This window comes from Rhizobium sp. CB2179 (genome assembly GCF_057653455.1).
The window spans coordinates 1,741,117-1,796,893 of the sequence record NZ_CM172781.1 but is presented as its reverse complement, the minus strand read 5'-3'; the positions used below and the strand labels follow the sequence as shown (position 1 = coordinate 1,796,893).

58 protein-coding genes, 1 tRNA gene and 1 pseudogene (2 of these 60 running past the window's edge) are annotated in these 55,777 nt (G+C 61.5%); 23 read left to right on the top strand and 37 right to left on the bottom strand.

From position 1 onward, the window contains the following. Window positions 1–84 carry the 3' portion of a hypothetical protein gene (locus AC244Q_RS09075; RefSeq protein ID WP_128407923.1) on the top strand. The gene continues 654 nt to the left of window position 1, outside the view, so only the last 84 of its 738 coding nucleotides appear in the window; its start codon lies beyond the left edge, outside the window; it ends in the stop codon at window positions 82–84. A gap of 18 nt (window positions 85–102) precedes the next feature. Here AC244Q_RS09075 and AC244Q_RS09070 read toward each other — a convergent pair whose 3' ends face one another. The 4 genes from AC244Q_RS09070 to AC244Q_RS09055 form a co-directional block, all read right to left on the bottom strand. Further along, complete coding sequence (locus tag AC244Q_RS09070) at window positions 103–1,596, bottom strand: FAD-dependent monooxygenase (RefSeq protein ID WP_128407922.1); 1,494 nt, start codon at window positions 1,594–1,596, stop codon at window positions 103–105. A gap of 339 nt (window positions 1,597–1,935) precedes the next feature. Continuing rightward, window positions 1,936–2,106: a hypothetical protein gene (locus AC244Q_RS09065; protein WP_012757375.1), complete on the bottom strand. Its 171-nt coding sequence runs from the start codon at window positions 2,104–2,106 to the stop codon at window positions 1,936–1,938. Window positions 2,107–2,452: 346 nt separating this feature from the next. Beyond that, window positions 2,453–2,656, bottom strand: coding sequence for a CsbD family protein (locus AC244Q_RS09060; RefSeq protein WP_012757373.1), 204 nt, complete (start codon window positions 2,654–2,656; stop codon window positions 2,453–2,455). 169 nt (window positions 2,657–2,825) lie between these two features. Beyond that, entirely contained in the window at window positions 2,826–2,999 is a 174-nt protein-coding gene (locus AC244Q_RS09055) for a hypothetical protein (RefSeq protein ID WP_245274015.1), read from the bottom strand. A 322-nt stretch (window positions 3,000–3,321) separates the two neighbouring features. On the opposite strand from AC244Q_RS09055, the gene AC244Q_RS09050 reads away from it, so the two are divergent. Further along, window positions 3,322–3,516 carry a hypothetical protein gene (locus AC244Q_RS09050; RefSeq protein WP_012757371.1) on the top strand — a complete coding sequence of 65 codons (195 nt, stop codon included), beginning with the start codon at window positions 3,322–3,324 and terminating at the stop codon, window positions 3,514–3,516. 126 nt (window positions 3,517–3,642) lie between these two features. Then, window positions 3,643–3,843, top strand: a complete 201-nt coding sequence (locus AC244Q_RS09045) for a hypothetical protein (RefSeq protein WP_012757370.1) — start codon at window positions 3,643–3,645, stop codon at window positions 3,841–3,843. Between the two features lie 29 nt (window positions 3,844–3,872). Here AC244Q_RS09045 and AC244Q_RS09040 read toward each other — a convergent pair. Continuing rightward, window positions 3,873–3,948: transfer RNA gene (locus tag AC244Q_RS09040), tRNA-Lys, on the bottom strand. A 231-nt stretch (window positions 3,949–4,179) separates the two neighbouring features. Here AC244Q_RS09040 and AC244Q_RS09035 point away from each other — a divergent pair. The 12 genes from AC244Q_RS09035 (at window position 4,180) to AC244Q_RS08980 (ending at window position 15,314) form a co-directional block, all read left to right on the top strand. Next, window positions 4,180–4,929: a cytochrome c biogenesis CcdA family protein gene (locus tag AC244Q_RS09035; RefSeq protein ID WP_012757366.1), complete on the top strand. Its 750-nt coding sequence runs from the start codon at window positions 4,180–4,182 to the stop codon at window positions 4,927–4,929. A gap of 215 nt (window positions 4,930–5,144) precedes the next feature. Continuing rightward, a complete protein-coding gene (locus tag AC244Q_RS09030) occupies window positions 5,145–5,915 on the top strand; it encodes an SDR family NAD(P)-dependent oxidoreductase (RefSeq protein WP_012757365.1) in 771 nt (256 codons plus the stop codon). Between the two features lie 111 nt (window positions 5,916–6,026). Next, entirely contained in the window at window positions 6,027–6,821 is a 795-nt protein-coding gene (locus AC244Q_RS09025; RefSeq protein WP_128407921.1) for a potassium channel family protein, read from the top strand. Window positions 6,822–7,101: 280 nt separating this feature from the next. Further along, a complete protein-coding gene (locus tag AC244Q_RS09020) occupies window positions 7,102–7,608 on the top strand; it encodes an Lrp/AsnC family transcriptional regulator (RefSeq protein WP_012757363.1) in 507 nt (168 codons plus the stop codon). Then, window positions 7,605–8,768, top strand: a complete 1,164-nt coding sequence (locus AC244Q_RS09015; protein WP_128407920.1) for a saccharopine dehydrogenase family protein — start codon at window positions 7,605–7,607, stop codon at window positions 8,766–8,768. Before AC244Q_RS09020 ends, AC244Q_RS09015 begins: the two co-directional genes overlap by 4 nt. A gap of 93 nt (window positions 8,769–8,861) precedes the next feature. After that, the gene (locus AC244Q_RS09010; protein WP_113545133.1) at window positions 8,862–9,650 is read left to right on the top strand and encodes an ABC transporter substrate-binding protein; all 789 of its coding nucleotides are present in this window, start codon (window positions 8,862–8,864) and stop codon (window positions 9,648–9,650) included. Window positions 9,651–9,763: 113 nt separating this feature from the next. Then, window positions 9,764–10,441 (top strand): amino acid ABC transporter permease, encoded by a 678-nt coding sequence (locus AC244Q_RS09005; protein ID WP_017994010.1) that lies wholly within the window; start codon window positions 9,764–9,766, stop codon window positions 10,439–10,441. Next, on the top strand, window positions 10,438–11,112 hold the full coding sequence (locus AC244Q_RS09000) for an amino acid ABC transporter permease (RefSeq protein WP_012757359.1): 675 nt from the start codon (window positions 10,438–10,440) through the stop codon (window positions 11,110–11,112). Before AC244Q_RS09005 ends, AC244Q_RS09000 begins: the two co-directional genes overlap by 4 nt. Window positions 11,113–11,144: 32 nt before the next feature. Next, window positions 11,145–11,873, top strand: a complete 729-nt coding sequence (locus tag AC244Q_RS08995; protein WP_012757358.1) for an amino acid ABC transporter ATP-binding protein — start codon at window positions 11,145–11,147, stop codon at window positions 11,871–11,873. A gap of 112 nt (window positions 11,874–11,985) precedes the next feature. Next, window positions 11,986–12,777 (top strand): SDR family NAD(P)-dependent oxidoreductase, encoded by a 792-nt coding sequence (locus tag AC244Q_RS08990; RefSeq protein WP_017994009.1) that lies wholly within the window; start codon window positions 11,986–11,988, stop codon window positions 12,775–12,777. Window positions 12,778–13,193: 416 nt separating this feature from the next. Next, complete coding sequence (locus AC244Q_RS08985; protein WP_012757356.1) at window positions 13,194–14,129, top strand: MBL fold metallo-hydrolase; 936 nt, start codon at window positions 13,194–13,196, stop codon at window positions 14,127–14,129. A 222-nt stretch (window positions 14,130–14,351) separates the two neighbouring features. After that, window positions 14,352–15,314, top strand: coding sequence for an AEC family transporter (locus tag AC244Q_RS08980; protein ID WP_128407919.1), 963 nt, complete (start codon window positions 14,352–14,354; stop codon window positions 15,312–15,314). On the opposite strand, the gene AC244Q_RS08975 is transcribed toward AC244Q_RS08980, so the two are convergent. Genes AC244Q_RS08975 through cysG form a run of 5 tightly spaced genes read right to left on the bottom strand, consistent with a single transcriptional unit; the run spans window position 15,282 to window position 20,487 of the window. Then, entirely contained in the window at window positions 15,282–16,493 is a 1,212-nt protein-coding gene (locus tag AC244Q_RS08975; protein ID WP_128407918.1) for a UbiH/UbiF family hydroxylase, read from the bottom strand. The two genes, AC244Q_RS08980 and AC244Q_RS08975, sit on opposite strands and share 33 nt — an antisense overlap. A 38-nt stretch (window positions 16,494–16,531) precedes the next feature. Next, window positions 16,532–17,044, bottom strand: a complete 513-nt coding sequence (locus AC244Q_RS08970) for a DUF934 domain-containing protein (protein ID WP_017994005.1) — start codon at window positions 17,042–17,044, stop codon at window positions 16,532–16,534. Window positions 17,045–17,054: 10 nt separating this feature from the next. Beyond that, window positions 17,055–18,725, bottom strand: coding sequence for a nitrite/sulfite reductase (locus AC244Q_RS08965; protein ID WP_017994004.1), 1,671 nt, complete (start codon window positions 18,723–18,725; stop codon window positions 17,055–17,057). 8 nt (window positions 18,726–18,733) lie between these two features. Then, a complete protein-coding gene (locus tag AC244Q_RS08960; RefSeq protein WP_012757352.1) occupies window positions 18,734–19,048 on the bottom strand; it encodes a DUF2849 domain-containing protein in 315 nt (104 codons plus the stop codon). 2 nt (window positions 19,049–19,050) lie between these two features. After that, window positions 19,051–20,487 (bottom strand): siroheme synthase CysG, encoded by a 1,437-nt coding sequence (gene cysG / locus AC244Q_RS08955; protein WP_026157344.1) that lies wholly within the window; start codon window positions 20,485–20,487, stop codon window positions 19,051–19,053. Window positions 20,488–20,755: 268 nt separating this feature from the next. Here cysG and AC244Q_RS08950 point away from each other — a divergent pair, with 268 nt between their 5' ends. The 4 genes from AC244Q_RS08950 to AC244Q_RS08935 all read left to right on the top strand — a co-directional run bounded on the left by AC244Q_RS08950 (window position 20,756) and on the right by AC244Q_RS08935 (window position 24,790). After that, on the top strand, window positions 20,756–21,343 hold the full coding sequence (locus AC244Q_RS08950; protein WP_062943185.1) for a deaminase: 588 nt from the start codon (window positions 20,756–20,758) through the stop codon (window positions 21,341–21,343). A 51-nt stretch (window positions 21,344–21,394) separates the two neighbouring features. Next, complete coding sequence (gene mazG, locus AC244Q_RS08945) at window positions 21,395–22,240, top strand: nucleoside triphosphate pyrophosphohydrolase (protein ID WP_012757349.1); 846 nt, start codon at window positions 21,395–21,397, stop codon at window positions 22,238–22,240. A 106-nt stretch (window positions 22,241–22,346) separates the two neighbouring features. Beyond that, window positions 22,347–23,465: an IS4 family transposase gene (locus AC244Q_RS08940; RefSeq protein WP_017993194.1), complete on the top strand. Its 1,119-nt coding sequence runs from the start codon at window positions 22,347–22,349 to the stop codon at window positions 23,463–23,465. 395 nt (window positions 23,466–23,860) lie between these two features. After that, window positions 23,861–24,790 carry an IS110 family RNA-guided transposase gene (locus tag AC244Q_RS08935; RefSeq protein WP_113545960.1) on the top strand — a complete coding sequence of 310 codons (930 nt, stop codon included), beginning with the start codon at window positions 23,861–23,863 and terminating at the stop codon, window positions 24,788–24,790. A gap of 146 nt (window positions 24,791–24,936) precedes the next feature. On the opposite strand, the gene AC244Q_RS08930 is transcribed toward AC244Q_RS08935, so the two are convergent. The 11 genes from AC244Q_RS08930 to dusB form a co-directional block, all read right to left on the bottom strand. Beyond that, window positions 24,937–25,908: an IS110 family RNA-guided transposase gene (locus tag AC244Q_RS08930; protein WP_017992870.1), complete on the bottom strand. Its 972-nt coding sequence runs from the start codon at window positions 25,906–25,908 to the stop codon at window positions 24,937–24,939. Window positions 25,909–26,099: 191 nt separating this feature from the next. Beyond that, window positions 26,100–27,425 carry a GTPase HflX gene (gene hflX, locus AC244Q_RS08925; protein ID WP_012757348.1) on the bottom strand — a complete coding sequence of 442 codons (1,326 nt, stop codon included), beginning with the start codon at window positions 27,423–27,425 and terminating at the stop codon, window positions 26,100–26,102. A gap of 77 nt (window positions 27,426–27,502) precedes the next feature. Beyond that, the gene (gene hfq, locus AC244Q_RS08920; protein WP_003539403.1) at window positions 27,503–27,745 is read right to left on the bottom strand and encodes an RNA chaperone Hfq; all 243 of its coding nucleotides are present in this window, start codon (window positions 27,743–27,745) and stop codon (window positions 27,503–27,505) included. 112 nt (window positions 27,746–27,857) lie between these two features. Continuing rightward, a complete protein-coding gene (locus AC244Q_RS08915; protein WP_012757347.1) occupies window positions 27,858–28,721 on the bottom strand; it encodes a D-amino-acid transaminase in 864 nt (287 codons plus the stop codon). 64 nt (window positions 28,722–28,785) lie between these two features. Beyond that, window positions 28,786–30,150, bottom strand: a complete 1,365-nt coding sequence (gene ntrX / locus AC244Q_RS08910) for a nitrogen assimilation response regulator NtrX (RefSeq protein ID WP_003559163.1) — start codon at window positions 30,148–30,150, stop codon at window positions 28,786–28,788. After that, complete coding sequence (locus tag AC244Q_RS08905) at window positions 30,140–32,410, bottom strand: sensor histidine kinase NtrY-like (RefSeq protein WP_012757346.1); 2,271 nt, start codon at window positions 32,408–32,410, stop codon at window positions 30,140–30,142. The genes ntrX and AC244Q_RS08905 overlap by 11 nt, the downstream gene beginning before the upstream one ends. 258 nt (window positions 32,411–32,668) lie before the next feature. After that, window positions 32,669–33,124, bottom strand: a complete 456-nt coding sequence (locus AC244Q_RS08900) for a hypothetical protein (protein ID WP_245460509.1) — start codon at window positions 33,122–33,124, stop codon at window positions 32,669–32,671. Between the two features lie 194 nt (window positions 33,125–33,318). Beyond that, window positions 33,319–34,308, bottom strand: a complete 990-nt coding sequence (locus AC244Q_RS08895) for a potassium channel beta subunit family protein (RefSeq protein WP_113546005.1) — start codon at window positions 34,306–34,308, stop codon at window positions 33,319–33,321. Window positions 34,309–34,912: 604 nt separating this feature from the next. Further along, the gene (gene ntrC, locus AC244Q_RS08890) at window positions 34,913–36,364 is read right to left on the bottom strand and encodes a nitrogen regulation protein NR(I) (RefSeq protein ID WP_012757342.1); all 1,452 of its coding nucleotides are present in this window, start codon (window positions 36,362–36,364) and stop codon (window positions 34,913–34,915) included. Further along, window positions 36,361–37,515 (bottom strand): two-component system sensor histidine kinase NtrB, encoded by a 1,155-nt coding sequence (locus tag AC244Q_RS08885; RefSeq protein ID WP_012757341.1) that lies wholly within the window; start codon window positions 37,513–37,515, stop codon window positions 36,361–36,363. Before AC244Q_RS08885 ends, ntrC begins: the two co-directional genes overlap by 4 nt. Next, on the bottom strand, window positions 37,512–38,528 hold the full coding sequence (gene dusB / locus AC244Q_RS08880; protein ID WP_206641084.1) for a tRNA dihydrouridine synthase DusB: 1,017 nt from the start codon (window positions 38,526–38,528) through the stop codon (window positions 37,512–37,514). The genes AC244Q_RS08885 and dusB overlap by 4 nt, the downstream gene beginning before the upstream one ends. A 145-nt stretch (window positions 38,529–38,673) precedes the next feature. Between dusB and AC244Q_RS08875 the strand changes: the two genes are divergently transcribed. Further along, entirely contained in the window at window positions 38,674–39,891 is a 1,218-nt protein-coding gene (locus AC244Q_RS08875; RefSeq protein ID WP_113546007.1) for a bifunctional 2-C-methyl-D-erythritol 4-phosphate cytidylyltransferase/2-C-methyl-D-erythritol 2,4-cyclodiphosphate synthase, read from the top strand. Beyond that, entirely contained in the window at window positions 39,888–40,391 is a 504-nt protein-coding gene (locus tag AC244Q_RS08870; RefSeq protein WP_206641085.1) for a CinA family protein, read from the top strand. Before AC244Q_RS08875 ends, AC244Q_RS08870 begins: the two co-directional genes overlap by 4 nt. Before the next feature lie 11 nt (window positions 40,392–40,402). On the opposite strand, the gene AC244Q_RS08865 is transcribed toward AC244Q_RS08870, so the two are convergent. From AC244Q_RS08865 to AC244Q_RS08855, 3 genes and pseudogenes are all read right to left on the bottom strand, one after another. After that, window positions 40,403–40,858 (bottom strand): type II toxin-antitoxin system RatA family toxin, encoded by a 456-nt coding sequence (locus AC244Q_RS08865; protein WP_017993995.1) that lies wholly within the window; start codon window positions 40,856–40,858, stop codon window positions 40,403–40,405. Between the two features lie 9 nt (window positions 40,859–40,867). After that, a complete protein-coding gene (locus tag AC244Q_RS08860; protein WP_113546009.1) occupies window positions 40,868–41,464 on the bottom strand; it encodes a P-loop NTPase family protein in 597 nt (198 codons plus the stop codon). Continuing rightward, window positions 41,461–42,054 (bottom strand): annotated as a pseudogene (locus AC244Q_RS08855) (AAA family ATPase). The gene AC244Q_RS08860 and the pseudogene AC244Q_RS08855 overlap by 4 nt, the downstream one beginning before the upstream one ends. A 417-nt stretch (window positions 42,055–42,471) precedes the next feature. Between AC244Q_RS08855 and AC244Q_RS08850 the strand changes: the two are divergent. Next, on the top strand, window positions 42,472–43,134 hold the full coding sequence (locus tag AC244Q_RS08850; RefSeq protein WP_245460511.1) for a class I SAM-dependent methyltransferase: 663 nt from the start codon (window positions 42,472–42,474) through the stop codon (window positions 43,132–43,134). A 349-nt stretch (window positions 43,135–43,483) separates the two neighbouring features. Here the strand turns inward: AC244Q_RS08850 and lipA are convergent, their stop codons facing one another. The 13 genes from lipA to AC244Q_RS08785 form a co-directional block, all read right to left on the bottom strand. Then, complete coding sequence (gene lipA, locus AC244Q_RS08845) at window positions 43,484–44,455, bottom strand: lipoyl synthase (protein WP_113546011.1); 972 nt, start codon at window positions 44,453–44,455, stop codon at window positions 43,484–43,486. 143 nt (window positions 44,456–44,598) lie between these two features. Further along, entirely contained in the window at window positions 44,599–44,847 is a 249-nt protein-coding gene (locus tag AC244Q_RS08840) for a GlsB/YeaQ/YmgE family stress response membrane protein (RefSeq protein WP_003539331.1), read from the bottom strand. A gap of 25 nt (window positions 44,848–44,872) precedes the next feature. Then, entirely contained in the window at window positions 44,873–45,127 is a 255-nt protein-coding gene (locus AC244Q_RS08835; protein ID WP_003539329.1) for a GlsB/YeaQ/YmgE family stress response membrane protein, read from the bottom strand. Between the two features lie 119 nt (window positions 45,128–45,246). Beyond that, window positions 45,247–46,695 (bottom strand): dihydrolipoyl dehydrogenase, encoded by a 1,449-nt coding sequence (lpdA, locus tag AC244Q_RS08830; protein WP_113546012.1) that lies wholly within the window; start codon window positions 46,693–46,695, stop codon window positions 45,247–45,249. 16 nt (window positions 46,696–46,711) lie between these two features. Further along, entirely contained in the window at window positions 46,712–47,293 is a 582-nt protein-coding gene (locus AC244Q_RS08825; RefSeq protein WP_113546013.1) for a GNAT family N-acetyltransferase, read from the bottom strand. A gap of 2 nt (window positions 47,294–47,295) precedes the next feature. Beyond that, window positions 47,296–47,937, bottom strand: coding sequence for an SGNH/GDSL hydrolase family protein (locus tag AC244Q_RS08820; protein WP_003539320.1), 642 nt, complete (start codon window positions 47,935–47,937; stop codon window positions 47,296–47,298). A gap of 18 nt (window positions 47,938–47,955) precedes the next feature. After that, window positions 47,956–49,317, bottom strand: coding sequence for a pyruvate dehydrogenase complex dihydrolipoamide acetyltransferase (locus tag AC244Q_RS08815; protein ID WP_128406747.1), 1,362 nt, complete (start codon window positions 49,315–49,317; stop codon window positions 47,956–47,958). A gap of 15 nt (window positions 49,318–49,332) precedes the next feature. Further along, window positions 49,333–50,724 (bottom strand): pyruvate dehydrogenase complex E1 component subunit beta, encoded by a 1,392-nt coding sequence (locus tag AC244Q_RS08810; RefSeq protein ID WP_012757328.1) that lies wholly within the window; start codon window positions 50,722–50,724, stop codon window positions 49,333–49,335. Between the two features lie 15 nt (window positions 50,725–50,739). Beyond that, window positions 50,740–51,786 (bottom strand): pyruvate dehydrogenase (acetyl-transferring) E1 component subunit alpha, encoded by a 1,047-nt coding sequence (gene pdhA / locus AC244Q_RS08805; RefSeq protein WP_012757327.1) that lies wholly within the window; start codon window positions 51,784–51,786, stop codon window positions 50,740–50,742. Window positions 51,787–51,931: 145 nt separating this feature from the next. Beyond that, the gene (locus AC244Q_RS08800; RefSeq protein WP_012757326.1) at window positions 51,932–52,252 is read right to left on the bottom strand and encodes an FtsB family cell division protein; all 321 of its coding nucleotides are present in this window, start codon (window positions 52,250–52,252) and stop codon (window positions 51,932–51,934) included. A gap of 137 nt (window positions 52,253–52,389) precedes the next feature. Further along, a complete protein-coding gene (gene eno, locus AC244Q_RS08795; RefSeq protein ID WP_012757325.1) occupies window positions 52,390–53,664 on the bottom strand; it encodes a phosphopyruvate hydratase in 1,275 nt (424 codons plus the stop codon). 137 nt (window positions 53,665–53,801) lie between these two features. Next, window positions 53,802–54,647 (bottom strand): 3-deoxy-8-phosphooctulonate synthase, encoded by an 846-nt coding sequence (kdsA, locus tag AC244Q_RS08790; RefSeq protein WP_012757324.1) that lies wholly within the window; start codon window positions 54,645–54,647, stop codon window positions 53,802–53,804. Continuing rightward, window positions 54,644–55,540, bottom strand: a complete 897-nt coding sequence (locus AC244Q_RS08785; protein WP_012757323.1) for a VOC family protein — start codon at window positions 55,538–55,540, stop codon at window positions 54,644–54,646. The genes kdsA and AC244Q_RS08785 overlap by 4 nt, the downstream gene beginning before the upstream one ends. A 198-nt stretch (window positions 55,541–55,738) precedes the next feature. On the opposite strand from AC244Q_RS08785, the gene lexA reads away from it, so the two are divergent. Further along, window positions 55,739–55,777: the 5' end (the start) of a transcriptional repressor LexA gene (gene lexA / locus AC244Q_RS08780; RefSeq protein ID WP_012757322.1), read on the top strand. The gene runs 681 nt beyond the window's last position; only the first 39 of its 720 coding nucleotides appear in the window; the start codon lies at window positions 55,739–55,741; its stop codon lies beyond the right edge, outside the window.

Sequence of the window (55,777 nt, the reverse complement as noted above, 5' to 3'; positions counted from 1 at the left end):
CGCCGGACATGGGAACGCCGGGGTAAGCCGATGCCGGATGCCACGACGATATCGGATTGCGATCCGATCTCGCTCGCCGCTTAGGTCAGCGCTTTTCGGCGTTTAGCCGTGTGATCCGAACCAGCTATTCATCGCCTCTTGCAGACCATCCTGCGTCCTGTCGCCTACCCACGCCACATATCCATCCGGCCGGATCAACACTGCCATTGGCGCGGAGACCAAGCCCAGCGCAGGCAGCTCCCATGCGCCGTCATATCCGGCGTCAACCAATTTGATGCGGTCCGAGCACGGCGCGATGTCGAAGCTGCCGGCCGCGCCGAGGTTCAAGAACACCGGCCGCGCATCCTGGAGCAGCTTATAGACGCGCGTGGGACCATCAGGCGTGGTGAGGTCGAGGTCAGGCATGCGGCGGCCGAGCAGCGGATGCCCCTCGCCGAACTCGTAGCGAATCGCCAATCCGGACATTTCGGCAGCGATCCGTTTGCGCGGCTCCTCCATGCCAAGCAACTCCGTCACAATGTCACGCAAGGCTTCGGTGCGATCGTCGGTGCGCTGCAATGCGACCTGCGCCATCGTCGTGCGCAACACGCGGGCCGCAACCGGATGCCGTTCGGCGTGATAGGTGTCGAGCAAGGCGTCAGGCGATCTCCCTTTAACCACCTGGGCCAGCTTCCAACCGAGATTGACGGCATCCTGCACACCGGTATTCAGGCCCTGCCCGCCGACCGGAGAATGCACATGGGCGGCATCGCCAGCGAGGAGTACCAGGCCCTTGCGGTAGGCCGTTGCCTGCCTGGACATGTCGGTGAACCTGGAAATCCAGTTGACGCGATGGAGTCCGTAATCCGTTCCGAATGCAGCAATGAGCGCTTCTTTGAGATCACTGAGCGTCGGTTCAGTCGTCGCGCCGGCATTCGTCTCCGGCACCATCACGCCGATCGGACCCTCTTTGGCAAAGACGATCTTGCCGTCGTGAATTTCATACTCCTCCCTGCCGAAGGCATAGATGCCAAGGGCCGTGCGATGGATGCCCAATGGCGGCTCCTCGTCCATCTCTACTTCGGCGAGAATGTTGCCGGTCGTCGGATCCCATCCTTCAAACGCGATGCCGGCAGCCTTGCGAACCAGACTGCGGCCTCCATCGCAGCCGACGAGATAGCCTGCCCTGAGCAACGCGGCATCGGAGAGATCAAGGGTGACGCCGGTATCGTCCTGCGCGAAACCCGTTACCTCAAGGCCGCGATAGATCGGCACCGCCAACTCGCCGACCCAGCCGGCCAGAATGCGCTCGATATGCTTCTGTCGCAGCGCCAGCCCGTAATTGTGCCGGGTCGGAAAATCGCTGATATCAAGCCGCGTGACCGCAAACCCCGTGACCTGGGCTATCTGCCCTTCCGCGAGGAACCGGTCGACGATGCCGCGCTGATCGAGAACCTCGAGCGTGCGCGCACTCAGACCGCCGGCCCGCGTACCTGCAAGCTCCTGATTGGGTCGGCGCTCGACGATGGCGACGTCGACGCCCGCCAAGGCCAGTTCGCCTGCCAGCATCAGGCCCGTCGGCCCTGCCCCTGATATCACGACTGCATGTTCCCTCATCCGTAAACTCCTCTGTTCCGGCGCACTCTCTCAGGGTTCCAGACAGAGCTGGCCCCCACTGCTTCTCCCCAATCTCATCGCTTCTGCGCAGATGCCGATTTTCTCTGTCGCAGGTTGTTCTCCCTATAATAAGAGTTCTATACTGGTTGGAAGGACTTGCGACAGGATGTCGGGCTTGCTTTCCGAAGCCATATTCTTTGCCACTTGCTGATCTGGTGCCATGGAGCACAGGCGTTTCAGTACGACCTGACTGGGTGGGCGCCGGATTTTGACAGGCATCTTCCCCGGTCATCGTCTGTTCTCGAACGGCGATCAATCAATGACTTGGAAAGAGGTATCTTACTGCGGAGCCGGAGCTTTTTGCGGAATCGTCTCGGCCGCCGGTCGCTCGGACGGATCGGCGGGATGGCCATAGATCGTGTACGCAGCCCCCGCCAGCACCCCCAGGACGAGAAGAGCGAGTACGTACAACATCATGCCGCGGATGGCCGTCTTCGGTGTCTTGTCCATCAGGGATCTCCAGGATTGCTCAGCGGTCAAATTCAATGCGAGCGCTTTTGGTTCTGACGCGGCGGTTGTTCAAGTGAGTAGCCGCTCACGGAACGATCAGGTCCGGATTTGGTTAATCCACATCCTCATCGCTAGCGGAGGCCACCATGTGGGCAATCCTCACCCCGGCGCCAAGGCCTCAGGTTCCTCGGCCTATCGCAAAACTGGCCGGCGCTCGCCGTGATCGCGCTCGGCGTCCTTCTCCTGGCTTTTGGCGGATATTCATGACGTCCGACGGACATCAGCCGCCTTAACTCCACTCCTTCGGCAGCAAAAACCCGGCTTTCACCGGGTTTTTGTTCTGTGACTACCAAGTTTGGCGACCAGACCAGTCATCGATGTCGCGTTTAATACGATCCTTTTCGATGCCATACCGCTCCTGGATCTTGCCCTCCAGCTGGTCGCGCTTGCCGGCGATCTGGTCGAGATCGTCGTCAGTGAGTTTGCCCCACTGCTCCTTGACCTTGCCCTTCGCCTGCTTCCAGTTTCCTTCGATACGATTCCAATCCATGGTGGATTTCTCCTGTTGTTGATGAGGAGAAAACGGACCGCAGCGGAATTTGGTTCCTGTGTCTGAGCCAATTTCTTAAACCGTCGCGTGACCTGTATCGACGCACATAAACGACAGGTTAGGCCATTCGCGCAGGCGCTCGCCAGCAGCGGATCGCCATCGGCTCATTTCAGTGTTTGAGCAAATGCGCACCTATTGTACCGACCATAGTGCGGAGATCATCTTTTGATCGTACCCCATGCTCGAACATGGAGATCAACTCTTGAGCTGCTTTGATTGCACTTGGGCTATCCTTGGCGCAGCAGCGCGCGGCGCACCATTCGTCATAGATGTCTTTGATCATTGTGAGGTCTTCTGGACCCAGTGCCGACTTGGAGCCGTGCATACCTTGAAACATCGCAATCCTCCCAGATGCTGACGTGACACGTAACCACAACGAACTGATTTTATAACAACTTCCAGAAATTTCAATGGGTGGCATGGCACCGAGTGAAGCTCAATTCCTGCGGGAAAGACGCAAGGCGCTACCCATCTCAAATCAAACCCACACTCCAAACAAGGAAATCTGAATAAATTTTTGGAGCTATACTAGATGTTGAAAATATTTATCCAGGCCTAAGCAAATATTTCTTTGCGTGTTATACTGTACCAACGGGAGAGGAACAATGTCACTCAATGTATTCGTTAGCCTCTACAATTTAGGCGGCCTGGACGCACTTAACGTTTCCCTGCGAAGCCTTTCAGATGACGAAAGGCTTGGCGCTTTACTCTCGCTTGAGAAGATAGGGTACGAAGTGATCTGGAATGCCCAGCGAAAGCCGGCTTCTGCATATGTGTGGAGCGGGCCGAACGAGAATTAGTTGCCAGATGGGACAAAGACCTATCACGACAATGAGGGTGAGACCTCACGACCTTGTGTCTCCCTTCACCCGCTTAAAAAGCAGATGTTCCACCCTCCTATCGATCCGAAGGAAGCGAGGGCGATCATGATCCGATCCCAGATAGCCGACGCACAAACCGTGTTGAGCGACGAAGAAGTTGCCCTCTGCCAGAGAGTATTCGACCACATCAGCTCGATGCGACAAATCACAACAGACACCGAGCGCGAAGATCTTGCTCGGCGGGTTATCCATTCGTACCAGCATGGGGTGAAGGACGAGGGCGCGTTACTGCGACTGCTGATCTAAGATCGCGGCAGCTATCTTGAAGATTAAAATGGTGAGAGCGTCGGGGTTCGAACCCGAGACCTACTGATTAAAAGTCAGTTGCTCTACCAGCTGAGCTACGCTCTCCCTCTCCGCGGGTGTGACCACCCCGGCTGGAAGTGGGCGGAACATAGGCAGGCGACCCATGCCGGTCAACCGAAAATTTTGCCTTTTGCAAACGTTCGGCACATTTCTTGCGGGCGCCAAGACAAATGTCTTGCGTGCAGAGACAGATGTCTCGCGCGCGCAAAAAGGTGATTGGCAATCGCTTGCCTGCAAAGCTAGGAACATCACGCAGATTGCAGCCGGAGAGAATGCGTGTCGATTGCCGATATTTCCCTGTGGAGCGCGTTGATTGCCGGGGCGCTTTCCTTTCTGTCGCCCTGCGTGCTTCCCCTCGTCCCGCCCTATCTCTGCTATATGGCCGGCATCTCCGTCGAGCAGTTTCGCGGCGGCGGTGCAGTGGCGGTGGCGCCCGACGTCAGGCGCGGCGTGTTCTTTTCCGCACTGCTCTTCACGCTCGGCTTTGCCACCGTCTTCGTGGCGCTCGGCGCCGGTGCTTCCAGCATCGGCATGGTGCTTCGCCAGCATCTCGACCTCCTGTCGAAGATCGGCGGGCTGATCATCATCGTCATGGGGTTGAACTTCCTTGGCCTCTTTCGAATCGGGGTGCTGGCGCGTGAGGCGCGCTTCCAGGGCAGCGGCAAGCCGGCGACGCTGACGGGCGCCTATATCATGGGCCTTGCCTTCGCCTTCGGCTGGACGCCCTGCATCGGCCCCGTGCTTGGCGCAATCCTCGGCGTTGCCGCCTCGCGCGAGACGGTCGGCTCCGGCGCCGGGCTGCTCGCCATCTATTCGCTCGGCCTTGCCATCCCCTTCTGGATCGCCGCCGGCTTTTCCGGCTCCTTCATGCGCTTCCTGTCGCGCTTCCGCCGCCATCTCGGCACGGTGGAAAAGGTGATGGGTCTGTTCCTCGTGCTTACCGGCCTCGCCTTCCTGTTCGGATGGGTCAGCAATGTGGCGATCTGGTTCCAGCAGACCTTTCCGATCCTGATGCAGATCGGCTAGGCCACCGGCTGCCGATTTTCCAGGCCATGGTGCAGGTGCGCGGGCTCCTCCGCTTCCTTCCGCGCCGTCTGTCGTCGTGTGCAGGTATCGGAAAAAGCGTCCCACGTTGCCGGATCGCCCATTGGTCAAAGAGACACTCCTCAGCATGCTGAGAATATCTGGCATCCGCACGCCGACACTGCCATAAATGGAGCTTCATCGAGGGAGGCATCGTGATGCAGAAGAATGCGCCGGACTTCAGCCTTGAGGGCAAGGTGACTTTGGTGACAGGAGCGAGCCGCGGCATCGGTCGAGCTTGCGCACTTGCCTGCGCCGCAGCAGGTTCCAATATTGTTTTAGGGGTCCGCGATGTCGCGGCGTCGGCGGACCTGGTTGCCGAACTCGAGGGCGCGGGCCGAAAAGTTCTCCCTGTTGAACTGGACATCCCCAACAAGGCCCATATCGCACAAGCCGTCGACGCGGCGCTTGCGACATTCGGCCGGATCGACGTCCTCGTCAACAACGTCGGCGTGGCTCCAGGCAATCTCGCGGAACTCGTCGAAGAGAAGGATCTTGACGAGATACTCGACGTCAACATCAAGGGTACCTTTCTGATGACGCAGGCTGTGGGCCGGCACATGATCAAGCGCAACGGCGGCCGGATCATCAACATCAGCTCACAGGCCGGCACCGTGGCACTGCGCGGCGAGGCAATCTATTGCATGAGCAAGGCGGCCATCAATCACCTCACGCGCTGCCTTGCAGCCGAATGGGCACGCTATGACGTCACCGTAAATACCGTATCGCCGACATTCATTCACACCGATGGCACAGCGCCTTTTCTATCCGACGCCGACAATCGGGAAGCGACGCTCGGTCACATTCCGCTCGGCCGGATCGGTGAGACCGATGATGTGGTGGGTGCCGTCGTCTTCCTTGCATCACCGGCTGCGAGCCTGATTACCGGCGCTAATCTGCTGGTAGACGGTGGATGGTCCGTCGCCTGAGATCGAGGCGGCCCCTGCAGGGCAAGTCCTGTCCAGACGAGAACAACGATTTGCCGGACAAGGATGTCTTCGGCGACTTGCGGACGCCGATGAGGGATCTACATTCCCTGGATGAAAACTTTCGAATCCGACGAGGGCTCTCTGCAGAATTCGCTTCGTCAGGTGCTGCGAGGGCTCGATAGGGCCGGCGGCAGGCAGGCGATTGCCTTTCGGCTGGTATTTGCTGCCATTGACGTCGCCATTCTCGCCTTCTTCCTGCTCGGTCCGTACCTGCGATCCGGTCCGTCCTATCTGATCATCGACTATGCGATAGCAGTGTGGATCGCCGCCGAGATGGTCGGCCGGGCGGTCGCCGCATTCTCTTTGCGCGAGTGGATTCGGCGACCGATGACCTGGATCGACTTCGTGGTGCTGGCCACGCTGTTGCTGCCGGACCTGCTCTTCAATTTCGCTTTCCTGCGGATCATGCGGTTCTGGGCGATCGGCACCAGTCCGCTGCTCAAGGACTTGCTGCGCAAGGCCGGCTATTTGTACCTTCTCGACGTCGTCCGGGCGGTGATCAATCTCCTTGTGTTCCTCTTCATGGCAACCGGGTTCGTCTATACGTCCTTCTTCTACAACAGGGAGGGAAGCGAAGGATTCGTCGATGCGCTATACTTCACGGTCGCGACGGTGACGACGACGGGATTCGGAGACATCACGCTTCCGGGAACGCTGGGCAAGCTCACTTCCGTTGTGACGATGATCGTCGGCATCTCCCTATTCGTCAGGCTTGCTCAGGCAGTGGTCCGCCCTCACAAAGTGACCTTTTCCTGTCACCGATGCGGCCTTCAGCGCCATGACGCCGACGCCGTTCATTGCAAGGCGTGCGGAGAGGTCTTGAACATACCGGACGAGGGATCGTGACCGTCGGCCCTGGCTAGCCGATACGCCAGGAATTCGCACGCAGTCGTTGTCTGAGAGAGCGCCTCAAGATCGTATTGAACGTGGAATCTTGCGAGCGAGTTAATCGTCGCGGCAAAACGCCGACGGCCGCCTTGGCGTGCCTGGCCCTGAAGGGCCCGCATTCTCGTCGATTGAATGCCGAATGATTGATGTGCTTGCCTTTCAAAAGAAAATGCCTAGGATATCTTCAGTTTTATAAGAAATATCTTCAGATTTTTTCTATTTATGAAAGCCATGACCATTGCGAGAACATCTCGATCAGACCGACCGGCGACTGGTTAAACTGCTGTCGGAGGATGCGCAGCTTGGCGTCAATCGCCTCGCCGAGAAGATGGCGATCTCTGTTCCGACAGTGCGTATGCGCTTGCGAAACCTCCTGGGCCGCAACCTGCTCAAGATCGTCGGATTGCTGAACCTGACCGAGCGTCCGGAATTGATCTCGGCCATTGTCGGCATCAATGCCCAGGGGCGCGGGCAGGCCCGGAAACTGGCGGAACGCATCTCCGAGCTGCCTTTCGTGAACTCCGCCTGCGTGGTCACCGGGCGCTTCGACATTATCGTCGACGTGACAGTGGTCGGCGATGTCGCCGATCTCTACCGCGTCACCAGCGAGTTGATCCCGGGCGCGGGCGAGCCGGGCGAAGTCGTGCGCAGCGAGACCTTCGTCGTCATGGCATCATGCAACAAGTGGGTCAGCCTGCCGGAAGGTTGCTGGTCGGACGAGAATCCTCGAAAGGAAAGCGCGTGAAGATCGCGGTACTTGGCGGCCTCGGGTTGCAAGGGCGCGCCGCGATCACCGATCTCGTCGCCAGCGACGGTGTCGAGCGAGTGGTCTGTTTCGATACCGCGCCGGATGGCGCGGCCCTGCTTGCCGGACTGACAGACATTGGCCGCATTCGTTTCGTGGTGCCGGAAGGCCCGATCGGTCCAACGCTGGCGGATGTGATGGAGGACGCCGACGCGGTCATCGACCTCTTGCCGCAGCCGCTGATGCGCGAGGCGGTTCTCGCGGCGATCGCCACAGGCACGCCGCTCGTCACCACCAATTACGGCAAGGCCATCGCCGATCTCGATCCCGCGGCCACGACGGCGGGCGTTTCGATCATGACCGAATGCGGGCTCGACCCCGGCATCGATCTGGTGCTTTACGCGCGTGCCGCCAGGCAGTTCGACACCATCACCTCCATCGACTCCTATTGCGGCGGCATCCCCGAGCCGAAAGCGACGACCGAGCCGCTACGCTATAAGGTGAGCTGGAACTTCGACATGGTCTTGACGAGCCAGAATCGCGACAGCGTGCTGGTCGAAAACGGCGAACGGGTCGACGTGCCCGCCGCCCGGCAACACGACAACCGTTTCATCCATCAGATCGAGTTCGCGGGCCTCGGCAGGCTGGAGGCCTTTCCGAACGGCGATGCGCCGCACTATTCCGACATGCTCGGCCATGCCAAAGGGCTGCGGCGCGGTGGCCGCTATTCACTGCGTTGGCCGGGCTGGTCGGCTTTTTGGGCTCCGCTGAAGGAACTCGGCTTCCTCTCCGAAGACAAGGTGCCGGGCATTGGCACCAGCCCGCGCGAATTTCTCGGCCGGATGCTCGGTCCGAAATTACAGTATGGTGTCGATGAGAAGGATCTTTGCGTGATGCGCAACGTGTTCTCCGGCAGCGAAGGCGGCCGCCGCAAGACAGTGACATCGGACCTGATCATAGAGCGCGACCTGACGTCCGGGCTGTTCGGCATGAGCCGCGGCGTCGGCTATCCCGCCAGCATCGTGGCGCAGATGTTGGCCCGCGGCGAGATCGCTAAGCCTGGCCTGCTCAACCCGCTGATGCATGTGCCGGACGGTCGCTTCTTCGACGAGTTGGCCAGGCGAGGCATTCGGGTTTCCGAGACGGTCAGCTGGGATTGAGAAGTTTCGAACGCGGTCGCCGCCGGGAACGGCGCCGAGGTTCAAAAGGCACCCACGGGTGGGTAGGACAACGACAACCGGGAGGAATATGAAATGAACATTACCAAGGTTTTCGCCGCAGCGGTCGCGCTTGCCAGTATCACCGCCGCCGCCAATGCCGGAACGCTCGACGACATCGCCAAGCGCGGTGAACTGCGCGTCGCGGTGCAGACACAAGGCCCTCCCTTCTCGTTGGTCGACGCGGCCGGCGAACGGACCGGCAGCTCGGTCGAGCTCGCCGAATTGATGGCCAAGGAAATGGGCGTGAAGATCACCTTCCTTGATTTCGACTGGGATGGCCTGATCCCGGCGCTGTTGTCCGGAAAGGCCGATCTCCTGGTCGCCGACATGACGCCGACGCTGGCGCGGGGAATGAAGGTCGCCTTCACCAAGCCCTACATGTATACCGGCAGCACCGTCTTCACCAAGGCCGGCGGCAAGTTCAACACGACCGGAGACTGCAAGGCCAAGGGCACCAAGATCGCGGTACTGCTCGGTGCCACCGGCGAGAAAGAGGCCAAGGCCGCCTTTCCCGATGCCGAGATCAAGAGCTACAAGGGTGGCGGCCCGCTGCTGCTCGATGCCGTCAATAACGGCCAGGCCGATTGCGGCGTCAACGACGTCTCGGCGGTCAAGGGTCAGTCAACGGCTTATCCGGCCGGCAGCTTCACCATTATGCCCGACATGCTGTCGAAGGAGCCGTTGGCATTCGCCACGCGCTATGACGAACCGGACCTGTTGATCTGGATGAACCAGTTTCTCGACCAGGTCACCCTCGACGGCCGTCTGCAGAAAAACCTCGATTATTGGGTCAACTCCGACAACTGGAAGAAGGATCACTAAGCCCGACCCATGGTTCAAGCATCCATCTGATCCGGCCGGTTTCGCGCGCGCTTCGGCGTCGCGAGACCGTCCGGGACATTTCGTCTTCCGCCGTCTGGGATAGGCCATTCGCCATGCTCGAGAACTTCAGCTTCCGCGCCATCGTTGAATATCTGCCCTTGTTCGGGCAGGGTCTCTTCACGACGGTGTGGCTGTCGCTCCTCTCCTTCGCCGGTGCGCTCGCCGTTGGCATCGTGCTCGTCGCCATGAACCTGCAGCCCGCCCGGCTGTTTCGCCTTCCCGCCAAGGCCTTCATCGACGCGGTGCGGGCCACACCCTTGCTGGCGCAGCTCTATTTCCTCTATTTCGGTCTGCCTCGCCTCGGCTTCATCCTGCCGGAACTCGTTGTCGGCATTCTCGCCTTGTCGCTGAACAGCGGTGCCTATATTGCCGAGATCATCCGTGCCGGCATCCTGTCGATCCACCGCGGCCAGGTGGAGGCAGGCATCGCTTCGGGCATGACCTTCATCCAACGCATGCGCTTCGTCATCCTGCCGCAAGCATTCAAGGTGACGATTCCACCATTGCTCGGCCAAGCGATCGTGCTGGTCAAGGATTCGGCCTTGCTATCGTTGATTTCGGTCGCCGAACTGACCCGTGCCGGGCAACTGCTTGCCTCCGACCGCTTCATGCCCGCCGAAGGGTTCATGACCATCGCGGCCTTCTACCTCCTGCTCTATTACGGCCTGAAGGGGCTAGCGGCGCTATCCGCGTACTGGCTCGGATTGGCGCCGACAGGAGCGCGGACATGATCTGGCAGCAGTTGCAGAGCCTCGCCGGCAGCTATCCCCTCGCCTTGCGTGGCCTCGGCATGACCGTCGCGTTGTCGCTGATTAGCCTGGTGCTCGGTACGCTGATCGGCTTTTGCCTCGGCATCCTTCGGACTGGTGGAAGCCGGCTTTTAAGCGCAGCGATCGGCTCCTGGGTCGACCTGATCCGCGGCACGCCGTTCCTGGTGCAGATCTTTCTGATATTCTTCATTCTGCCGGAATTCGGCATCGAGCTCGACGCCTTCAGTGCCGGCATCATTGCTCTGACAAACCTCGCGGCTTGTTTTATCTGCGAGATCGTCGCCGCCGGCATCCGCGCCGTTCCAACCGGCCAGATCGAGGCGGCGCTGGCGTCCGGGCTGTCACGGTGGCAGAGGATGCGCCAGGTCGTGCTGCCGCAGGCGATGCGGATCGTGTTGCCGCCACTGGTTGGCCAGTACGTGCTGCTGATCAAGGATTCCTCCGTCGTCTCGGCCATCGGGCTCACCGACCTCACGCGGGTCGGCTGGCTGGTGGTGCAGCGGGTGCCGAATGGGCTCCTGGTCTTCTTCCTGGTCGGCGTGGGTTATTTCATTGTCTGCTATCCGCTCATCATGCTCGCCCGCCGTCTGGAGCTTCGAATGGGCGCGGCCCATGGCGAGGTGCGATTGTGACGCCGCCGCAGAATCCGAAAGGTTGAACCAGCATGATCGAGTTTCGCGCCGTCAATAAATGGTTTGGCCCACTTCATGTGCTCAAGGATATCACGCTCGACGTCGCGCCGCGCGAGGTCGTCGTCGTCTGCGGTCCATCCGGCTCGGGCAAGAGCACCTTGATCCGTTGCGTGAACGGTTTGGAGACGATCCGTGACGGTGACTTGGTTGTCGACGGTCAGCGTCTCGGCGATCGCACCACCAACATGACACTATTGCGCGCGGAGATCGGCTTTGTCTTCCAGTCGTTCAATCTCTATCCGCACAAGACAGCGCTGGAGAACGTCACGCTGGCGCCAATGCACGTGCGCAAGATCCCGCGCGCCGAAGCCGAGAAGGCCGGCCGCGAGCTGCTGGCCAAGGTCGGGCTCGCGGACAAGGTCGATGCTTACCCCGCGCAACTGTCGGGCGGCCAGCAGCAGCGCGTGGCCATCGCGCGCTGCCTCGGCATGCGCCCCAAGATCATGCTGTTCGACGAACCAACCTCGGCGCTCGATCCCGAGATGATATCGGAAGTGCTCGATGTCATGGTCGCCGTCGCGGAGGAAGGCATGACGATGATGGTGGTGACCCACGAAATGGGCTTCGCCCGCAAGGTCGCGCAACGCGTGGTGTTCATGGACGCCGGCGCCATCGTCGAAAGCGGCACGCCGGATGAATTCTTCGCCCACCCGAAGACCGACCGCAGCCGCGCCTTCCTCGGTAAGATTCTGCGCCACTAGAGCCCGTTGATCGGTTCCCTCCCCTACGCGAAAGGATTATCCGCATCGTTGGCTGTTGCGAGACCGGCCGCCAGTTCATACGTTCTGTCATCCAACCTCACAGGAGCAGAAGATGCAGATCGACCTTACAGGCAAGACCGCTCTGGTTACCGGATCCACCGAAGGCATTGGATACGCAATCGTCCGCCAGCTCGCGAGGGCGGGTGCGAACGTGGTGGTCAACGGCCGGTCCGAGGAAAAGACCGCGAAGGCCGCCGACCGCCTGAAAGGCGAAGGCGCCAAGGGAAGCGTGACCGCGGCGGCAGCGGATCTCGCAACCGCTGGCGGATGTAACGCTCTTGTCGCCCAGGTTCCTCACGTGGACATCCTCATCAACAACGCGGGCATCTTCCAGCCGCTAGACTTCTTCGATGCGGACGACGAGGTATGGGACCGCCACTGGCAGGTGAATGTCATGTCCGCCGTCAGGCTTTCGCGCGCATATCTTCCGGGCATGCAAAAGCTCGATTGGGGCCGCGTCATCTTCATCGCGTCGGAATCCGGCTTTAACATACCGGTCGAGATGATCCACTACGGTGTCAGCAAGACCGCAGACATCGCGGTTGCCCGCGGCCTTGCCAAACGCATGGCCGGCACAGGCGTCACCGTGAACTCCGTCCTTCCCGGCCCCACGCTGTCCGAAGGCGTCGAGGCGATGCTCGCCGAGGAACGTGCGAGGACAGGGAAACCGATCGAGGAGGTGGCGGCGGACTTCGTCAAGAAGCACCGCGCCGGTTCGATCATCCAACGCGCCGCGAGCGTCGAGGAAATCGCCAATCTCGTCACCTATCTGGCCTCCCCTTTAGCGTCCGCAACGACTGGAGCTTCGATGCGCGTGGACGGAGGCCTGATCGACACGCTCTGACGGACTCCACCGACCGGCCACTGCATCGTCTTCGTCGGAAGTTGTCTCCGCGATGCGCTGCCGTGGCGGGCTATTTGCAGCTTTTCGAAGCGGCTTTCGCGCGCCCGCCATGGTCCGCTGGCCCGGCAAGATGCCTCCCGGCAGCGTAGAAAACGGCATCATGTCCGGCCTCGACTGTCAAAGATGACATTTGTGGCGAGCCCAGTCACAGGCATGCCGCGTTCGCTGATCTGATCGAGTCCGCCCATCAGCACGCCGCCGACAGCAAAAAGCGAGGCCTGGACCTATGCCGTGGTATGGCTTGCCCTGTCCCTCGGCCCCACCCGCCCTTATCCCTCGACCCAATCGATCGAAAACACGGCTCCATGTAGCGTCGTCGATGCCGTGTTTAAGGCGGCGGTCAGAAGGAGACGAACATGAACCTTGAGACAAAGATGAGCCTGGAAAACACCGCACACACCGGCAGACCTCGGCTCGACGAATTGGTTCCGTCGCGCTACGCGGTGCAGGTCGGCGAGATTGAGGTGCTGGTGGTCAGCGACGGGGTGCTACCGCTCCCAACCGCGATGCTGGGACACAACATCGATCCCGCCGTCCGAGCGGCCTGGCTGAAAGACATGTTCCTGCCAGCGGACGCTTTCGACTGGGCGCTGAACGTGGTCGTGGTACGCAGCGGCGACCAGACCATACTTCTCGACGCCGGGTTGGGGCTCGACCCGGACCTGCACCTGCCGCGGGCCGGGCAGCTGATCAAGCGACTGGAGGCCGCCGGCATCGATCTTGCGTCGGTGACCGACGTGGTCCTGACCCACATGCACATGGACCACATTGGCGGGCTGCTCGTCGACGGAGTGAAGGACCAGCTGCGTCCGGACCTGCGGATCCACGTGGCGGCGGCAGAAGTCAAGTTCTGGGAGGCGCCCGATTTCTCTCGGGTCTCCATGCCGCCGGGCTTCCCGGACGCGCTTCGGGCGACCGCCAAGCGATTCGCCAAAGAGTATCGCAGCCATCTCAGGCTGTTCGATGATGAGTACGAGGTGGCGCCGGGCGTGGTCGTCCATCGCACCGGCGGCCACACCCCCGGCCACAGCGTGATCCGCGTGGCCTCCGGCGGCGACAGGCTAATGTTTGCCGGCGACGCCGTGTTCGCGGTCGGGTTTGAACATCCGGACTGGTACAACGGCTTCGAACACGACCCCGAGGAGGCGGCGCGCGTTCGGGTCCGTCTGTTGCGGGAACTGGCGGAGACCGGCGAGCAGCTGGTGGCCACTCACCTGCCGTTTCCCTCCGTCGGCCGGGTGGCGGTGGACGGCGACGCCTTTCGTTGGGTGGCGGCCTTCTGGGACTATTGATCGCTTGTTGGCGGTCGCAGAGCGTGTACTCATCGCGTGAATGAGTCCACGCTCTACTGGTTTGTTTTTTTGAGCAATTCCGAACGCAAAACCGCTACACAGTTTCGCTGGAATTGCTCTTGTTTCTGCGCAATTCCTGACGAAAAACCGCTACACACTTTTGCTGGAATTGCTTAAGTCAGATCCTGACCCGCCGATCATCCCCGCGCCCTGGAAGACCTCTTGGCCGATATTGTCAGCCTGCTATTGCCGTTCTTCGGCCTGATCCTGATCGGTTACATCGCCGCCAAGGCGACCAAGCAGCCGGCCGAAGCGCTCGGCTGGCTGAACACTTTCATCATCTATGCCGCCCTGCCCGCGCTGTTCTTCAAGCTCGTCTCGCGCACGCCGATCGAAGAGCTGACGCGCGTCGATTTCATTGTCACCGATATCGCGGCGACCTATGCGGTCTTCATCCTGCTTTTCGTCATCGGCCGCGTCGTGCGCGGCAATTCGCTGGCCGATTGCACCATCCAGTCCTTTGCCGGCGCCTATGGCAATATCGGCTACATGGGACCGGGCCTGGCACTCTTGGCGCTCGGCGAAGGCGCAGCCGTGCCGGTGGCGCTGATCATCTGCTTCGAAAACGCGCTGCATTTCATCGTGGCGCCGGCGCTGATGGCGGCGGCCGGCGACGACAAGCGTTCAACAGGCCAACTCGCCGCCGATATCGTCCGGAAGGTGGCGCTGCATCCCTTCATCCTGTCGACCGCGCTGGGCTTTGCGGTGGCCGCCTTGCACATCGACCAGCCGCCGGCGTTTCAGCGCCTCGTCGACTATCTCGCCCAGGCGGCGGCGCCCTGCGCGCTCTTTGCCATGGGCGTGACGCTGGCGCTCCGACCGTTGAAGCGGATCCCGGCAGAAATCTCCTATATCGTGCCGGCGAAGCTGATCCTTCATCCGATCGCGGTCTTCGTTGCGCTGACGGCGGTTGGCGGTTTCGAACCGGTCTGGATCCAGGCGGCCGTGCTGCTCGCCTCACTGCCGACGGCGACCAACGTCTTCGTCATCGGTCAGCAGTATGGCGTCTGGCAGGAGCGCGCCTCGGCGACGATCCTGATCACGACGGTGTTTTCGGTGGTGACTGTTTCGCTCTGGCTAATCGTGATCCGCTCAGGCCTTCTTCCGCTTCAGCTTTTCCCGTAGCGCCTCCGGAATATCGCGGAAGCCGCGGCCCGGCTCGATGCCCTCACGCATGACGATATTGCGCAGCGGCGGTATGGCCGAGAGGATGTGCAGGCCGGCAGCGCGCAGCATCTGGACGGGCAGCAAATCCGAAAGCAGCGAGCGGTTGAGAATATCGACACTTGCCGTGCGCGTCATGATGTCGGCGCGGCGTTTGCGGTCGAAGCTTTCGCCGGCGTCGGCCGGCACCGGCAATTCCGCCCTGTCGCAGAGGATATCGGCAAGCGCCATGATATCGCGCAGGCTGAGGTTCAGCCCCTGAGCCCCGATCGGCGGGAAGACATGGGCGGCCTCCCCGATCAGCGCGATGCGTCCCTTGCCGAAACGATGCGCCATCATGCCGGAGAGCGGCCAGACCTGGACGCCCTCTTCGACATCGACCTTGCCGAGCATGGACTGCATGCGCGCCTCGACAAGGGCGCCGAGCTCGGCAAGCGGCAATTCCATGCGGTTCGCCGCCTCAGCAGGATCCTGCACCCAGACCAGGCTGGAGCGGCTTCCCGGCAGCGGCACCTGGGTGAAGGGGCCGTGTTTGGTGTGGAATTCGGTCGAGATATTCTGGTGCGGCAGCGAATGGGCGAAATTCAGCACCATGGCCGATTGCGGATAGGACCAGTTGCGCACGGCAATGCCTGAGGTCTCGCGCAGCTTCGAGCCGCGGCCATCGGCGCCGACGGCAAAATCGGCCGACAGCATCTCGCCACCGGTAAGCGTGATCGAGACTGAAACGGCCGATATTTCGATCGATTCGGCCATATCGGTGAAGCGGGTAATATTGCCCTCGCCGGCCGCGGCCTCTTCGAGAATGCCGGTCAGCGCCTTGTTGGGGAAATTGTAGCCGAAGGCATCGAGGCCGACCTCGGCCGCGCGGAAAGTGGTGGTCGGCGCGCGCAGCAGCCGATCGGTGCCGTCGACGATGCGCATGCTGGTCAGAGGAGCGGCTGCGGGGCGGAGCTTTTCCCAGAGCGCTAGGCGGTCGAGGAAGCGGATCGACTGATCCATCAGCGCCGTGGTGCGTCGGTCTTCCTTCGGAGCAACGGGCGCCACCAGCGCCACGCTGCGGCCGCCGCGCGCCAGCGCGATTGCAGCAATCATACCGGCCAGACCGCCACCGATCACCGCCACTTCGAATGTCTTCATGCTACCGTTCCGTCATCATACGAGGACGAACCGGTCGCTCATGCGGCCGGCTTCGCCTGGCGGCGCCAACTATAGCCCTTGCCCGCTTCGGCGTCACGCACCGCCGGCTGATAATGATGGGGAATGGCGGGAAGACGGTTTTCAGAAAGCCGATTCAGCGCCGTGGCGTTGGTGACGGAAAAGCTGTCGATCCCGACGCGCAGCATCAGTGGCACTTGGTCGATCAGCACGTCGCCGACGGCGCGCAGCTCGTTGGTGTAGCCGAGGCGCTGGCGCAGCAGCGAGGCATGGCTGAAGGCGCGGCCGTCGTTGAAAGCCGGAAAGGCGACGGCGACGATTTCGAGGCGATCGAGATAGGGCTCCAGCCGGCGCACATCGTCGGCCGGCTTGATAAGCACGCCGAGGCCGACATCGTTGCTTTCGTCGGCCCTGGCGATCAGTTCGTCGAGACCGAGCAGCGGCTTCTGCTCCTCGGTCGCCTTTACCTCGTCGGTCTCGATCACCCAGGGATCGTTTTCGACAAAACCGGTTTCTCTCCAGATCTTCGTCATCATCCCCTCCTTATGCCGCTTCGGCGGCCGAGCCGTAGAGCGCAGTCTTGAATGGCTGCGGTCCGACGCGGCGATAGGCGGCGAGGAAGTTCTCGGATTGATCGAGGCGCAGGCCGAGATAGGTGTCGACGATTGTCTCGATCGCGTCCGTCACGCGGTCCGGCTCGAAGCCGCGGCCGATGATTTCGCCGATCGAGGTATGTTCGTCGCCGGAGCCGCCGAGGGTGATCTGGTAGAGTTCGGCGCCCTTCTTCTCGACACCGAGCAGGCCGATATGGCCGACATGGTGATGGCCGCAGGCATTGATGCAGCCGGAGATCTTGATCTTCAGCTCGCCGATCTCGGCCTGGCGTTCGGCATTGCCGAAGCGGCGGGAGATTTCCTGTGCCAGCGGAATGGAGCGCGCATTGGCGAGCGCGCAGTAGTCCAGCCCGGGACAGGCAATGATATCGGTGATCAGGCCGGCATTGGCTTCCGCCAGATTGATGGCGACGAGGCCGCGATAGACGGCTTCGAGATCGGCAAGCGCCACATGCGGCAGGATCAGGTTCTGCTCATGGCTGACGCGGATTTCGTCGAAGGCATATTCCTCGGCGAGATCGGCAATCGCATCCATCTGCGCATCCGAGGCATCGCCCGGAATGCCGCCGATCGGCTTCAACGAAATCGTCACCATGCCGTAATCGGGGTTCTTGTGCGGCTGCACGTTCTGCTGAACCCAGCGGGAGAAACCGGAATCGGCCTTCTTCCAGCGGGCAAGGTTTTCCCAACCTTCGGCGCGTTGGGGCAGCGCCGGCGGCGCGAAATAGGCAGCGATCGACTGGACGTCCTTTTCCGGCAGCTTGAGCTCGGTATCCTTCAGCGCGGCGAATTCAGCCTCCACCTGGCGCGTCAGTTCCTCGGTGCCGGTTTCGTGCACCAGGATCTTGATGCGGGCCTTGTATTTGTTGTCGCGGCGGCCGTGCAGATTGTACACGCGCACGATGGCCGTGGTGTAGGAGAGCAGGTCTTCCTCGGGCAGGAAGTCGCGGATCAGCTTGGCGATCATCGGCGTACGGCCCTGGCCGCCGCCGACATAGACGGCAAAGCCGATCTCGCCCTTGTCGTTCGTCTTCACGTGCAGGCCGATATCATGGACCTGGATTGCGGCGCGGTCGCGCTCGGCGCCGGTGACGGCGATCTTGAACTTGCGCGGCAGGAAGGAGAATTCCGGGTGGACCGACGACCACTGGCGCAGGATTTCGGCGTAAGGACGCGGATCGGCGATCTCATCGGCGGCGGCACCGGCGAAGTGATCGGCCGTGACGTTTCTGATGCAATTGCCCGAGGTCTGCAGCGCATGCATCTCGACGCTGGCAAGGTCGGCAAGCGCATCGGGAATGTCGGACAGTTTCGGCCAGTTGAACTGCAGGTTCTGGCGCGTGGTGAAGTGGCCATAGCCGCGGTCATAGGTGCGGGCGATATGGGCGAGCATGCGCAGCTGGCGGGAGCTCAGCGTGCCATAGGGAATGGCAATGCGCAGCATGTAGGCGTGAAGCTGCAGGTAGACGCCGTTCATCAGGCGCAGCGGCTTGAACGCGTCCTCGGCGAGCTCGCCGGAAAGGCGGCGCTCGACCTGATCGCGAAACTGCTCGACGCGCTCGGTAACAAAGGCATGGTCAAATTCGTCGTAACGGTACATCGTCTTCCTCAGACTGCAATGAATTCGGGATCGGCAGGAGCGTAGCCCGGGGCATATTCCATGGTCGGGCCCTGCGCGCGGATGCGCTCGCGAAGGCGAAGAGGCCAGAGAATGCCGTTGGTTTCCTGAACGTCGACAACGGCGACGTCAACCACCTCGTTGTCGGCATAGGATTTCTTGCCGATCGCCTCCAGCGCCTCAACGGCCTCGGCATGACGGGCAACAAGCGCCTCCTGCAGCGAGGTGGACCACTTCCCGTTCGCATCCAGCCAGACGGCAATGCCGTCCGTCAGCCGGTTGGCGGTCAGAACCTTGTCACCCATATTCAGCTCCTTGCAAGTTCCTCGAGCCGGGCGTTTGCGCGCACCAAGGGCTCGGACAGTTCGAAATTGGCACCGGCGACCGCATCGCCGATGATGACCATGACGGGCCCTGTTAATTCGTCGCGGTGCTGCAGATCGGGCAGATCGGCGAGCGTGCCATGCAGCAGGCGGCGATCGGCGCGGCTGGCATTTTCGATGACGGCGACGGTGGTCTCAGACGGGATGCCCGCCTGCATCAGCCGCTCGGCGACGGAGGCGGCAACCGTGCGGCCCATATAGACAGCGATCGTCGCGCCGGAAACGGCAAGGCTTGCCCAATCGGGCAGCACGTCGCCGGTGAGATCATGGCCGGTGGTGAAGACCAGCGAGGAGGCGACGCCGCGCAGTGTCAGCGGCAGCTCGAAATCGGCAGCGGCGGCGAAAGCCGAGGTGATGCCGGGCACGACCTCATAGGTGATGCCGGCAGCGCGCAGTGCCGCCATTTCTTCCCCTGCCCGGCCATAGACCAGCGGATCGCCGGATTTCAGACGGACGACGCGCTTGCCCTGACTGCCGAGATCGACCAGCAGGTCGTTGATCTCTTCCTGGGACTTCGAGTGGCAGCCCTTGCGCTTGCCGACGGAAAGCCGCTCGGCATCACGGCGGCCCATATCGACGATCGCCTGCGGCACCAGCGCGTCATAGACGATGACGTCGGCTTCCATCATCACGCGCTGGGCGCGCAGCGTCAGCAGGTCCTCGGCACCCGGACCGGCGCCAACCAGCCAGACGTGGCCGGCGACCTTGTCCATCGCGTGCAGCAGCCGGTCGGCGGCATGCCGGGCCTGCGGCAGGTTGCCGTTGGCGACCGCATCGGCCACGGCACCGGAGAAGAAACGGCGCCAGAAGACCCGGCGGGAGACGCCTCTGGGAATCAGTTGTTCGACGGCCTTGCGGTAGCTCGTCGCCAGCCCGGCAAGACGGCCGAGCGAGGGCGAAAGAAGCTGGTCGATCTGCGCGCGGATCATCTGCGCCAAAACCGGCCCTGCCCCTTCCGTGCCGATCGCCACGGCGACGGGGGCGCGGTTGACCAGCGCCGGCGTGAAGAAATCGCAGTAATCGGGTTGATCGACGGCATTGGCCGGAATTCTGGCAGCGCGGGCGGCATCGACGATGCTGCGGTCGTCAGCTTCATCGCCGGTTGCGGCGAAGACGAGCGCCGAACCCTCGACCTGTTCGGCTGCGAAGGCAGCGCGTACGGTCTCGATCCGGTTGGCGATCAGGAAAGCGTGGTAATCGGCTTCCGGCCGGTCGGCATAGGCGATAATCCGCGCCCGCGTGTTGAGCAGCAGCCGCACCTTGGCGAACGCTTCGTCGCCATTGCCGAAGACAGCCGTCTTCTGGCCTTCCACGCGAAAGAAGGCGGGAAATACCGAAAGCTGTTCAGTCTTGGGAGGCATCATCAATCCACTTCGAGGTTGCCGGAATATGCCCTTGATCGACAAGGGATTGAAGGAACAGAAATTCGAAAGCCCAAGCAAGCAGGTATTCTTTTGCTCGTGCCGTCAGTGATTTGAGAAAAGTCACCCGTGCGTCCCAAAAGCCGCATGTTCCCAGCCCGCTTGCTGCGGTGCAGTATAAAGCCTGTGACAAAAGACGTCCACCGGTGCTTGACGCATTTCACTCGCGCCGCCAAGGCGATAGACTGAGGAAAACTGGAGTGTCCTCATGCCTGATAAGACCATTGCCTCCCGCCTGCTTTCGGTCATGGAAGACGATATCCTGCCACTGACGGAGCGTGGGGTTTCGCTTGGCAACAAGGTGTTCGGTGCGGCGATCTTAAGGAAATCCGATCTTTCGCTTGTCGTCGCCGAGACCAATAACGAGCTGGAAAATCCGCTCTGGCACGGCGAGGTGCATACGCTGAAGCGTTTCTACGAGCTTGGCGACAAGCCGCCGACCAAGGATCTGATCTTCCTTTCGACGCACGAACCCTGCACCATGTGCATGTCGGCGATCACCTGGGCCGGCTTTGACAATTTCTATTATTTCTTCAGCCATGAGGATTCCCGCGACGCCTTTGCCATTCCGCACGACCTGAAAATCCTGAAGGAAGTCTTCGGGCTTGAACCCGGCGGCTACCGCAGGCAAAACGCCTTCTGGAACAGCTTTGCCATCGCCGATCTCGTCGAGACCGAAGAGGCTCAGCTGAAAAACGCGCTGAAGACGCAGACCGCCCGCATCAAGGCGCGCTACGACGCGCTGTCGACCAGCTATCAGTCGTCGAAGAGCGCCAACGACATTCCCTTGAACTGAGGGCCCCTGAACTGAGGGCCCCTGAACTGAAGCCTGCTGAACCGAGGCAACATGGAACCTTCCAAAGACATTTCCCGGCTGATCGAGATCATGGCGGCGCTACGCCATCCCGAAACCGGCTGCCCCTGGGACATCGTGCAGAACTTCGAGACGATCAAGCCCTATACGATCGAGGAGGCCTATGAGGTCTCCGACGCGATCGAGCGCGGCGATATGGACGATCTCTGCGACGAGTTGGGCGATCTGCTGCTGCAGGTGGTCTTTCACGCCCGCATGGCCGAGGAGGCCGGCGAATTTTCCTTCGGCGACGTGGTCAACGCCATCACTGCCAAGATGATCCGCCGCCACCCGCACGTCTTTGCACGCTCGGCGGCGGATACGCCAGACGCGGTGAAGAGACAATGGGACGAGATCAAGCAGGCGGAGAAACGCGAGCGCGCCGAGCGACGGTCACGGCGCGGCATCACCGAGGACTTCAACAGCGGCTTCCTCGGCTCCGTACAGCGCAGCTTCCCGGCCTTGACGGAAGCACTGAAACTGCAGGAACGCGCCGCCAAGGTCGGCTTCGATTGGTCAGCGCCCGAGCCGATCCTCGACAAGATCGAGGAGGAGATCGGCGAATTGCGGGTGGCCCTTCGCGAAGGCGATCAGGCAAAGGTCAACGACGAGCTCGGCGATCTGATCTTCGCGGTCGTCAATATCGGCCGGCATGTGAAGGCCGATCCGGAACAGGCAGTGCGCGGAACTAATACGAAATTCCGTCGTCGGTTCAGCCATATAGAACAGGTTCTTGAAGCAGAAGGTGAGACTCTGCAAGACGCGACGCTGGAGCGGATGGAGGAAATCTGGCAGGCGGCGAAGGCGATTGAAAGGGCGATCGTGGTTGGAGCGGAGTGAGGTATCGGCTGTCCGGTTTGTGCAGATGGCTGCCCCTCACCCTAACCCTCATATGCGCTAGGTTTAGCCCTGGACATAAGGAATCTGGTTGTGATTCAAGCTTTGGATGAAGATTCGTCCTGAGGTTTTGGATCATTGGCCGGAAGTGCGCGAGCGGCTTCCGGCGGGTTTTGACTTGGAAGCAACGGCGCGGTTGCGCGGTGCTTTTACGCGGGTGCGGGAAATCAAGAATGCCGAGACGCTGTTGCGGCTGGCACTTGCCTATGGCGGCCTTGGCATGTCGCTACGCGAGACCTGTGCATGGGCCGAAGCGGGCGGGATCGCCCGTTTGTCAGACCCATCGCTGCTTGAGCGGCTGTGCAAAGCGGCGCCTTGGCTTGGCGACATCGTGGCCGCGCTGATTGCCGAACAGGCCAAAGTGCCGACGGGGCGCTTTGCGGGATATCGCTTGCGTGTGCTCGATGGAACGTCGATTTGCCATCCAGGCGCTGACCGCACGACATGGCGGTTACATGTCGGCTACAACTTGGCAACGGCTCAGGTCGATCAGCTTGAGTTGACCGACATCCATGGTGCCGAGAACCTTCAGCGCCTTACCTACGCACCCGGCGATATCGTGCTGGCCGATCGCTACTATGCAAGACCGCGCGACCTGCGGCCGGTGATCGACGCCGGTGCAGACTTCATCGTGCGGACCGGCTGGAACTCGTTGCGCCTGTTGCAGACGAATGGCGAGCCCTTTGATCTGTTTGCCGCACTCGCCGCTCAGCAAGAGCAGGAAGGCGAGGTGCAGGTTCGTGTCCACGAAGGCATGACGGGGACGCCGCCACCACCGCCGCTGGCCCTGCGCCTCATTGTCCGACGCAAGGATCCGCAACAGGCCCAAGCCGAGCAGGAGCGTCTGCTCAAAGCCGCCCGCAAGCACGGCAAAAAACCCGATCCGCGCAGTCTCGAGGCAGCGAAGTACATTCTGCTGCTGACCTCGCTGCCGGCCACCACCTTCCCGCCGGCCGATATCCTCACCCTCTATCGCTTCCGCTGGCAAATCGAGCTGGCGTTCAAACGGTTCAAGAGCCTGGCCGGCCTCGACAGCTTGCCGGCCAAGAAGCCGGAACTGGCCCGGGCATGGCTCTACGCCAGACTGATCGTCGCCATCATCGCCGAACAGATTGCCGGGCAAGTCCCGGACTCTCCCCCCTCTGGATGTGGCAACCCCACTGGCTAGCCCCCCATTGGCAAGCCCATCGCGCTGGCGTCTCATGAAGATCGCCCTGGCCACCATTTGCGCCGCCATCCGCGGACCACTTCTGTGGCAGGCCGTCTGTAATCTCGTCACGCGAAGTCGTCGCCACCTCTGTGAGCCGCCGCGACGACGCCGAAAACAATGCGACGATCTACACGCTCGCTTAACCTAGCGCATATGACCCTAACCCTTGTAACTTCCCTTTATCCGCTCCTGGCGCTGTAATGCCTCTTGCGGTGGCGGATGGAAGACCGATGCACCTTTGGGACACCAAGCCCGTGGGAGAGCGTGGGTCTCCATCCGCTGTTCCATTGAACCCGAACAGTCGCCAGGGCCGCTTGCGAAGGCAAAGCCCGATTAGGCAAGGATGGGATCAGATGGAGATTGTTGTTGGAATCGACGTTTCGAAAGAGCGCCTGGATGTTGCGATCCTGCCGCAAGGTGAGGTCTTTGCCGTCGGCAACGACCATGCCGGCATCGATGAACTGGTCGAGCGGCTCAAAGGCATCGGTGTTGATGCGATTGGGTTGGAGGCGACCGGCGGCTACGAGATGCTGGCGGTGGCTGGGCTGTCGGCCGCCGGATTAACCGTCCTCGTCATCAATCCAGCGCAAGTGCGCGCCTATGCCCATGCGATCGGCCGCAGGGCCAAGACCGATCCGATCGATGCCGCCGTCATCGCCGCCTTCGTTTTGGCGACGAAGCCCGAGATCCGGCCGTTGCGCGATGCCGAGACACAGGCTCTTTCCGAGCTTGTGGCTCGCCGGCGCCAGATCGTGCAGATGGTCGTAGCCGAGGAGAACCGGTTGCGCATGGCGCTGGCAAAGCAGGCGCAGAAAAGCATCAAGCGCTTGCTGAAAGCCTTGCGGCGCGAGCTCGAAAGCCTCGATGCCGATCTCGACAGCCACATCCGCAAGTCGCCGGTCTGGCGGGTGCGCGAGGCGCTGTTGACCTCGGTGCCGGGTGTCGGAGCGACGACAGCGCGCACGCTGCTGGCCGAACTGCCGGAGCTCGGCAGCCTCGACCGGCGCGAGATCGCATCGCTGGCTGGCCTTGCCCCATGGACGCGGCAGTCGGGAAAATGGAAAGGCAAGAGCTTCATCGGCGGCGGCCGAGGCAAAGTGCGCGCCGTCCTATTCATGGCCGCCCTCGTCGCCAGCCGATACAACCCCGACCTCAAGGCCTTCCGCGACAGGCTGGTCGCGGCCGGCAAGCCCAAGATCGTCGCCATCGTCGCAACCATGCGCAAGCTACTCACCATCCTCAACGCCATCATCAGGGACGGACGACCATGGCAAACCGCTTGACAAACAAGACAGTCGCTCTCCCCGTGAACGGGTAGAGGGGACGTGTCATACCAGAGGTGCGCGAGAGCCGAGACATTGCGGCTTGTCCCTTCGCCCCGCGAGCGGGGAGAAGGTGGCGGCAGCCGGATGAGAATCTGTGTTGGTTGTCAAGGGGGATTTGGGGTCCAGAGGCGATCCTGAGATAGAAGGCAGTTTGCCAGAACGAGCAATTTACGCATGACGGCGACCAAGATGACCTTCGCTGGTTTTCCTGCGGCTTTGAGTGTGTCTGCGAAACGAGCAAGGGTGGGATTGTAGCGACAGGCAGACAAGGCGGCCATGTAGAGCGCGCGCCGGGGTGCGGGCCTGCCGGCGCGGATGGAACGACGTCCGGTTCGGGCACCGCTGTCGTTAGCGATTGGGGCAAGCCCTGCCAGCATGGCGGCCTGCTTGCCCGAACAACTGCCCAACTCGTCCATGCCGGCCATCAATGCCAGGGCCGTGACGCGGCCAATGCCGGGAATGGAGGTGAGGATCTCGGCCTTGCGGTAGAGCTGCGGATCCTCGCCGACACGTCGCTCGATCTCTTTGTCGAGACGTTCGACATGCTGTTCCAGCCGACGCACGAGACGGTTGAGTTCGCCGCGCAGAAGGGCGGTGGTGGCAGTCTTGCTGCGGTTCTGCAGGGCGGTGATGTCGCATTTGGCTGCCGATCGTGCATTGACCAGCTCCTGCAAGGCCTCAACGTGAGGACTTGGTGGCGTGTCGGCCGGCGGGCGCAGGCTCTCGGCCAGGAGCGCCAGGAAACGGGCATCGAGACGGTCGGTCTTGGCGAGATAGCCGCAGGCACGGGCAAACATGCGGGCGCGCAGCGGATCGACCACGGCGACGGCAAAGCCATCGAGCCAAAGCGAGCGATGGGCGGGGCGATGGAACTTGCCGGTTGCCTCCATCACGATGCTTTTGGGCCGATGCCTGGCCAGCAGCCGTTTCAGCTGGCGGATGCCGGTCTTGTCATTGCTAAACCGCCGGCTTTCGCCCAGCGGATGCAGATGAATATCGAGCCACTCTTTACTCACGTCCACACCGGCATAAACTACCGGCATCGCGTCTTCTTGGAACGAAACCTTGCCTTGCATGCGGGACTTGCTCCCCATCATCTGTTCAGGACAAACGCGAGGACGGCCGGACCAATCTCATCCCCGGTTCAAGCCAAGGGGCCTGCGGTCCCGGCCGTCCGCACTCCGGCGGATGGCCATCCGCCGGAGTGCGCACCGATCATCCAACAATCAGTGCAAATTGAACATGCAAGGGGCTGGTCTCGCCGACCTTACCGCTCCCAATCTTCCTTTGAAGACTTCTGGCCGTTGCCGATGCGGCGCTCGAGTTCGGTGGCTTCGGTTTCGGACAAGCGCAGGTCGAGGGTGATCGTTCCGTCTTCATTATCCTCGCGGCCGTCGACGATCGCGTGATCGTAAAGCCAGGGCAGCAGCGCCAGCTTGTCGACCGGAAGGCGGATCGTTGCCACGGTCATCACGCCGGATAGTCTGCGGCTGATCTCTTCCATCAGCGTATCGACGCCCTCGCCGCTGACGGCCGAAACGGCGACCACGTTGCTGGCGCCGGCCGATTTCTGCACCATGGTGTCGTGCACCTCGGGCTCCAGCCGGTCGATCTTGTTCCAGACCTCAATCAGCCGCTTCTCGGCTTCGGCCTCGTCGATGCCAAGATCGTTCAGGATGCGCATCACGTCGGAGCTCTGCGCCTGGTTGTCGGCATCGGACATGTCGCGGACATGCAGGATGAGATCGGCTTCCAGCACTTCTTCCAGCGTCGCCCGGAAGGCGGCGACCAGATGGGTCGGCAGGTCGGAGATGAAGCCGACGGTGTCGGACAGGATGACGGTGCGGCCGTGCGGCAGTTTCATGCGCCGAAGCGTCGGGTCGAGCGTGGCAAAGAGCATGTCTTCAGCCAGCACGCCGGCGCCGGTGATACGGTTGAACAGCGTCGACTTGCCGGCATTGGTATAGCCGACCAGCGCCACGATCGGGTGCGGCACCTTGCGGCGCTTGGCGCGGTGGAGCTGGCGGGTGCGCACGACCTGCTCCAGCTCGCGTTCGAGCTTGATGATGCGGTCCTGCAGCATCCGTCGGTCGGCTTCGATCTGGGTTTCGCCGGGACCGCCCATGAAGCCGCCGCCGCCGCGCTGGCGTTCAAGGTGGGTCCAGCTTCGGACGAGGCGGCCCTTCTGATAATTCAGATGGGCGAGGTCGACCTGCAGCGTGCCTTCCTTGGTGGAGGCGCGGCGGCCGAAGATTTCGAGGATGAGGCCCGTCCGGTCGATGACCTTGGCGTTCCATACCTTTTCGAGGTTGCGCTGCTGTACCGGAGTCAACGGATGATCGACGATGACGAGACCGGAATCGCGCTCATCGAGCAGTGCCTTGATCTCCTCGATCTTGCCGGTGCCGAGCAGTGTGGCCGGTCGCGGATCGTTGACCGGGACAATGGAGCCGTTGACGACATCGAGGTCGATCGCCTGGGCAAGGCCCGTCGCCTCTTCGAGCCGGCTTTCCGGTGTGCGGGTCGAGGCCGATTCGCCCTGGCCGCCGCGACTGCGCGATTTCAGAACCGGCACGACGACAGTCGCGCGCATGTCGTCCCTGTGCTTGGCGGCCTCAGGGATGATCGAATCGTTCTTGGTATCGCGTGTCGAAATGACGGCTGATCCTGTTAGGACGCTGCTTCTTCGCTCTCGAACATCTGCATGGGCTGGCCCGGCATGATCGTCGAGATCGCATGCTTATACACGAGCTGCGAATGGCCGTCACGGCGAAGAAGAACACAGAAATTGTCAAAAGACGTAACAACGCCCGTGAGTTTCACGCCGTTGATCAGAAAGATTGTCAGGGAAATCTTTTGCTTGCGAACAGTATTGAGAAATAAGTCCTGAAGATTCTGAGAACGTTCCGCCATCGCGCCGCTTCTTTCTTTATTGCCGACCTGATCCGGCCAGTAGAATATCAATCAACCTCACCATGCGAAGACCGGTGGCATCCTCATTCCACCTGTCCAGCAAATCTTGGTATCAAATCGCAATCTTTTCCGCAACGTCGAAAAAGGCCTCGCGGACTTTCTGCGAAACGCTGCCCGGATGACCGTTGGCAATGGGCTGGCCGTCGACGGAAACGACCGGAAAACAAATGCTTGTGGCTGCAGTGAGGAAGACCTCGCGGGCTGCGAGCATCTCCGAAACGGAGAAGTTCCGCTCAGTGATCGTCAACCCCAGCTTGGCTCCGACATCCATCAGAGTGGTGCGGGTAATGCCGCGCAGAATGCCGTGTTCGGCCGGGCGCGTCACCAGCGTTCCATCAGGATCGACGATCCAGACATTGGTCGCCGCCCCTTCCTTCACCATGCCGTCGCCGTCGGTATAGATCGCTTCCTGGGCGCCGGCTTCCTTGGCCTGCTGGCGGGCCATGGCATTCGGCAGCAGGCCGACGGACTTGATGTCGACGCGGTCCCAGCGATTATCGACAAGGGTGATCGCCTTGATGCCATTGGCGTTCTTGGCGGCGATGATCCTGGCATCGGTGCTCTTGGCGGTGATCACGAGTGAGGGCGGCGTTCCCTCGGCCGGAAAGACGTGATCGCGGCGGGCGACGCCGCGTGTCACCTGCATGTAGAAAAGCCCGTTGCGGACATGGTTGCGGCGCAGCGTCTCGCGAATGACCTGCGTCAGCGCCGCCCGGCCCATCGGCCAGGCGATGCGCAACTCACCAAGCGATCGGTCGAGACGGTTCAGGTGGCGCGTGAGATCGACGATATAGCCGTGGCGCACCTCGCAGACCTCATAGACGCCATCGGCGAACTGGTAGCCGCGATCCTCGATATGCACGCTGGCATTGGAATGCTTGACGTAACGGCCATTCACATAGGCAATTCTCGGCATGGGAAACCTGGTCTTCCGGGAAGCAATATGGGACGCGGCGCGGGGTCGGCCGCGCCGGATACACTTAGACGCCGAGCGACTTCAGCTTGCGGTGGAGCGCCGAACGCTCCATGCCGACAAATTCCGCGGTGCGCGAGATGTTGCCGCCGAAGCGGTTGATCTGGGCGATCAGGTAATCCTTCTCGAACATCTCGCGGGCTTCGCGCAGCGGCAGCGTCATGATGTGATAGTCGTTCTTGGCGGACACCTTCGGCAGCATGTCGCCGAGATCGGTCGGCAGCATGTCGGCGGTGATCGGCGCATCCGGGCCGTCGGTGCGGGCAAGGATCATCAGCCGCTCGATATTGTTGCGCAGCTGGCGGATGTTGCCGGGCCAGTCATGCGCCTGCAGCACCGCCATGGCGTCGTCGCCGATACGGCGCGGACGGATGCCGGCCTGCTCCGATATCTGGCGCATCAGTTGATCGACGAGGAAGGGAATGTCCTCGCGCCGTTCGGCAAGCGCGGGCACACGCACCGGCACGACGGCAAGGCGATGATAGAGATCCTCGCGGAACCATCCCTCGGCGATGCGGCTCTCGAGATTGTATGCGGTCGAGGAGATGATGCGGACATCGACCTTGACGCGCTTGGAGCCGCCGACCCGCTCGAACTGCTGATCGACCAGGACGCGGAGAATCTTGTTCTGCGTCTCGCGCGGCATCTCGCCGACCTCGTCGAGATAGAGGATGCCGCGATGGGCTTCTTCGAGCGCGCCGATCTTGCGCGCCTGGCCGGGCGTGCCCTCGGTGCCGAACAGCGCCACTTCCATGCGCTCGGGCGTGATGTTGGCGGCGTTGATCGCAACGAAGGGGCCGTTGGCGCGGGCCGACTTCTTGTGGATCATCCGCGCCACCAGCTCCTTGCCGGAGCCCGACGCGCCGAGGATCATGATGCGGCTGTTGGTCGGCGCAACCTTCTCGATCGTCTGGCGCAACTGCGAGACGGCAACCGAGGTGCCGATCAGCTCCAGCGCATCGCCGGTGCGGCGCTTCAGATCCGACACCTCGCGCTTCAGCTTGGAATTCTCCAGCGCGCGTTCGGCGATCAGGATCAGCCGGTCGGCCTTGAAGGGCTTTTCGATGAAATCGAAGGCGCCGCGCTTGATCGCCGAGACGGCGGTCTCGATGTTGCCATGGCCTGATATCATCACGACGGGCAGTTCCGGATGGCGAGTCCTGATCTCGTCGAGCAGTGAGAGACCATCGAGCTTGCTGCCCTGCATCCAGATATCGAGGAAGATCAGCCGCGGCACGCGATCGGAAATCGCCGCCAGTGCGCTGTCGCTGTCATGGGCCGTGCGCGTCTCGTGCCCTTCGTCGGAGAGAATGCCGGAAACGATCTCGCGAATATCGTGCTCATCGTCGACGACGAGAATATCAGAGGCCATAAACGCTTTCCTTGTCATTGGCTGCGGGGGCAGCAGGCGTCGGATCCAGACGTGGCAGATGCACGCGGATCATGGCCCCTCTTCCCCGGTCAAAATCGGCGGGCGCATCATGCAGCTCGAGCTGCCCGCCATGTTCCTCGATGATCTTCTTGACGATGGCGAGGCCGAGGCCGGTGCCCTTCTCGCGCATCGTCATATAGGGCTCCAGAATGCTGTGGCGGTTCTCCACCGGCAGGCCGCGGCCGTTGTCGATCACGTCGACGGTGAAGCGGTCGCGGCCGGTATCGAGGGCGGCGCGGACGAGAACCTTGCGTTCGTCCCGTTCGTCGCCAGGAACGGCCTCGATCGATTCAACGGCATTCTTGATGAGATTTCCGAAGGCCTGGCCGAGCATGCGGCTGTCGAACAGGCCTTCCAGCGGCTGGTCGCCGAAATCCTGCCCGAAGGTGACGTGATGGTTGCCCATCTCGCGCAGGAAGATCGCGTCGCGCAGGATATTGCGCAGATCGCTCGGCTCCTTGGTGGGTTTCGGCATGCGAGCAAAGGCGGAGAATTCGTCGACCATGCGGCCGATGTCGCCGACCTGGCGGATGATCGTATCCGTGCACTGGTCGAAGACGGTCCGGTCATCCGGGTCGATCTGCTTGCCGTAACGGCGCTGGATGCGCTCGGCGGACAGCTGGATCGGCGTCAGCGGGTTCTTGATCTCATGAGCGATGCGCCTGGCCACGTCGCCCCAGGCGGTCGAGCGCTGGGCGATGACGAGATCGGTGATGTCGTCGAGCGTGATCACGTAGGATTCGCTCATGTCGCGCACTTCCTCGCGGGTGACCTGCACGCTCAGCGTCCTCACCGTGCCGCCGCGCACCAGCGCGATCTGCTTGCGGAAATCGCCGCGATAACGCACCGCAGCCTCCGTCAGCACGTGATCGACCTCCGGCGCGATGTCGACCAGCTGCTTTCCGAGCATTTCGTCGGCCGACAACGACATCAGCGTCTCGGCCGAACTGTTGACGATGGCGATGCGGCGATCCTGCTCGACGCCGATGACGGCGGCGGTGACGCCCGACAGCACCGCTTCGATGAAGCGGCGGCGGTCGTCGACCTCGTCCTTGGCCTCAAGGATCTCGTCGCGCTGGGTGCGAATTTCGGAGATCATCTTGTTGAAGGTGCGAGAGAGATTGGCGACGTCGCCGTCGACGGCATGCACCGGCACGACGATATCCATATTGCCCGATGCAACGCTGTCGGCCGCCGTGATCAGCAGGCGGATCGGCCGGACGATGCGGTCGGCGACGGCGATCGCGGTCCAGATCGCCGCCAGCAGCACGATGAGCGCGAAGCCGATATAGAGCACGGCGAAGGCGACCTGCAGCGAGAAGCGGTTGGCCTCCATCGAGCGGTATTCGGTGGCGTTCTCCTCCATCATGCGCATGGCGCCCATGACCTTGGGATCGACGGCGCGCACCGTATAGAGGAAGGTGCCCTGGATGGCGTCGAGCTTGATGATGGCGCCGACGAGATTGGTAACGCCGGGCGGGATCAGCGTCGGCTGGCCGGCAGCCGCCTTTTCCAATGCGTCCTGCGGAATGGCCGGCAGCGGCTTTTCGGTGGCGATATCGGCTTGGACGATCACCGAGCCGTCGCGCTCGACGAGGAAGGCGCCGAGCAGGCCGCGGCCCCTCGCCTGGCGGGTCATCAGGTCGGCAAAGCCGGTCCTGTCGAGGGTGTAGAGCGCGCGGTTGCGCTCCAGATCGTTGGCCATGGAGACCGTCTGCCCCTGCAGGTAGCTGGCATTCTCCATCATGTAGGCTTGGCCGATGTTGCGCGACGAGCTGACGATCGACTGGGTGCGCAGGGCAAACCAGCGGTCGAGGCCGGCATTCAGCGTGATACTAGCGAAGATGGCGACGAGGATCGCCGGCGTGATCGCGACGATCGAAAAGAGCACGACGATGCGGATGTGCAGGCGGGCTGCCGCACGGCCGCGGGTGCGGGCTTTCAGCAGCCTTGCCACCTCGCGGCCGATCAAGGCGAGCAGCGTCAGGACAAAGAAGGAATTGACGATCACCGAGGTGATGACGACATGCGATGTCGGCGCGATCGGCGTCAGGCCGAGCAGCACGAAAAGCGTCGCTGTGGCGCAGAGAAGCGCCCCGCCGGCGAGCACGAGGCCGGGCACGGCAAAAAGGGCGCGGCGGTCGGTCACTGTCGTCACCGTCTCGCCCGCCGCCGCCGGCGATACCCCATCCTGCGTCATTCGGCCTCTCTTCAGACGGCACCTGCCGCCCTCGCCATCCGATCGAAAACCAAGCAACGCCGGCTTAAAAAGCCAGCGCTGCAACGACTCGATCGGGAGCGAATGTCCAAAACCCTTGCGTGACCTTTAAGCAACGCATTGTGGCGAAAATGCAACGCGTCTGGTCACATTGTCAAGCCGTGTTAACCTTGTCTCGTCGGCCGTGAGTTCGGCTCCGCCGTCGACGTCGGTGGTTTTCCACGCCGCCATTTTGCGTCTCTAATCTAGTTGATTTGCGCATGCACCGAGCTTCACATAGTGCGACGTGAGCCTCCCAACGTATGCCCCGTTAACGGCATTCTCCTTCACGAAGTTTATTCTTACGACCTTCGCCAACGTTCTCGTCATGTACTGCGCGAACGTCTCAGGAGAAAAATAATCATTTGGGAAGCCGCGATAAATAATGCAGCAATCCGGGTGTCTCATAAGGAACTCAGGCGCAAACCCGTAGTTGGACGTCATCCTCGATGACTGGAGGAAATAGGGTGAGTTTTCAGATGCTCGGATGGATTGAGCTACAGCGGCTGTTATGAACTCACTGTCGCTGAGCGGCCCTCGGTCTCCGCAATCGTGCGAGACCTCCCAGGTGTGGCCGGCCGTTTTGAACCTGATGAATGTCCAGACACCGGTAAAGAGCACGATTGCCGCCAGCAAAATCAGGAAAATTCTCAACATCTCGCTCTCAAATGTCTTAACGGCCCGTGCCGACAAAAGACGGCATTGAGAACATTTGGCCCATAAGCTCGCCGCATCCTCCGACCAGTAGAATACCCCGTTGGCCCTCTGCGCGAGCCATCGTGCTGGAACGATTGGCCAGCGACGTCCCTCGACGGGCCTTAATCTGACCCGCCGAGGGAGGTTTGTTTTCTCTAGAAGCGACGTGGTCCTTCGGGCTTGTTTCCGACGATCGTGTCGATCCGCTCCAGCACGTCAGACGTCATCTTCTCCCGGTGCGAGAGGGCCGCGAAATTATCCTGCAGCTGGCTGGCACGCGAGGCTCCAAGAATAACCGTCGAGACGTTCCGGTTGGCGAGGCACCACAAAAGGGCGAGATGGGTGATCGATATGCCGATCTCGTCCGCGAGCTTTGCAAGCTCGCCAACTTGTTTGAGCTGAGCACGGCCGGCATCGCTGGACCACTTTTCCTTCAGCCATTCGTAGCCCGGCAGGTTCATACGGCTGTCGGCCGGCACACCGTCATTGTATTTGCCGGTCAGGACGCCTGAGGCGAGCGGCGACCAGATCGTGGTGCCAAGGCCGATCAGATCGTAGAGCGGCAGGTAGTCGGATTCGACCTTCTGGCGTTCGAAGATGTTGTACTGCGGCTGTTCCATGGTCGGCGGCGTGATGCGCAAGTCCCGGGCGACGGCATAGGCTTCCGTCAATTGCTGCGCGGACCATTCCGACGTGCCCCAATAGAGCACCTTGCCCTGGGCGACGAGGTCGTGCATCGCCCGGACCGTTTCCTCGATCGGCGTGTCGATATCCGGGCGGTGGCAGAAGTAGAGGTCGAGGTAATCGACCTGAAGCCGCTTAAGCGCTGCGTGGCAGGCGTCAGTCACATGCTTGCGCGACAGGCCGCGCTGCGTCGGCTTCTGGCCTCCCCAGAAGACCTTGCTGGAGACGACGAAGCTGTCGCGGCTCCAGCCGAGCCTGCTGAGCGCCTCGCCCATCACGATCTCGGACTTGCCGCTCTCGTATCCTTCGGCATTGTCGAAGAAGTTCACCCCGTTGTCATAGGCAAGCTTCATGAGGTCGACGGCGTCGCCTCCATTGACCTGCTTACCGAACGTCACCCATGAGCCGAAGGCGAACTCGCTCACCTGCAGGCCCGACTTTCCCAAACGTCGATATTCCATCATGCAACTCCCGCAAATTATGAATATGTGCCGGCCTGTCACCGGGGTCGGCGTCGCCCGATTGATCGACGACCGATTGGCGTAATCTATGGCATCCGCAACGATATGCGAGGCTCAGTGCGCCAAGTTGACCAAACACGATGTCGCACTTCCCGTCAGCCCCTGACCGTAAAGAAAAAGGGCGCTCCACGACATCAGCCGGAGCGCCCGTGGCATGCGATCGACGACGTTTGCGGCGGAGGTCGACAGCAGCAACGGCAGAATGACGAGATTCGGAACGGATAGGCAACATGCGATTGGAATCTGCGACATTATCGACCGCTGATTGATCATGTCGTCCACCGGATATCCACAGCTTATCCACAGGCACGGCGACGATGATCGCAGCAACTTCAATGACATTTGCCTGTCGGCAAAACAATCTTCACAAATGCTTATGTGACTGTCGAATGACACCGCATCTTTGTTTGTCGGCTTGGATATAAACCGTGGCCTCGCTCAGATAGGCTCACCTCTCCTCCCGACCGTGGCGGCGGACGCCGGGAGGGGTGGGCGGTGGGCAACATGAGGGCCCGCCGCCTTCTTTTCATCGCCCCGAGCGAGCTCAGGCGGTGCGGGAACTCCTGTAGACCGAGACGCCAAGTTCCCTGATCTTCTTGCGCAAGGTGTTGCGGTTGAGACCGAGAAGATCGGCCGCCTTGATCTGGTTGCCGCGCGTCGCCGTCAGGGCGGCGAGGATCAGCGGGTATTCCATTTCGGTCAGCACACGGTCATAGAGGCCGGGCGGCGGCAGATTGTCCCCGAAGCCTGCGAAATAGCTGCGCATGTTCTCTTCCACGGCTTGCGCGATCGTCATCGAGCCGCTGCGCATCGGCCCCTTGTCGATCGGGCTGTCGGGCACGTCGGAGCGAAGTTCCGCGTCGATGATCTCGCGGGTGATCACATCCTGCGGGTAAAGCGCCATCAGACGGCGGATGAGGTTTTCCAGCTCGCGAACGTTGCCCGGCCAGGCATAAGCCTTCATCAGTTCGAGCGCTTCCTGATCGAAGCGCTTTGAGCCGAGACCTTCCTTTTCCGCCTGCTGGATGAAATGGCGCACCAGATCGGGAATGTCCTCGGCGCGGTCGCGCAGCGGCGGCAGGCGCAGCGGCACGACATTGAGGCGGTAGTACAGATCCTCGCGGAAGAGGCCCTGGTTGATCGCCTGCTTCAGGTCCTTGTTGGTGGCGGCAACGATGCGCACATCGGTGCGGATCGGCGTGCGGCCGCCGACGGTGGTGTATTCACCCTGCTGCAGGACGCGTAAGAGCCGCGTCTGGGCGTCCATCGGCATATCGCCGATCTCGTCGAGGAAGAGCGTGCCGCCTTCGGCCTGCTCGAAGCGGCCGGTCGAGCGCGTCTGGGCGCCGGTGAAGGCGCCCTTCTCATGGCCGAAGAGTTCGGATTCGATCAGGTCACGCGGGATCGCCGCCATGTTGATTGCGACGAACGGGCCGTTGCGGCGCTTGCCGTAATCATGCAGCGCGCGGGCGACGAGCTCCTTGCCGGTGCCGGATTCGCCGGTGATCATCAGCGTCAGGTCCGTCTGCATCAGTCGGGCGAGCACGCGATAGATTTCCTGCATCGCCGCCGAGCGGCCGACGAGCGGCATGCCGTCCTGCATGTCGTCCTCGAGTTTGGCGGGCTTGCGCTTCGGCTCGGAGAGCGCCCGGCCGATGATGCCGATCAGCTCGGTGAGATCGAAGGGCTTCGGCAGATAGTCGTAGGCGCCCTTCTCCGAGGCCTTGATGGCAGTCATGAAGGTGTTCTGGGCGCTCATGACGAGGACCGGCAGGTCGGGCCGCGCCTTCTTGATGCGCGGCAGCAGATCGAAGGCGTTTTCGTCGGGCATCACCACATCGGTGACGACCAGATCGCCCTCGCCTGCCGAAATCCAGCGCCAGAGGGTAGCGGCGTTGGAGGTGATGCGAACGTCATAACCGGCGCGGCTCAAAGCCTGGTTGAGCACGGTCCGGATGGCCGCATCATCATCTGCAACGAGGATCGTGGCTGTCATCGAGAAGGTCCTGTCGAGCTTGCTATAGAGGCGTCTTCAAGCGAGGCGTCCTTCGACGCCGGCATGAGAACGCGGAATGTCGTGCGGCTGTTCTGGCTGTCGCATTCGATGATGCCGCCGTGATCGCCGATGATCTTGGCGACCAGCGCCAGGCCGAGGCCGCTGCCGTTCGGCTTGGTGGTGATGAAGGGATCGAAGAGATGCGGCAACAGATCGAGGGGAACGCCCGGGCCGTTATCGTGGACGCAGAATTCCAGCGGCAGCGAGATCTTTTCGCGCGTGCCGGCGACCGAAAGACGGATGCCGGGGCGATAGGCCGTCGTCAGCATGATTTCGCCGTCCGGCCGATCGCCGACCGCTTCGGCGGCGTTTTTCACCAGATTGAGGAAGACCTGGACGAGCTGGTCGCGATTGGCATAGACGGCCGGCAGCGACGGATCGTAACTCTCGGTGACCCGAATGTTGCGGGCAAAACCCGCCTTGGCGACCGCCTTCACATGATCGAGCACCGAATGGATATTGACCGGCATGCGGTCGACAGGGCGTTCGTCGGAAAAGACTTCCATCCGGTCGACCAGCGAAACGATGCGATCGGTCTCGTCGCAGATCAGCCGGGTCAGCGCCCGATCGTCGTCGTCCGCAGATTGTTCGAGCAGCTGGGCGGCGCCGCGGATGCCGGAGAGCGGGTTTTTGATCTCGTGCGCCAGCATCGAGGCAAGACCGGTCACCGAGCGGGCGGCGGCGCGATGCGTCAGCTGCCGGTCGATCTTGTCGGCCATCGAGCGTTCCTGAAAGACGATGACGACGGCGCCGGGCTCGCTGAGCACCGGGGCGACGTAGAGATCGACGAGCTTGTCCTGGCCGAGGCGGGGCGAACTCAGGTCGACGCGATATTCGTTGACCGGCGCCTTGCGCTCGCGCACCTGGTCGATCAGGGCAAGCAGCGGGCTGCCGAAAGGAATGAAAGTCGAAATCCGGTAACGCGCCAGATGCGAGGCGCTGGCGCCGAAGAAGGCCTCCGCCTCCCAATTGGCGAAAACGACGAAGCCGGATTCGTCGACCATGATGACGGGGTTCTGGATGGCGTTCAGCACGGCCATGGCGACGGTCCCGCCGGCGTGATCGGACGGAGATGTCATATCCTTCGTCATGCCGCCTCCCGGCTGTCGACAATACTTGCCGCAAGCGCATCGTAAAGGCGCGCGGCCACCTCGTGCGGGTCGCGCGAGGTCATGATCTCCGCCTTTTCAGCGCCTGACAGATCAGGGGCGAAACGCTGGAGATACCAGCCCAGGTGCTTGCGGGCATGGCGGATCGCCACCGCCTCGCCGTAGAAATCCAGCATCATCCGGTAATGCTCGACGGCGATATCGGCGATCTTCAGGGATTGCGGTGCGGGCGCGCCCGATATGACGCCGGCATGCCATGGCCTGCCCTGGCAGCCCCTGCCGATCATCACGGCATCGGCGCCGGAGCGGCGCAATATTTCCTGCGCATCGCTTGCCGTTTCGACATCACCGTTGGCGATCAGCGGAATGGAGATCACCTCGCGGACGGCGCGGATCGCATCCCAATCGGCGCGGCCTTCATAGAATTGCATGCGGGTGCGCCCATGAATGGTCACAAGCTGGATGCCGGCCGCCTCGGCGCGGCGGGCGATATCAGGCGCGTTGATCGAATTCTCATCCCAGCCAAGGCGCATCTTCAGCGTCACCGGAATGTCGACGGCCTTGACCGTCGCCTCGATGAGGCCGAGCGCGTGATCGGGATCGCGCATCAGCGCCGAGCCGGAATAACCGCCGATCACTTTCTTTGCCGGGCAACCCATGTTGATGTCGATGATATCGGCGCCGTGATCGGCGGCGATCTTGGCCGCCTCCGCCATCCAGTGCGCCTCGCGCCCGGCAAGCTGCACCATATGCGGCCGGAAGCCCGCAGCGCTGAGCCGCGACCAGGATTCGGCCGTGTCGTTGACCAGTTCGCGGCTCGCCACCATCTCGGTGACGACGAGGCCGGCGCCGAAGCGCCAGGCAAGCTCGCGGAAGGGCATATCCGTGACGCCGGACATCGGCGCCAGTACAACGCGGTTCCGCACGGACACGGGTCCGATTTGGAAAGGCGCTGCGAGGTCCTTGGAAATCAAATGATTATCTTTCGGGCACACAATAGAACTGCATTATTTTTAGCCACTATTCCCTGGCTTGCCAAGGGGGCTGGGACGGGAATTGATATTTTTCGGGCAGATGCTGGAAAAGGCCAAAGCAAGACGGTAGAGCACTCGGGTCAATTCCGCATAATTTAGGGGATTTATGCTGCAAATGCCTTCTAAGCAACCGATATCGGCTGGAATTGTCATAGTGGCCGCCGGCCGCGGCGAGCGCGCAGGATCATCCAAGGAAGGCCCCAAGCAGTATCGCATGATCGGCGGCAAGCCGGTTATCGTGCATACGCTTGAAAACTTCATGACATGGGAAGCGGCAACTGAGATCGTCGTCGTCATTCATCCCGATGACGAGGCGCTGTTTGCGAGAGCCTTCCGCCATATCATCTCGGCAACGCCGATCGAAACGGTGCATGGGGGTGCGACCCGGCAGCAATCCGTGCTTGCCGGCCTCAGATACCTCAAGGACAAGCAAATCAGCCATGTGCTGATCCATGATGCCGTGCGGCCGTTCTTCGACCATGCGCTTCTCGATCGCATCGCCGAGAGCCTTGGCGCCGGCGCACAGGCGGTCCTGCCGGCGATCCCGGTCACCGATACGCTGAAACGCGCCGACAATACAGGCACCGTGCTGACGACGGTTTCGCGCGAGCATCTTTACGCTGCGCAGACGCCGCAATCCTTCGCCTTCGAAACGATCCTCGAGGCGCATGAGAAGGCGGCGGCAAGCGGACGAAGCGATTTCACCGACGATGCCTCGATCGCCGAATGGCTGGGCATTCCGGTGACGATCGTCGAGGGCACGGCCGACAACGTCAAGCTGACGGTCAAAAACGATATCGCCATGGCCGACGACAAGCTCTCGTCTTCGCTGCTTCCAGACGTGCGCACCGGCAACGGCTACGACGTGCACCAGCTCGTCGCGGGCGATGGCGTGACGCTCTGCGGCGTGTTCATTCCGCATGACCAGAAACTGAAAGGACACTCGGATGCCGACGTTGCGCTGCATGCGCTGACGGACGCGCTGCTTGCCACCTGCGGCGCCGGCGATATCGGCGATCATTTCCCGCCGTCCGACCCGCAATGGAAGGGGGCAGCTTCGCGGATCTTCATCGAGCATGCCGCCCGGATCGTGCGCGAGCGCGGCGGCACGATCATGAATGCCGACGTCTCGCTGATCGCCGAGGCACCCAAGGTCGGCCCGCATCGCGACGCTATGCGGGCGAAACTGTCGGACTATCTCGGCATCGATATCGAGCGCTGCTCGGTCAAGGCGACGACCAACGAGACGATCGGCTTTGTCGGCCGGCGCGAAGGCATCGCGGCGATCGCCACGGCAACCGTCGTCTATCGCGGGAAGAAATGATGAGCCCTTTTCCCAACGATATCCTTTCGGCGGCGGAGACGATCATTCGTGACTTCACGGCCGCAGGGCTGATGGTCTCGACCGCCGAATCCTGCACCGGCGGGTTGATCGCCGGGGCGCTGACGGAGATTTCGGGTTCGTCAGCCGTCGTCGACCGAGGCTTCGTCACCTATACGAATAGCGCAAAGATCGAGATGCTCGGCGTGCAGGCGGAAACCCTGCTGCGCTTCGGGGCAGTTTCCGAGGAAACGGCGCGACAGATGGTGCATGGCGCCCTCTTCCGCTCACGCGCCGAGATCGCCGTTGCCGTCACCGGCATTGCCGGCCCCGGCGGCGGATCGGCGGAAAAGCCGGTCGGCCTCGTGCATCTCGCCGCCAAATCGCGCGACGGCGCGCTCATCCATCGAAAGATGCTCTATGGCGATATCGGCCGCAGCGAGGTTCGGCTGGCGACGATCAGGACGGCGCTGGAAATGGTGCGCTCGCTCCTTGCTGCCTGACGCCGGTTCGCTCATCGGGCCGGCGTGTAGATCCTGTTTGCGCGCGTCTCGAAGGCTTCGGTGAACATGCGGAAGGCGCGGTCGAACATCGAGCCCATCAACGCACCCAGGATGCGGCTCTTGAACTCGTAATCGATAAAGAAATCGACGGTGCAGCCGCCAGACGGCGTCTCGGCAAAGTGCCAGCGGTTGTCGAGATATTTGAACGGGCCATCGATATATTTGACCTCGATGACGTGTTCGGCCCGGTTCAGCAGCACCTGTGTCGTGAAGGTCTCGCGGATCGCCTTGTAGCCGACCGTCATGTCGGCGACGAGCAGGATCTTGCCGTCGCGCTCCTTGCGGCTCCTGATGGCGAGCGCTTCGCAGAGCGGCAGGAATTCCGGATAGCGCTCGACATCGGCGACGAGATCGAACATCTGCTCGGGCGTGTGCGGGACGGGACGGTGCGTTTCGAATTGCGGCATAAGCGGCAATTAATCGGGCGGGCCGAGAAGATCAAGAAGCTCGCGCATCTGGCGGCGGGATTTTAGCTGAAGAACCGGTACTTCGGGGCCATGTGCGGCGATACCGACGACGAGGCGCGGCGCGAATTTCTCCTCGAAGGTCCAGATGAAGCGGAGGAATTCCAAATCGATCTTCTCGATACAGCCCGGCGCCATTTCGGGGCGAGTGCGGCCGATCCATTTCGCCCACCGGCTGATTGCGCCCCAGATGCAGACAAGCCGCGGCATGCGGACCCAGACGACGAAATCGGTGCGCGGCAACCGAATGTCCAGGGAAGACGGGTTCGTGCCGTCCATGATCCAACGTTCTTCGAGGATCCGGCTGGCGATGATCTTTCTCTGCTCGACCCTGTCTCGCGTGACCCAGCCGGGAAGCCAATAGACGTCGCGGTCGAGCGAAATGTAGGAAAGCCCGAAGCGCCTGGCGATCTTCAGCGACAGCGTCGATTTACCGCCGCCCGAGCAGCCGATGACGAGGATGCGGCGGGCTGTACGGATATGCTCCGCCGCCTGTTTAAGATCGGTGATCTGCTGATGCGGCGGCAGATCTACTTTCTGATCCATCATGCAACTCCCTCGAGCCAGACGTGCATTTCGCCGGCACGATCTCCGGCGCTAAGAGCGGCGAACCGGTTAGCTGCCTTGCGCGATCTTATGATGACGGTGGACTTTACAAGCCCGTGATCGCGAAGTGCTGCCTCGATCAGAGGCGCGGCATCCCGCTCGAAATTCCAGATATAGGCAAGCGAGTCCAGCGAGAGGCGTTCAGGGCAGCCGGCAGGCAGTTCGGGACGGTTGCGCCCAAAATAACGGAATGTTCTTGAGACCGCGCCGTACAGGCATGCATATCTGGGCAGCCGAAGCCAAATGACGGCGTCTGCGCGCGGCAGGCGAAGATGGAAGGAGCTGAGGCCGGTTCCATCCATGATCCAGCGTTGTTCCGCCCGCCTTGGCGATCCGGCGGTCGATCTCGTCGCGCGGTCTCTTTCTCCAGCCCGGTTGCCAGTAGAAGTCGCGGTCCATGGAGATGTAGTCAAGGTCGTGCGCGCGCGCGACAGCCGCTTTGCCAGCGTGCTTTTGCCGCTGCCAGGGCAACCGATAACCAGGATACGGTTGGCTTCGATCAGCGGCGATTTCAATCCGGAGGTGATGTTCATCGTCGGCCTCCCAAAGAAAAACTGCGGCGAAAATCGCCGCGGTTCAATCAAAAAGCAAGTGCCGCGTGTTACTTGGCTGCCATCAACAGCCTCTTTTCGCGCGTCGCTCTCAGCCGGGCTAAGTCGCCCACAGGCGGATATGCACCCAGGCGGGCCGTCAGTTACGACACAACTGAATTTCCGAAGCTGACCGCGCAACATGCCGTATCAAACATGACCCGAAGGCTGTTACGTCTCCCTCGCCATGGTGAGCCAATAGAAATTAAACGATAACCCCATAAATACTCTTTACGTCCCATCGATACTCAACTTATTGAAATATTATAATTATGCATAATCTAGAACCGTATAATAATATCGCTTGCCCGCCCCCTATTCACAACCTATACATTGCCTAAAATTATAGGTGTGGCACGAATGAGCTTCCTGACAGAGCATTTTATCAGAAACGCACAAGATATACTTTCGGTCGGGAGCATACCGTTAGACTCGAAATTTTTACGGGCTGAGTTTTTGTCTGACCACCGATTGAAGAGCAGGCAATTCCTCTGTGATCTGTTCCCCAAGGGTGGTGTCGGGGCAGAGTTTGGCGTGTTCACCGGATTGTTCTCGACCATTCTGCTGGACCGGGCCAAACCGAAGTCCGCCTATTTCGTCGACCCTTGGTGGTTGATTTTCGGAAATTTCTATCCTGACTGGGGCATTTATACCGCCAATGGCCGGCTATCGACGAACCGCGCCCACGATGTGGCCTCGCGACGTATCAAAAGGTCTGCGCAAGGCGCAAACGTATCGGTCCATGTCGACTATTCCGTGCCTTTCCTTGAGCAGCTTCCTGACGACCATCTCGACTGGGTCTATCTGGATTCTTCGCACTCCTATGATGGCACGGCCGAGGAGCTCAAAGTGCTGCGGCGTAAGGTCAAATCGGGCGGTATCATCGCCGGCGACGATTGGCATGACGCTCTCGATCATACCCATAGCGGCGTCGCGGTGGCCGTTCGCGAAGCAGTCGGCGCTGGCGCGTTCGAGATGATCGGCAGCTATCCCGCGTTGCAATGGGCGATCCGCCGGCCCTGAGTTGACATTGCAGTTGCATTGTTGATTTGATGTTAGACGTAGCGGCTCTGCAAGCGTGCTCTTGCCACTGCCGGGGCGGCCGATCACCAGGCTACGGTCGGCTTCGATTTCGAACGAGATGTGACGTGAATCGCCGACCGCCCAAAGAGAAGACCTCCGTCATGCTCGGCCTTGTGCCGAGCATCTGATTCACCCCCAATTGTTCTGATAGAAAAACATGCGTTTTCAAATGCTTAATTTGATGTGCGCAGATCCTCGGCACAAGGCCGAGGATGACGTTGCGGGTTTGTCAGCGGTCTGAACTGCAACGACAATCGTCGCCGTTTCCTCGAAAAAACAAGGCCAGCTCTTACTCGGCCGCGATCAGTAGCTTCTTTTCGCGCGCCGCCCGCAGCCGGGCGAAGTCGTCGCCGGCATGGTGGGAAGAGCGGGTCAGCGGGCTGGAGGCGACCATCAGGAAGCCCTTGCTGTAGGCAACGGTCTCGTAGGACTTGAACTCGTCGGGGGTGACGAAGCTTTCGACCTTATGGTGCTTGCGGGTCGGCTGCAGGTACTGGCCGATCGTCAGGAAATCGACATCGGCGGTGCGCAGATCGTCCATCAGCTGCAGGACTTCGTTTCGCTCTTCGCCGAGACCGACCATGATGCCCGATTTGGTGAACATGGTGGGATCGAGTTCCTTCACCCGCTGCAGCAGGCGGACGGAATGGAAGTAGCGGGCGCCGGGGCGAACCGTCAGATAATTACCAGGCACCGTTTCCATATTGTGGTTGAAGACGTCGGGCTTGGCGGCAACGACGCGTTCCAGCGCCCCCGGCTTCTTCAGGAAATCAGGCGTCAGGATCTCGATCGTCGTCATCGGCGAGGAGGCGCGGATCGCCCAGATCACCTTTTCGAAGTGCTCGGCGCCGCCGTCCTCCAGGTCGTCGCGGTCGACCGAGGTGATGACGACGTGGCTGAGGCCCATCTCCTTGACCGCCTTGGCGACGTTCTCCGGCTCGGCCATGTCGAGCGCATTCGGCTTGCCGGTGGCGACATTGCAGAAGGCGCAGGCGCGGGTACAGATCTCACCCATGATCATGAAGGTCGCGTGCTTCTTGTCCCAGCACTCGCCGATATTCGGGCAGCCGGCTTCCTCGCAGACGGTGACGAGCTTGTGCTCCTTCACGATCGCGCGTGTCTCGGCATAACCCTTGGAGGTCGGCGCCTTGACGCGAATCCAGTCCGGCTTGCGCATGACTTCCGTGTCCGGCCGATGCGCCTTCTCCGGATGCCGCACGCGCTTGGCGTCGGGATTGATCGTGTCGAGGATGGTCACCATTGCAGTTTCAACCTTCTACCGCCCCTATGCGGCAAATCATCTAAAGAGCATCGCGTCAAATCGGATTAATGCGACGCTCTTTAAGTCTTTGTTTTATGCAAGTCGTTATCCCAAAACCGCTGCACACTTTTGGGCGACATGCATTAGCGCCGCACCAGCCGCGCAAGGAATATCAGCAGGCAGGCGCCGAGAAAACCCGTCACGAAATAACCGAGCCGCCCGCCGACCACCTCGAGATGAAACTGCGCGAGGATGGCGCTTGCGACGACCGAGCCGACGATGCCGAGCACGATATTCAGGAAAATCCCGTATCGCGCTTCCATCAGCTTGCCGGCGAGCCAGCCCGCAAGCCCGCCGATGATGATTGCCGAAATCCAGCCGACGCTTTCCATTCTTGCCCTGCCCCTCAGTTGCGCTTCAAGCGACCGCCCTCGCGATCAGAACCACGATGATGGCGCCGACGGTGGCGTGGATGATCTGCACCACCAGCGCGTTTTCAATGCCCAGCGAAATGCCGAGCGCGCTGAACAGATAGCCGCCGACGAAGGCGCCGATGATGCCGCTCAGCAGGCATCTTATCAGCCCGCCGCCACCGACGACCAGGCTTGCGAGGAAGCCTGCGACCAGGCCGATCAGCAAAAATACCAGCAACGCCTGCGTCTCCATAGACATGATGATTTCCTTTCGTTTTTTCCACCCCAGCGGAGTGGCTTTCCACTCCGGGGGGATGGATTCTCCACCCCGGCGGGACGGCTTTGCCGCTCTGAGATAAAGGGCGGATTGGGAAATTATCAAGCGTTCAGCACGCGACCGTAAGCATCGAGCACCGCTTCCTTCATCGATTCCGACACGGTCGGATGCGGGAAGATCGTGTGCATCAGTTCTTCCTCGGTCGTCTCGAGGTTCATCGCAACGACGAAGCCCTGGATGAGCTCGGTGACTTCGGCGCCGACCATATGGGCGCCGAGCAGCTCGCCGGTCTTCTTGTCGAAGATCACCTTCACCATGCCTTGGTCTTCGCCGAGCGCGATCGCCTTGCCGTTTGCTGCGAAGGAGAAGCGGCCGACGCGGATGTCACGGCCCTGCTCCTTGGCTTTGGCTTCGGTGATGCCGACGGAGGCGACCTGCGGATTGCAATAGGTGCAGCCCGGGACCTTGCCCTTGTCGGTGGGATGAACATTCGGGAGGCCGGCGATCTTTTCGACGCAGACGACGCCCTCATGTTCTGCCTTGTGCGCCAGCATCGGCGGGCCGGCGACATCGCCGATCGCATAGATGCCGGCGATATTGGTCTTGCCGTAGCCATCGATGACGACGCAGCCGCGGTCGGTCTTGACGCCGAGCGCCTCGAGGCCGAGGTTTTCGATATTGCCCTGAACGCCGACGGCCGAGATCAGCCGGTCGGCGGTGATCTGCTGCACCTTACCATCGGCCGTCTCGACATGAGCGGTGACGCTGCCGGCGCCCTTCTCGACCTTCGAAACCTTGGCGCTCGTGAAGATCTTGAGGCCACGCTTTTCAAGCTGCTTGCGGGCGATCGCCGTGATCTCGGCATCCTCGACCGGCATGATGGTCGGCATGACTTCAACGACCGTCACGTCGACGCCCATCGAGCGATAGAAGCTGGCGAATTCGATGCCGATCGCGCCCGAGCCCATGACGATCAGCGACTTCGGCAGCACATCCGGCTTCAGCGCCTCGAAATAGGTCCAGATCAGCTTGCCATCCGGCTCGATGCCGGGCAGCGCGCGCGGACGGGCACCGGTCGCGATGATGATGTGCTTGGCGGTATAGGTGCCTTCGCCGCTCTTGACGTTCTTCGGCAGCGGATGCTGCGGCTCGACGACGGCCTTCGACGGCTTGCCGACGACGACCTCGCCGGGCTTCGTGATCTTTGCCTCGCCCCAGATGATGTCGATCTTGTTCTTCTTCATCAGGAAGCCGACGCCGGCATTCAGACGGGCGGAGACGGCGCGCGAGCGGCCGACGACGGCCTTGGCATCCGGCTTGACCGTGCCTTCGAGAACGAGGCCGAAATCCTTGAAGTGATTGGCGTGATCGAGCACCTCGGCCGAGCGCAACAACGCCTTGGTCGGGATGCAACCCCAGTTCAGGCAGATGCCGCCCATATGCTCGCGCTCGACGATCGCGGTCTTGAGGCCGAGCTGGCTGGCGCGGATGGCAGCGACATAGCCGCCGGGACCCGAACCAATGATGATGACGTCGTAGGATTCAGCCATGTGTTTCCTGCCTTTGTTACGCTGCGCTGCGGGTCATGAGCACCCACGCATGTCTCTTGCTGTTTTTGAAGAGCGGCACGGCATCGGCGCGCGCAGCCTCCAGGAATCCGTTTCTTCCGTAAAGCGACAAAGCCGCTTCGTTGTCGCTGGCGGTGATCAGGCTGACGGGCCGCCGATCGGCCCTTTCGATCTGATCGTCCAGCAGCCTGCGTCCGATGCCGATGCCGCGCAGGTGGCGATAGACGCCGAGACTGCCGATGAACCAGCTTCCGACCACCGTCTTCTGCAAGGCAAGCATCGGTGCGGTCGCCGGAATCGTCGCCTCGATATCGCCTATCCCCTCACCCAGCGCATGGCCGATCGCCACACCCGCAATCTCACCATAGGCCTCGGCAATGACGGCATCCCGCCAGCTGCCGACAGCTTCCTCCTGGCTCATCTTCAGCCGGCCCCGCTCCAGCGGCGTGTCGCTCACGCCGTTTTCCACACCGGCAAACCAGAGCCAGGAGGCAAAACCGCGCGATGCGATATCCGCCAGAATCGCCAGCTCCGAGGCATCCCGCCGTGAGGCCTGCCGGAGGGCGATGAAGGAGGTCATGGTCAGATCCCCAGCATCATCCGCACGATCGATTCCAGCCCGCGTCCGAGCGCACGCGTATTTTCCGCATCGAGGTGAATACCGTCGATCGGTGTGGTCTTGGCGACCGAATTGCCGTCGAAGAAGCCACAACCGAGTTCGTCGGCAAGATCACGATAAAGCGTTGCAAGTTTTGCCGATTCCTCGATGCCGCCGGGAAACGATGCGGCGAAGGGCACATTGCCCGTCGCGCGGATCGCCGGCGGCGCCACGATCAGAATCTCCGGCCCATCGAATTCGAAGGGCCAGGCGTGATTGCGGATCAGCCGCACGAGCCGGCTGATGCCCTGGCATGCGGCAAAGGCCGAGCCTGCCACGACCGGCTTCATGTCATTGGTGCCGAGCAGAAGGATGACGAGGTCGAGCGGCGCATGCGTCTGCAGGATCGTCGGCAGGATGCGCGCACCGTTGCGGTCGCAATCGGCGAGATGGTCGTCGAAAGCGGTGGTGCGACCGTTCAAGCCTTCGGCGATGATACGCGCGTCACCGCCGAGCGCTGCCTGAAGCACGCTCGGCCAGCGATTCTTGTAATCATGACGGCCGATCGTCTCGGCGTCATAACCCCAGGTCAGCGAGTCACCATAGCAAAGAACGGTCTTGGTCATTTCCGCCTCGTGCCGCTATCAGACAAGCATGCCCATCGGGTTTTCGATGTAGCCCTTGAAGGCCTGGAGCAGTTCGGCGCCGAGCGCGCCATCGACGCAGCGATGGTCGGTCGAGAGCGTGACTGACATCACGGTGGCAATCGCCATTTCGCCCTTCTTGACGACAACCCGCTGTTCACCGGCGCCGACCGCGAGGATCGTCGCATGCGGCGGGTTGACGACGGCTGCGAAGTTCTTCACGCCCATCATGCCCATGTTCGAGACCGAGCTGGTGCCGCCCTGATATTCCTCGGGCTTCAGCTTGCGGTCCTTGGCCCGCTTGCCGAGATCGCGCATCTCGTTGGAGATCGTCGACAGGGTCTTTTCCTCGGCCTTGCGGATGATCGGGGTGATCAGGCCGCCGGGGATCGAGACGGCGACGCCGACATCGGCGTGCTTATGCTTGACCATGTTGCTGTCGGTCCAGGAGACGTTGGCATCCGGAACGTCGCGCAGCGACAGCGCCATGGCCTTGATGACCATGTCGTTGACCGAGAGCTTGTAGGCCGGAGCGTTGTCCTTGCGCGGAGCCGCATCGTTCAGCTGGGCGCGCAGCGCCAGCAGCGCATCGAGCTCGCAATCGACGCTGACGTAGAAATGCGGAATCGTCTGCTTGGATTCGACCAGGCGCCTGGCGATCGTCTTGCGCATGCCGTCATGCGGCACGAGCTCGTAGGAGCCAGGCTCGAAGAGTTTGAGCACAGCTTCTTCGGACGCGCCCTTCGGCGCAGCGGCCGGAGCCGAAGCCGCGGAGGCTTGCGGAGCGGAGGCAGCAGCGGCAGGGGCTGCGGCCTTGGCGCCGCCACCGGCAACGGCGGCCTCGATGTCGCTCTTGACGACGCGCCCGTGCGGGCCGGAGCCTGCGATTGCCGAAAGGTCGATACCGACTTCCTTGGCCAGCCTGCGGGCAAGCGGCGAAGAGAAGGTGCGGCTGCCATCAGATGAAACCGAGGCGGGTGCGGCGGCGGGTGCAGGTGCCGCAGCCGCAGCAGACTGGACCGGAGCCGGTGCAGCCTCGGCCTTCGGCGCGGCTGCACCATCTGCCTTCGGCGCCGGAGTGGCGGGACCCGCAGCGCTTGCGGCAGCAGCGACATCCTCGCCATCGGCGGCGAGAACCGCGATCAGCGCATTGACCTTGACGCCTTCGGTGCCGGCCGCAACGACGAGCTTGGCGACCGTGCCTTCATCGACGGCTTCGACTTCCATCGTCGCCTTGTCGGTCTCGATCTCGGCGATCACATCGCCAGACTTGACCTTGTCGCCTTCCTTGACCAGCCATTTGGAAAGATTGCCTTCCTCCATGGTCGGAGAGAGGGCGGGCATCGTGATATTGATCGGCATCGAAACACCCTCCCCTTATTTGTAGCAAACAGCCTTCACCGCATCGACCACTTCGCCGACGTTCGGAAGGGCGAGCTTTTCGAGATTGGCGGCGTAAGGCATCGGAACGTCCTTGCCTGCGATCGTCAGGATCGGCGCATCGAGATAGTCGAAGGCCTGCTGCATGACGCGGGTGGCGATTTCGGTGCCGACGGAGGACTGCGGATAGCCTTCCTCGACGGTCACCAGACGTCCGGTTTTCTTCACCGATTCGATCACAGCCGGCAGGTCCATCGGGCGGATAGTGCGAAGGTCGATCAGTTCGACATCGATGCCGAGCTTTTCGAGTTCGGCGACAGCCTTGATCGCATAGGTCATGCCGATGCCGAAGGAGACGACGGTGACGTCCTTGCCCGGACGATGGATGCGGGCCTTGCCGATCGGCAGGACGAAATTGTCAAGCTTCGGCACATCGAAGTGCTGGCCGTAGAGAATTTCGTTTTCGAGGAAGATGACCGGGTTCGGATCGCGGATCGCAGCCTTCAGCAGGCCCTTGGCATCAGATGCCGTGTAGGGCATGACGACCTTCAGGCCGGGAATGGCGCTGTACCAGGCTGCATAATCCTGGCTGTGCTGGGCGCCGACACGGGCCGCTGCACCATTCGGGCCGCGGAAGACGATCGGAGCGCCCATCTGGCCGCCGGACATATAAAGCGTCTTGGCAGCGGAGTTGATGATCTGGTCGATCGCCTGCATGGCGAAGTTGAAGGTCATGAACTCGACGATCGGGCGAAGGCCGGCCATGGCTGCACCGACGCCGACGCCGGCAAAGCCATGCTCGGTGATCGGCGTATCGACGACGCGGCGGGGGCCGAATTCCTGCAGCAGGCCCTGCGTGACCTTGTAGGCGCCCTGATATTCGGCGACTTCCTCGCCCATGACGAAGACGTTTTCGTCGGTGCGCATTTCCTCGGCCATGGCGTCACGAAGCGCTTCGCGCACGGTCGTCGACACCATTTCGGTGCCGGCCGGGATTTCCGGATCGTTCTGCACCTGGGCTTTCGGCTCGGCCGGAACGGGCGCGGATGCCGGAGTTGCGGCAGCCGGCTTTTCCTCCTGCGCGGCCTGCGGTGCAGCAGCCGGCGCTGCTGCCGGAGCGGACGCAGACATGTCGGATGCGGATTCACCGTCCTGCAGGAGAACGGCGATCTTGGCGTTCACCTTGACGCCTTCGGTTCCGGCAGGAACCAGAAGCTTGCCGATGACGCCTTCGTCAACGGCTTCGACTTCCATCGTCGCCTTGTCGGTTTCGATTTCGGCAATCACGTCGCCGGAGGTGACCTTGTCACCTTCCTGCTTCAGCCATTTGGACAGTGTGCCTTCTTCCATGGTCGGAGAGAGGGCGGGCATGAGGATATCGATAGGCATGGGTTCCCTCCCCGATTAGAGCAGAATGTCGGTATAGAGCTCGGATGCATCCGGCTCCGGATCGGCCTGGGCGAAATCGGCGCTATCGGCGACGATGTCGCGAACATCCTTGTCGATCGCCTTCAGATCGTCTTCGGAAGCCCAGCCCTTTTCGACGAGGCGTGCCTTGACCTGTTCGATCGGGTCATGCTCGGAGCGCATCTTCTGCACTTCGTCCTTGGAGCGATACTTCGCCGGGTCGGACATCGAGTGACCGCGATAACGATAGGTCAGCATTTCGAGAATGATCGGACCCTTGCCGGAACGGCAATGCTCGAGCGCCTCGTCGGCGGCCGCCTTAACGGCGCGGACGTCCATGCCATCGACCTGAATGCCGGGGATGCCGAAACCGGATCCGCGAAGCGAGTAATTCGACTGCGCGGTGGCGCGGGCAGTCGAGGTGCCCATGGCGTAACGGTTGTTCTCGACGATGTAGACGATCGGCAGCTTCCAGAGAGCAGCCATGTTGAAGCTCTCGTAGACCTGGCCCTGGTTGGCAGCGCCGTCGCCGAAATAGGCGATGGAGACATTGTCATTGCCGCGGTAGCGGTTTGCGAAGGCAAGACCCGTTCCGAGCGAGACCTGGGCGCCGACGATGCCGTGACCGCCGTAGAAATGCTTCTCTTTCGAGAACATGTGCATCGAGCCGCCCTTGCCGTGGGAATAGCCGCTGCGGCGCCCGGTCAGTTCCGCCATGACGCCACGCGCTTCCATGCCGGTTGCCAGCATATGACCGTGGTCGCGATAGGCGGTGATGACCTGGTCGCCATCCTTCTGCGCCATCTGCATGCCGACGACGACAGCTTCCTGACCGATGTAGAGGTGACAAAAGCCGCCGATGAACCCCATGCCGTAAAGCTGGCCGGCCTTCTCCTCGAAGCGGCGGATCAGCAGCATCTCGCGATAGGCCTTCAGCTCTTCATTGCGATCGAAGTCGGCTACCGGGCCTCCATTCGATGCTTTGGCTGCCGGTTTTGCTGCAGTTTTGCGGCTGGAAACGGTCGCGGTCTTTCGCGGCGCCATTCAACCCTCCCTATGGGTTTGTAGTTTCTTGGTGGCGCGTACCATAGGGAAGAAATATGAGCACAGCAATGCCATAATTGCATGGCTCGTATTCGGTGCTAAATTATTGGAAAAACATTGAAAATTCCAATTAACCTGTTTCCGGTTAATTGGAATAATGATTGAATACGACGATCTCGTCGGCGCGCGACATGTTGAGCTGATAACGCGCTTTTTCGTCCAACATATCCTTATCGAGCGACCCGTCACTCAAGAGCGCGACCTGATTTTCCAGATGTTCGCGCTTCGCCTTCAAGATCGCAAGCTCTTTTTCACGCGCGACACGCTGATGCTCGAACGTCTCCGTTGCGCGCAGGCCGTAATCGCCATGGATGCAATGATAACCGAAATAGGAGAGGAAGGCGACCGTCATGGCCGGAATGACGAAGCGACCGATCTTTCTCTTCTTATGATGCTTTGTCCACATACACGCATGCTCTTGAACGCATTACCAATTCGTTCAATCTAACGTGCAGAGATTAACCGTTCGTTGACTCTAAAAAACGGGCAACAAAAAACCCGCGCCGGGAAGGCGCGGGTCAAGCCGTTGAAAATCAGATCCGATCAGCCGCGAACGATCGAGCGGCCGGCATACTGGGCCTGCGGGCCGAGGCCCTCTTCGATACGGATCAGCTGATTGTACTTGGCAAGACGGTCGGAGCGCGACAGCGAGCCGGTCTTGATCTGACCGCAGTTGGTGGCGACCGCGAGATCGGCGATGGTCGAATCTTCGGTCTCGCCGGAGCGGTGGGACATGACGGCGGTATAGGCCGCCTTGTGCGCCGTGTTGACGGCATCAAGCGTCTCCGTCAGCGTGCCGATCTGGTTGACCTTGACGAGGATCGAGTTGGCGACGCCCATGCGGATACCGTCGCGAAGACGGGCGGAGTTGGTGACGAAGAGATCATCGCCGACGAGCTGGGTCTTCTTGCCGGCTAGGTCGGTCAGCGTCTTCCAGCCATCCCAGTCGTCTTCGGCCATGCCGTCCTCGATCGAGATGATCGGATACTTGGCGGCGAGTTCGGCCAGATATTCGGCCATGGCGCCCGATTCCAGCGTGCGGCCTTCCCCTTCGAGAACGTATTTGCCGTCCTTGAAGAATTCCGTCGAGGCGCAGTCGAGGCCGAGGCACATGTCGTCGCCCGGCTTGTAGCCGGCTTTCTCGATCGACTTCATGATGAAGTCGAGAGCTTCCGGCGCGCTCTTCAGGCCCGGTGCGAAACCGCCTTCATCGCCGACATTGGTGTTATGGCCCTGTGCGGCAAGTTCCTTGCGCAGCGTATGGAAGACTTCCGAACCCATGCGCACGGCTTCGGCGATCGAATCGGCGCCGACCGGCAGGATCATGAATTCCTGGAAATCGATCGGGTTGTCGGCATGGGCACCACCATTGATGATGTTCATCATCGGCACTGGCAGCAGGCTGGCGGAAGCACCGCCGACATAGCGGTAGAGCGGCAGGCCGGACGCCTGGGCGGCAGCCTTGGCGACGGCGAGCGACACGCCAAGGATGGCGTTGGCGCCGAGACGCGACTTGTTCGGCGTGCCGTCCAGCTCGATCATGATGTTGTCGATCTGGATCTGGTTTTCGGCGTCGATGCCGCCGATCGCGTCGAAGATCTCGGTGTTGGCGGCTTCGACCGCCTTTTCGACGCCCTTGCCCAGGTAGCGCTTGCCGCCGTCACGCAGTTCGACCGCCTCATGCGCGCCCGTCGAGGCGCCCGAGGGAACGGCCGCGCGGCCCATGCTGCCATCTTCGAGATAGACATCGACTTCGACGGTGGGGTTGCCACGGCTATCGAGAATCTCGCGGGCGATGATATCGGTGATTGCAGTCATGGGTTCTTCCTGCTCGGTGGGTGATAAATGGTTCGAAACCTGTCTTAGTCGAAGGCGTGCAAATTACAATGCTGCAATAGCCTTCGGACCAGCGTTCGGATGTGGCCTATAGCACGATCATGTCAGACTGTTGAACGTCAAGCCTTGGCGACCGCATCGAAGGCGAGCAGCTTTTCGAGAAGCCGCGGCATGTCCTTGAGATAGACCATGTTCGGGCCGTCGGAAGGGGCATTGTCGGGGTCCTGATGGGTTTCGACGAAGACGCCGGCAATACCGGCAGCCACTGCTGCCCGCGCCAGGGTTTCTACGAATTCCCGCTGACCGCCGGAGGAATCGCCCTGCCCGCCCGGCTGCGCTACGGAATGGGTCGCATCGAAGACAACGGGCGCACCCATCGCCGCCATGATCGGCAGCGAGCGCATGTCGGAAACCAGCGTATTGTAACCAAAGGAGGCGCCGCGCTCGCAAAGCAGCACGTTCGGATTGCCGCTGGCATTGAGCTTCTTCAGAACGTTCTTCATATCCCAGGGGGCCAGGAACTGGCCCTTCTTGACATTGACGACGCGGCCGGTCTTGGCGGCGGCGATGAGAAGGTCGGTCTGGCGGCAGAGGAAGGCCGGGATCTGCAGGACGTCGACGACCTTTGCCACCTCCGCGCATTGCTCGGCGGTATGAACGTCGGTCAGGACGGGAAAGCCGAACTCCTTTTTGAGGTCGGCAAAGACCTCCATGCCTTTTTCAATCCCGATACCGCGTTCGGCCGACAGCGAGGTGCGGTTCGCCTTGTCGAAGGAGCTCTTGTAAACGAGGCCGATGCCGAGCTTGCCGCAAAGCTCCTTCAGCGTGCCGGCGACCATGAAGGCGTGGTCGCGGCTCTCCATCTGGCAGGGACCGGCAATCAGCGACAGGCGGCCGGTATTGGAAAAGCTGACCTGGCCTTGGCCTTCGCCGATCCTGACTTCGGAATTCGTATCAGTGCTCATCGTGTTTCCTCGAAGGCGAAGAGCGTGCCCTGCCCGGGCGCGGGCTTCACCAGAATGCGATTGTTCTTGCGCGCGTATGTCACCCCGTTAGCAGCCAAATGCGCTTCTGTCACGGCAAGATCGGCGACAGCGAAGAGGATTGCCCGGCCGCGCAGGCCACGATCTGCGGATGAGCCGACGATGTCGAAATAGGCCTCCAACCCTTCCGCCGTCATCAGGCTGATTTTGGCATTCGACGCCGGGATATTGACGCCGAAACCGGTTTTCTCGACTGCCGATTGCACCACGGCGAGGCTGACGAAGGCAGCGAAGGCGGCAGCATCAGGCGCGCAAAGCGCTATCTCGACTATGCCGGTGACGCCATTGGCATGCGTCTCCAGCACGGCGCGGTCGGCCGGCAGCGGATTGACGCGCTCGACGGTAAATAGCAGGAGATCAGGCGCGCGCAGATCGCCGGCAAAAGCCAGCTTGAAGCCGGCAATCGTCTCAGAACCGTCCGGCATCGTCATCGGCCGGGTGAACTGCAGCATCTCGCCGGCGCTCGATCCGTTACCGACGAAATTCTGATGATCGATGCCGGCATCCTTGCTGCCAAAAGCCAGCCCCGAAAGCCCCTCCGCGCCGCAGCGGAAGCGGAAAGCCTGATTGCGGGCGGTGAAGACATTGCCTTGGCGCGCCGACGCCTCGCTCTCCTCGACGCTCGCAATCCCGAGCGGCTCCAGATAGGTCTTGTCAGCAAAGAAGACGCAGGCATTCTCCGTTCCGAAGGGATGGCGCGCATCGGGGGCAACGGTGAAGCCGAGCTTGCCGAGCCTCTCGCGCGCCAGATCGATATTGACGACCGGCAGCACGACATGATCCAGCGGGTGCGGTTTGGCGGAGTGCTCGTTCATGATATCCCTCCCTGACACGGCAAGAGATGTGCGACAGCGCTTCCCTCAACGCAAGACTTCTGTGCCAATCCGGCGAATGAAAATAAAAATCTCAACGAGTTGGCGCCAAGTTTTACGGAAATTTAGCTACTTGCGGAACACATATGGAACATATAGTGTCTGTTCTGGATTTGTTTCAATCACGAGGTCACAACGTCGATGCTCACGCGCAAACAACAGGAGCTTCTCCTTTTCATT

Coding starts and splice junctions, on each gene's coding strand:
- AC244Q_RS09050 (WP_012757371.1), top strand. CDS start 3,322: ATGTCACTCAATGTATTCGTTAGCCTCTACAATTTAGGCGGCCTGGAC.
- hfq (WP_003539403.1), bottom strand. CDS start 27,745: ATGGCGGAACGTTCTCAGAATCTTCAGGACTTATTTCTCAATACTGTT.
- AC244Q_RS08785 (WP_012757323.1), bottom strand. CDS start 55,540: ATGAACGAGCACTCCGCCAAACCGCACCCGCTGGATCATGTCGTGCTG.
- AC244Q_RS09055 (WP_245274015.1), bottom strand. CDS start 2,999: ATGATCAAAGACATCTATGACGAATGGTGCGCCGCGCGCTGCTGCGCC.
- AC244Q_RS08985 (WP_012757356.1), top strand. CDS start 13,194: ATGAACCTTGAGACAAAGATGAGCCTGGAAAACACCGCACACACCGGC.
- AC244Q_RS09070 (WP_128407922.1), bottom strand. CDS start 1,596: ATGAGGGAACATGCAGTCGTGATATCAGGGGCAGGGCCGACGGGCCTG.
- AC244Q_RS08950 (WP_062943185.1), top strand. CDS start 20,756: ATGCCTGATAAGACCATTGCCTCCCGCCTGCTTTCGGTCATGGAAGAC.
- AC244Q_RS08930 (WP_017992870.1), bottom strand. CDS start 25,908: ATGCAAGGCAAGGTTTCGTTCCAAGAAGACGCGATGCCGGTAGTTTAT.
- AC244Q_RS09030 (WP_012757365.1), top strand. CDS start 5,145: ATGCAGAAGAATGCGCCGGACTTCAGCCTTGAGGGCAAGGTGACTTTG.
- AC244Q_RS09000 (WP_012757359.1), top strand. CDS start 10,438: ATGATCTGGCAGCAGTTGCAGAGCCTCGCCGGCAGCTATCCCCTCGCC.
- AC244Q_RS08815 (WP_128406747.1), bottom strand. CDS start 49,317: ATGCCGATCAATATCACGATGCCCGCCCTCTCTCCGACCATGGAGGAA.
- AC244Q_RS08960 (WP_012757352.1), bottom strand. CDS start 19,048: ATGGGTGACAAGGTTCTGACCGCCAACCGGCTGACGGACGGCATTGCC.
- AC244Q_RS08865 (WP_017993995.1), bottom strand. CDS start 40,858: ATGCCGCAATTCGAAACGCACCGTCCCGTCCCGCACACGCCCGAGCAG.
- ntrC (WP_012757342.1), bottom strand. CDS start 36,364: ATGACAGCCACGATCCTCGTTGCAGATGATGATGCGGCCATCCGGACC.
- AC244Q_RS08990 (WP_017994009.1), top strand. CDS start 11,986: ATGCAGATCGACCTTACAGGCAAGACCGCTCTGGTTACCGGATCCACC.
- AC244Q_RS08965 (WP_017994004.1), bottom strand. CDS start 18,725: ATGTACCGTTACGACGAATTTGACCATGCCTTTGTTACCGAGCGCGTC.
- AC244Q_RS08995 (WP_012757358.1), top strand. CDS start 11,145: ATGATCGAGTTTCGCGCCGTCAATAAATGGTTTGGCCCACTTCATGTG.
- eno (WP_012757325.1), bottom strand. CDS start 53,664: ATGACTGCAATCACCGATATCATCGCCCGCGAGATTCTCGATAGCCGT.
- AC244Q_RS08870 (WP_206641085.1), top strand. CDS start 39,888: ATGATGAGCCCTTTTCCCAACGATATCCTTTCGGCGGCGGAGACGATC.
- AC244Q_RS08875 (WP_113546007.1), top strand. CDS start 38,674: ATGCTGCAAATGCCTTCTAAGCAACCGATATCGGCTGGAATTGTCATA.
- AC244Q_RS08860 (WP_113546009.1), bottom strand. CDS start 41,464: ATGATGGATCAGAAAGTAGATCTGCCGCCGCATCAGCAGATCACCGAT.
- mazG (WP_012757349.1), top strand. CDS start 21,395: ATGGAACCTTCCAAAGACATTTCCCGGCTGATCGAGATCATGGCGGCG.
- AC244Q_RS08820 (WP_003539320.1), bottom strand. CDS start 47,937: ATGACCAAGACCGTTCTTTGCTATGGTGACTCGCTGACCTGGGGTTAT.
- cysG (WP_026157344.1), bottom strand. CDS start 20,487: ATGCCTCCCAAGACTGAACAGCTTTCGGTATTTCCCGCCTTCTTTCGC.
- hflX (WP_012757348.1), bottom strand. CDS start 27,425: ATGCGCGCGACTGTCGTCGTGCCGGTTCTGAAATCGCGCAGTCGCGGC.
- AC244Q_RS09010 (WP_113545133.1), top strand. CDS start 8,862: ATGAACATTACCAAGGTTTTCGCCGCAGCGGTCGCGCTTGCCAGTATC.
- AC244Q_RS08975 (WP_128407918.1), bottom strand. CDS start 16,493: ATGAAGACATTCGAAGTGGCGGTGATCGGTGGCGGTCTGGCCGGTATG.
- AC244Q_RS08935 (WP_113545960.1), top strand. CDS start 23,861: ATGGAGATTGTTGTTGGAATCGACGTTTCGAAAGAGCGCCTGGATGTT.
- AC244Q_RS08840 (WP_003539331.1), bottom strand. CDS start 44,847: ATGGAAAGCGTCGGCTGGATTTCGGCAATCATCATCGGCGGGCTTGCG.
- ntrX (WP_003559163.1), bottom strand. CDS start 30,150: ATGGCCTCTGATATTCTCGTCGTCGACGATGAGCACGATATTCGCGAG.
- AC244Q_RS08900 (WP_245460509.1), bottom strand. CDS start 33,124: ATGTTGAGAATTTTCCTGATTTTGCTGGCGGCAATCGTGCTCTTTACC.
- AC244Q_RS08970 (WP_017994005.1), bottom strand. CDS start 17,044: ATGACGAAGATCTGGAGAGAAACCGGTTTTGTCGAAAACGATCCCTGG.
- AC244Q_RS08905 (WP_012757346.1), bottom strand. CDS start 32,410: ATGACGCAGGATGGGGTATCGCCGGCGGCGGCGGGCGAGACGGTGACG.
- AC244Q_RS08885 (WP_012757341.1), bottom strand. CDS start 37,515: ATGACGAAGGATATGACATCTCCGTCCGATCACGCCGGCGGGACCGTC.
- AC244Q_RS08915 (WP_012757347.1), bottom strand. CDS start 28,721: ATGCCGAGAATTGCCTATGTGAATGGCCGTTACGTCAAGCATTCCAAT.
- AC244Q_RS08895 (WP_113546005.1), bottom strand. CDS start 34,308: ATGGAATATCGACGTTTGGGAAAGTCGGGCCTGCAGGTGAGCGAGTTC.
- AC244Q_RS08800 (WP_012757326.1), bottom strand. CDS start 52,252: ATGTGGACAAAGCATCATAAGAAGAGAAAGATCGGTCGCTTCGTCATT.
- kdsA (WP_012757324.1), bottom strand. CDS start 54,647: ATGAGCACTGATACGAATTCCGAAGTCAGGATCGGCGAAGGCCAAGGC.
- AC244Q_RS09025 (WP_128407921.1), top strand. CDS start 6,027: ATGAAAACTTTCGAATCCGACGAGGGCTCTCTGCAGAATTCGCTTCGT.
- AC244Q_RS09065 (WP_012757375.1), bottom strand. CDS start 2,106: ATGGACAAGACACCGAAGACGGCCATCCGCGGCATGATGTTGTACGTA.
- AC244Q_RS09005 (WP_017994010.1), top strand. CDS start 9,764: ATGCTCGAGAACTTCAGCTTCCGCGCCATCGTTGAATATCTGCCCTTG.
- AC244Q_RS09045 (WP_012757370.1), top strand. CDS start 3,643: ATGATCCGATCCCAGATAGCCGACGCACAAACCGTGTTGAGCGACGAA.
- AC244Q_RS08940 (WP_017993194.1), top strand. CDS start 22,347: ATGAAGATTCGTCCTGAGGTTTTGGATCATTGGCCGGAAGTGCGCGAG.
- AC244Q_RS08835 (WP_003539329.1), bottom strand. CDS start 45,127: ATGTCTATGGAGACGCAGGCGTTGCTGGTATTTTTGCTGATCGGCCTG.
- AC244Q_RS09060 (WP_012757373.1), bottom strand. CDS start 2,656: ATGGATTGGAATCGTATCGAAGGAAACTGGAAGCAGGCGAAGGGCAAG.
- AC244Q_RS08850 (WP_245460511.1), top strand. CDS start 42,472: ATGAGCTTCCTGACAGAGCATTTTATCAGAAACGCACAAGATATACTT.
- pdhA (WP_012757327.1), bottom strand. CDS start 51,786: ATGGCGCCGCGAAAGACCGCGACCGTTTCCAGCCGCAAAACTGCAGCA.
- lipA (WP_113546011.1), bottom strand. CDS start 44,455: ATGGTGACCATCCTCGACACGATCAATCCCGACGCCAAGCGCGTGCGG.
- AC244Q_RS08825 (WP_113546013.1), bottom strand. CDS start 47,293: ATGACCTCCTTCATCGCCCTCCGGCAGGCCTCACGGCGGGATGCCTCG.
- lpdA (WP_113546012.1), bottom strand. CDS start 46,695: ATGGCTGAATCCTACGACGTCATCATCATTGGTTCGGGTCCCGGCGGC.
- AC244Q_RS08810 (WP_012757328.1), bottom strand. CDS start 50,724: ATGCCTATCGATATCCTCATGCCCGCCCTCTCTCCGACCATGGAAGAA.